The following is a 57671-nucleotide window of genomic DNA, read 5'->3' on the forward strand; positions in this document are numbered from 1 at the left end:
AAGCATTGGTAAAAGCATTGGTAAGTCCAATTGACTCATCCTTTTTGATCCTGTTTCTGTGATTATAAAGGTTTATTTCACTGCTGTCCTGAATACACAAAACAGATTTATCTTCAACGCAGCTTACACAATTAAAAGACATGTTCTTTATAATATCAGCTTCACTAACATTATCATTTTGTAAAAATCGGTAAATCACTTTGGCTTCAGCGTCACTTTCTGCTAATTGTCTTATCGAATAAATACTATTAGCAAACAAGCGATTGAGAATAGAATTACCTCTATTCAACAATCGCTTGTCTTTTAAATTTTTAAAATATCTAGTCTGCACTTTTTCTCAAATATAATTAAAAAAAAATATTTGTGTCCAGACGGTAGGCTAAAAAACCTTGTTTTTCTAAATCGGGAGATACCGCTGCTATCCCTAACGCAGACTTGGGTAAATTGAGGTTTTCGGTATCTATTTTTCTATCTTATGCTCTGCCAACCAAACAGAATCATTTGCTTTTGTTGTATAATTCCATAAAATCTCTCTGTTAATATTTCTAGATACAAGCAATTTGCCATTTTGGACTTTCCATTCTTCATTATAAAATTTTAAAACATGGATAACATTTTGAACATGAGTCTTAGAAAGTAAATCTGGCGCATCGATAAGTTCATCTTGTTGAAAAACAATTAGGAATGTATTTTACATATTTATAATTTGATATTCTTTTATTCCATGTTTCTTCTCGTCTTTCATGAATTCTATCTGAATTAAAATACCATTTTTGAAAAAGAAATTTTCCTACTATAATTAAAACAAAAGCTAAAAATATAATTACTAGTTTTTTCTTCATAACACTTCAAACTTTCCATTTCGCAATTCAAATATTTTATCAGAAACGATATGATTACCAGTTTCATTAATGTTTTTTACCGAATCATAAAGTCGATGCAAATTCTTAGAGTCTTTACTTCCTGTTATTAATAATACATCTCTTGAAGGAATTCCAATAACAATATTACCAGCTACCAAAAAATTCTCATGATTCCAAATATTTAATAAAATTAAACTTGATTCATAATTTCCACCAGCTGTCAACATAAAATATCCATTTTCGCCATGACGTTTCATTTCGAAGTTATTTGAAAGATTTTCAAGTGCCTTTTCTCTTAAATTTTCAATTGAAAAATTTATCTCTTCTAAATTATCTTTGGAGATATAATGAATTGAATTTTCACGGTCTTCAACGTAGAAAATAATTAATTCTTCATTGTAAAATTCGTAAATGTGATTTTTTTCAAAATCAGTATTTATCTCTTCTAAACTTTGTATAAATCTTCTGTCCTTAACAACAGGTAGAATTCTTTCTTCATCTAACAGTTCTTTTGGCAGAAACATTGCAGATAGACCATTTACATATTTTTCAATAATCTCTTTAATAAATTTTGAGTCATTTATGTATTCTGAATAGGCATTATTTAAAAAGTGCTGATGTTTGCCTTCATTAAATTCACTTTCAACATCAAGTTCATTTATTAAAGTAATTTTTAATCCTTTGACTTTTTTAGCCAATTGCTTAGCAAATTTTGTAGAAAACTCAGTTTCAGAAAGTAACTTCTTTTTAAAAAACATAAATTATTAATACTTTTAAATTGTATTTATCTATTGACCAGCGGTTGGTTTTAACCAACCGCTGGTCAAAAATTTTCTCTCTCCTTTAGTCAAATATAATAACATTTTTACTAAAGCTACTTCAATCTAAAATTAAAAAACCGTTGATTAAAACCAACGGCTATTCATATAAATTAATTCGTGAAAATTTGTGTAATTCGTGGCAAAAAAACATTTTAATGCTCTCCATACCCAACATCATCCATCTTCCCGTTAAAAACACGATATTGAATAATAAAATAAATAATTACCAAAAACAAAGCGATAAAAAACCAACTCAGACCAGCGTTCAAACCATATTCTCCAGCAGCAGTATTATAAATTGTTAAGGACGGATTTACATTATTCGTCGAAGGCAAAACATTCGGGAAAATGGAAACAGCAGTTGAAGCAAATCCTCCAACCAAAAACAAAGTGGAGAATATAAAGGCCTGGCCGTCTTTTTTGAAGGAACGCACTTTGAATAATCCTAAAATACCAACAAAAGTCATGATTGGGAAAAACCAAAGAATTGGGTTTTCAATAAAATTACGAAACGGTTGAGGTTCGATAAAGTGCCAAATTCCTAAAGAGATGAAAACTAAAATAAGTAAGACAATATTCAGTTTAAAAACGATATTTTTAAGTTGTTCATTTAAAGATGAATTGGTTTTAAAAATAATCCAGTTCGCACCGTGAATCGTTAAAGCCACAACACTAACAATCCCGAGGAAAAGCGTAAACCAATCTATAATTCCCAATTCATTTGCCTGCGGGCTGAAGGTTGGATTCCATAAAGGCAAAAAGAAAAAATGGGGTTCCTGCGTTGAAACTCCGTTTTGCACCATTCCAAGGTTGACACCGCGAACAATATTTCCCAAAGCAATTCCGAAAAACAAAGCCAAAAGCAAACTCGCAATTCCGAATGCTTTATCCCAAATCGCTTCCCACATCGGGTGATGCACCTGTCCGCGCATTTCTAATCCGATCGCACGGAAAATCAAAAGCCATAAAATCATTATCAACGGCAAATAAAATCCGCTGAAAGAGGAGGCATATAAAGTTGGAAAAGCAAAAAACAAAACACCCCCGGCGGCGATAATCCAAACTTCATTGGCATCCCAAAACGGACCAATCGCGTTTGTTATTGCTTTTTTATCTTTTTCTGTATTGGCAAAAAACAAATGAATAATTCCTGCTCCAAAATCATAACCGTCCAATACAATATAAACGGCCAAAATTCCCATTAAAACTACGTACCAAAAAAATTCCATACCTATATTTTTTCTGTTGAAAGGTCCACATTATGAGGTCCTTTATTGATAATTTTTCCAATCAAAAGCAAAAACAGCATTCCGAGTAAAAGGTACAATCCGATAAAACCTAATAAAGTAAACAAGGTATTTCCGGACGAAACGGTGGGTGATGCGCCTGCTGCAGTTCGCATTAAATTGTAAACCAGCCATGGTTGTCTTCCTAACTCGGCAGTATACCAGCCTGTAGTATTCGCGATATACGGAAACGGCATCATAAACATAAGCGACCATAAAATCCATTTGGTCTCAAACAATTTTCCTCTGATTAATTGAAAAAGAGAAAGGACCATCAAACCAATAAATACCGTTCCAAGTCCCACCATAATATGATAGGCATAATACAAACCTGAAATATTAGTTGGATGCAGATCTTCTTCAAACTGATCTAAACCCTTAATTTCCTGATCCCAATTTCCATACGTCAGGAAACTTAAAATATTCGGAACCGCGATTTTATTGTCCAGTTTTTTATCTTTTACATCGGGCTGACCGATTAAGACAATTTCAGAACCTTTTTTCTCGGTATGAAAAATCCCTTCCATCGCAGCAAAAGTTACAGGTTGGTATTTCACCACATTTTTCGCCAATAAATCTCCCGTTGGAACGGCCACAATTATACTCGAAATCAATCCGAAAACAACACCTGTTTTAAGAAATAATCTCCCGAAGGAAACATTCTTCTGACTCAAAATATAAAAAGCACCAATTCCGGCCACAACAAAAGAACTCGTAACCAAAGAAGCAGCCTGATTGTGCAAATAAGAAGGCCAAAGCCACGGATTCAGGAATAAAGCTTTAAAATTCGTCAGTACAAATTTTCCGTTTTCGAGAATTTCATATCCCACCGGATTCTGCATCCAGGAATGTGTGGCTATAATTAAATAACCGCTGGCCCAGGAACCAATCATGATTAGCACGCCGGTTACAAAATGCCATTTATGTCCGAGGAGTTTCTCTCCAAATAAAAATATACCCAAAAATGAAGATTCTAAGAAGAAAGAGAACATTCCTTCCATCGCTAAAGTCTGACCAATAATGCCACCGGTTAATTCAGAAAATTTAGCCCAATTGGTTCCGAATTGAAACTCCATTGGAATTCCGGTAACCACGCCCATTGCAAAATTCAGGGCAAAAATTTTCATCCAGAAATGTGTGGCGTGATTGTATTGTTCGTTTTGAGTTTTAAGATATTTCCATTTGAAATAAACAATGATCAAAGAAAGACCCATTGTAAGTTGCGGAAAAAGATAGTGAAAGGTAATAGTGAAGGCAAATTGCATTCGGTCATAAAAAAGCATTTCTTCCATTATAGTGGTATTTGTTTTATGAAGTTCCACAAATTTACCCATTAAAACCCGAAATCTCCTCCTTTAAAAAAAGTTTATATGCTTGTATTTGTTAAACTTTTCAACAATTTGAAAAGTAAAATTCACACTTGTAGTTTGAGACAACTTTGTCAAAGTTTATCATTTCGACCTACGGAGAAATCCTCGCAAATAACTCCGCAAAGAGAAGCCAATCTTTGTCGAGCTTCTAACGAGGATTTCTCCTTCCTCGAAATGACAAGATTGAGTATAGGAATATTTTTTTTAGACAAAAATCAAAAATATTTTCTCAAAATAAATATGCGTATGTCAAACATAGCCCGCGGTTTCAACCACGGGGACACAATGCATATATCCCGTTTCTCCCTGACGTACGGTTCCAACCTCGGGAACGCATGCGTAATTACCATACGTTTCCCACGGTTGAAACCGTGGGCTATGTTTAATCATCTTTCAAAATTCCTTTTTCAACACTTTCATTTATCAAACCTTCAGCGTAATTCCATAAAGTTGTGGAGCCTTCTTTTATGATGCTCTTTTTTTCGTAAACCTTTTTATAAGACACACCAAACTCTTTCCAGGTTCCTCCGTCGTTGGAGGTATTTTGCAATAAGGGTTCTAATCTGTCCATTGATTTTGCGAATTTGGCTTCGTTGGTTTCGCCTGCTTCAAATTCTTCCCAAATGGCGATCATATCCTCAGCCTGTTTCTTTGGAAGCAAACCAAAAATACGGTTCGCCGCTAATCGTTCTTCATCTGTATTCAAATGATTTTTTACTGTATCGTAAATAAACACATCGCCAGCATCGATTTCTACTATATCATGGATCAAAACCATTTTTACTACTTTCAAAACATCAATCGGTTGATCGGAATGTTCAGCCAGAACAATCGCCATTAAAGCCAAATGCCAGCTGTGTTCGGCATCATTTTTATTTCGGTCGCTATTAAAGAGTTTCGTTTTTCGCTGAATGTATTTTACTTTATCAATTTCTTTTATAAAAGCAATTTGATCTAATAAGTCTGCTGTGTTCATAATGTTTAGTGTAGAGTCGTAAAATTACGCAGATTTTTTTTTCACCATATAAGTTATATAAGTTCATTTAATTGCGGTGCGTTATAATTGCTTATATAACTTATATGGTAAAAAAAACATAACGATTTATGATCTCATATAATTTCAGCACGATTTAGACTCCAACTTATAATTACTTATATGACTTATATGGTAAAACCCGCCAAATGTTTTTCCGCAAAAAGTGAATTTCTGTAACATTAGTCACTTATTTTCCGAAAAAACAAAGTTACCTTTGTGGAACTTATTTTAGATTTCATATCATGAAAATTGAACAAATTTACACCGGATGCCTTGCGCAGGGTGCCTACTATATAACGTCAAACGGAGAAGCTGCGATAATTGATCCGCTTAGAGAAATTCAGCCTTATTTGGATCGTTTGGAACGCGATGCCGTTAAGCTGAAATACATCTTTGAAACGCATTTCCATGCTGATTTCGTTTCTGGTCATATTGATTTAAGCAAAGAGACCGAAGCTCCAATTGTTTACGGACCAAATGCGGCCTGTGAATTTGATTGTATTTCTGCTAAAGACGGACAAGAATTTAAAATCGGGAAAATTACAATCAAAGCGTTACATACTCCAGGTCACACCATGGAAAGCACGACTTATTTATTGATTGACGAAAACGGAAAAGATCATGCGATTTTTTCTGGAGACACTTTATTTATAGGCGATGTTGGCCGTCCGGATTTAGCACAAAAAGCAGCCGGAATGACACAGGATCAATTGGCGGGAATTTTATTTCATTCTTTAAGAGATAAAATAATGACTTTGGCTAATGACATAATCGTTTATCCGGCGCACGGTGCGGGAAGTGCCTGCGGAAAAAACATGAGCAAAGAAACGGTTTCGACCATCGGAAATCAGAAAGCAACGAATTATGCTTTGCGTGCCGATATGACCGAAGCCGAATTTATCGAAGAAGTTACCGATGGATTATTACCTCCTCCAGCTTATTTCAGCATGAACGTAGCCATGAATAAAGGCGGTTACGAAAGCTTCGAATCGGTTTTGCATAACGGAATGAAAGCAATTGATGTTAAAGATTTTGAGGCTGTCGCCGAAGAAACCGGAGCATTGATTTTAGATACCCGAAAAAGCGGTGACTTTTATAAAGGATTTATTCCGCAATCTATTAATATTGGAGTCAACGGCGATTTTGCACCCTGGGTTGGAACTTTAATTGCCAATGTAAAACAACCAATTATATTAGTAACCGAAAATGGTTTGGAAGAAGAAACTGTAACCCGTTTAAGTCGTGTGGGTTTTGATTCGATTATCGGACATTTGAATGGAGGTTTTGAAGCCTGGCAAAAAGCAGGTTTTGAAGTGGATACGGTTAACCGAATCTCAGCAGAACAATTTGCCAGTAAATTTAATATCAAAGAAGATAAAGTTGTGGATGTTCGTAAAGAAACGGAATATGAAGCAGAACATATCGAGGATGCTTACAGTAAACCTTTAGCCTATATTAATGATTGGGTAAAAGATATTAATCCGAACGAGCATTTTTACCTGCATTGCGCTGGTGGATACCGAAGTATGATTGCAGCGTCAATTTTACAAGCGCGCGGTTTCAGAAATTTTACCGAAATTGACGGAGGTTTTGGAGCCATTGCAAAAACAAATATCCCAAAATCAGATTTCGTTTATCAAAGCAAAGTATTAAAATAAAGGTTCTGAGTTGCTAAGATTCTAAGGTTCTAAGATTTTTTGACCTTAAAGCTTAATAATTCATAACCTAAAAAAAATAAAACGACAAAGGTTTTTACCTTAGTAACTTAGAATCTTAGCACCTTAGAACCTTAAAAATATGCTAGAAATTATAAAAGAACCTTGGCCTTGGTACGTTGCGGGGCCGTTAATTGGACTGACTGTTCCTATTTTGTTGATTATCGGAAATAAATCTTTCGGGATTAGTTCATCCTTGCGACATATTTGCGCAGCTTGTATTCCCGCAAATATTTCGTTTTTTAAATACGACTGGAAAAAAGAAAGCTGGAATTTATTCTTCGTTTTCGGAATTTTCCTTGGTGGAATTATCGCAGGTTATCTTTTATCCAATCCAAATGCGGTTGAAATTACACCACAGCTTTCTGAACAATTGGCTTCTTATGGAATAACAGATCATTCGGGATTGTTGCCGAAAGAACTTTTTTCATGGGAAAGTTTATTCACGCTTCGTGGTTTTATCATGATTGTGGTGGGTGGATTTTTAGTTGGTTTCGGAACGCGTTACGCGGGCGGATGCACGAGCGGACATGCGATTATGGGAATTTCAAATTTACAATGGCCTTCATTGGTAGCGACAATCTGTTTTATGATTGGCGGTTTTATTATGGCGAATTTGATTTTACCTTATATTCTATCACTTTAAAATTTCAAAAATGAATACTTTAGAAAATAAAAATATTGATACAGAAGGAATCAATGGAAGTCAAATTAAAGATTCGGGATTCTCAAACCTAAAATATCTTTTGGTGGGCATCTTTTTCGGAATTGTATTCGTAAAAGCCGAAATCATCAGCTGGTTCCGTATACAGGAAATGTTTCAATTACAGTCTTTCTTTATGTATGGCGTGATTGGAAGTGCCGTTGTGGTTGGAATAATTTCAGTACAGATCATTAAAAGATTTAATATTAAAACCATTCAGGGCGAAAAAATCGAAATTCAGCCAAAGGTTTTTAGTAAAGGTCAAATTTACGGTGGATTAATGTTCGGATTTGGATGGGCCATTACCGGAGCTTGTCCTGGACCTTTGTTTGCGCAAATAGGAACTGGAGTTACTGTTATTGTGATTACTTTATTAAGTGCGATTGCAGGAACCTGGTTTTATGGTTTGATTAAAGACAAATTGCCTCATTAATTCCTAATATCATAGTTAGACTTCAAAAATGACCTCAACAGAATTACAATTAAGAAAAGCAACTCTTTCAGAAGTACCTCAAATTTGGGAAATTCTGCAAGACGCTATTGAACAAAGACGATTAGAAGGAAGCAAACAATGGCAAGACGGTTATCCCAACGAACTTTCCATTGAAAATGATATCAATAATGGTTTTGGATATGTACTTATAGAAAACGAATCTATTTTATGTTATGCTGCTATTATTTTCGATAAAGAACCGGCTTACGAAGAAATCGAAGGCAAATGGCTTAGTGATGGCGATTATGTTGTGGTACATCGCGTAGCAGTTTCAAAATTGGCAAAAGGAAAAGGCGTTGCTACCAAACTTTTTCAAAAAATAGAAGATTTGGCTGTTCAACAGCATGTCGACAGTATTAAAGTAGATACCAATTTTGATAATGTCCCAATGTTGAAGATTTTAGACAGATTAAATTATACGTATTGTGGCGAAGTCTATTTTAGAGGCGGAGCACGAAGAGCGTATGAGAAAAAGTTAGCTTAAATTACGAATCAAACCCGATAGGTTTTAAAAACCTGTCGGGTTTACTTTTTAAATCTGATAAAACTTATTTTTACCATTATTTAAAAAAGAATTTTAATTAGTGGAGGCAATTATCACTTCGATACCTATTTCTTCTAGTTTCGTTTTGGTTTCGATATCGATACCATCATCTGTAATCAAAACATCAATCTTATCCAGATTACATATTTTACCAAAGCCCCTCACATTCATTTTTGTAGAATCTACCAAAACAATAACCTTTTCTGCCACCGAAATCATGGCTTGATTAAGATGAGCTTCTAATGCATTTGAAGTACTTAATCCAAAATCTAAATGAAGTCCGTCTGCACCTAAAAACAGTTTATTGCAAGAAAACTGACTTAAAATCGCTTCTGAAATAGGACCAACAGCCGAGTTTGAGCTCTTACGAATATCACCACCCAATTGTATCGTATCTACATTTGCTTCCTTACTTAATTCTAATGCCACTTTTAAAGATGGCGTAATCACAGTTAATTTCTGAAAACCCGAAATAATCTGAGCCAGATAATGAACATTTGATCCGGAACCTAATATGATATAATCAGAGTTGCTAATATACTTTAATGCTTCTTTTGCTATTTGCTTTTTTTGCTCTACCTGCATTCCTTCTTTATCACTTAAATCTCTTTCGAAAGCATAAATAGGCTGTTTGCTTGCACCGCCATGCGTACGGTGCAGTAAGTTTTCATTTTCTAAAAAGTTCAAATCCTTTCTTATTGTTACGGTTGAAACATTAAGACTTTCGCACAAATCAGCCACATTTACATGTCCATTTTTATCCAGTTCTTTCAGTATTTCTTCTTGTCTTTTATTTATAATAACCATAATAGCGTAATAATATTAAGATTTTTAAAGCTATAAATGTACGATAAAATAATAATTCAAAAAAAACCTTATTTTATTACTTTGATTTCGTTTAGTTTCGTTAATTTTGCTTTAACGAAACAAAAAAGAAGAAAAGAAACAAAAACAAACACTAAATGAAACGTTCAGAACAATTATCGAAACTAAAAAACACTGAAAAGTGGGATGTAATTGTAATAGGAGGCGGAGCAAGCGGTCTTGGAACTGCTCTTGATGCTGCAAGCAGAGGTTATAAAACAATTTTAGTCGAAGCAGTAGACTTTGCCAAAGGAACTTCAAGCCGAAGCACAAAATTAGTTCATGGTGGTGTACGTTACTTGGAACAAGGAGATGTGCATTTGGTAAAAGAAGCCCTTAAAGAAAGAGGCCTTATGGCACAAAATGCCGGTCATTTAGTCAAAAACCAATCCTTTGTAATCCCTAATTACAATTGGTGGGGCGGCTATTTTTATACCATTGGTTTAACCATTTATGATTTATTGGCCGGACGTTTAAGCTTAGGCCGTTCCAAATATATTTCGAAAAGAAAAACAATCGAAATGCTTCCTAATGTAGAGGAAAAAGGTTTAAAAAGTGGTGTTATTTATCATGACGGACAATTTGATGATTCTCGTCTTGCTATAAATATTGCTCAGACTGCAGCAGAAAAAGGCGCTTGTATTTTAAATTACTGCAAGGTGGTAAACTTATTAAAAGACGACAACAATCAGGTTATTGGTGTGCAGGTTCTGGATCAGGAAACAGGAGAAAAATATGATTTAAAAGGATCTGCTGTTATTAATGCAACGGGAGTTTTTACAAATGCCATAATGAAACTAAACGATACTGTTTATAAAAAATATATCGTTCCAAGTCAGGGAATTCACCTGGTGTTCGATAAATCATTTTTACCAGGCGATCATGCGCTAATGATTCCTAAAACAAGTGACGGAAGAGTTTTATTTGCTGTGCCTTGGCATAATCGAATTGTAGTAGGAACAACAGATACATTAATCAAAAAACAAAGCTTAGAGCCTATTGCCTTAGAAAGCGAAATTGAATTTGTACTGGAAACAGCACAACGCTTTTTAGCAAAAAAACCAACCAGAGCCGACGTTCTGTCTGTTTATGCAGGTTTACGTCCTTTGGCAGCACCTGCAGAAGAAGGGAAAAGTACTAAAGAGGTTTCAAGAAGTCATAAAATCATTGTTTCTGAAACCGGCTTAATAACTATTACAGGCGGAAAATGGACCACTTACAGAAAAATTGCCGAAGACATTATAGACAAAGCAATTAAAACACGAAAAATACCTGCAAAAGGCTGTAATACAGAACATCTTGCTATTCATGGCAATCAACCTACTACAACTTTGGACAGAGAAAATCACTTGTATATCTATGGAACGGATATTCCTAAAATAAAAGAATTGCAGCAAAATGAGCCTGAATTAAAAGAAAAGATACATCCAGATCACGAATTTACAATGGCAGAAGCAGTTTGGGCCATTCGATACGAAATGGCAAGAACTGTAGATGATATTTTAGCCAGACGCGTTCGTTTACTATTCTTAGATGCCCGAGCCGCAATTCAGTCCTCTGAAAAAGTAGCACGATTACTCGCTAAGGAACTAGGACATGATGAAGCCTGGATAATTCAGGAAATTTCAAATTTTAAAGAAATTTCAAAAGGATTTCTGTTGTCAGAATTTCAATAAAACTTTATTACTTAACTATATACTATCAGCCATGCAAAACAAACTAATCTTAGCTCTTGACCAGGGAACAACTTCCTCCAGAGCTATTCTATTTAATCACGAAGGAGAAATTGTGAGTATCTCTCAAAAACCGTTTGAGCAAATTTTTCCCACACCAGGATGGGTAGAACATGACCCTAACGAAATCTGGTCTTCGCAAATAAGTACAGCTGCAGAAGTAATTGCCAAAGTAGGAATCTCAGGACGCGAAGTCGCAGCAATTGGAATAACCAATCAACGTGAAACTACTATTGTATGGGACAGAGAAACCAGCGAACCTATTTATAATGCTATTGTTTGGCAAGATCGCAGAACAGCAAAATTCTGTGACGAATTAAAAGCACAAGGTCATGCTGATATGATTCAGAAAAAAACGGGTTTAATTCTCGATGCTTATTTCTCCGGAACAAAAGTAAAATGGATTTTGGATAACGTTCCCGGAGCACGCAAAAAAGCAGAAGAAGGGAAACTTTGTTTTGGAACTGTTGATACGTGGTTAATATGGAAATTAACCCGTGGCAAATTGTTCATGACAGATGTTTCTAATGCCAGCAGAACTTTATTATTCAATATTCATACTTTAGAATGGGATAATGATTTATTAGAATTATTTGATATTCCAAAAGCCATGCTGCCTGAGGTAAAAGAAAGCAGTACTATTTACGGAGAAACCAGCACTACCCTATTTGCTACAAAAATTCCTATTGCCGGAGTTGCCGGAGACCAGCAAGCTGCGCTTTTTGGCCAATTGTGTACCAATTCGGGAATGGTAAAAAACACTTATGGAACAGGTTGTTTTATGCTAATGAATACAGGCGAAAAACCAATTCAATCTACCAACAATTTATTAACTACGATCGCCTGGAAAATCAACGGAAAAACAACCTATGCTTTAGAAGGCAGTGTTTTTGTTGGAGGAGCCGCTGTACAATGGTTACGAGACGGAGCAAAAATGATCAACTCATCAGAAGAAATAGAAGCTCTTGCGTCTAGTGTTCCTGATAACGGCGGGGTTTATTTTGTTCCTGCATTAACCGGCTTAGGGGCTCCTTACTGGGATCAATATGCGAGAGGTGCAATGTTCGGAATCACCAGAGGAACTACCAATGCACATATTGCCCGTGCAACTTTAGAAGGAATTGCTTATCAGGTAAACGATTTGGTTAAAGCTATGGAAGCTGATTTTGGCGACAAAGGAAAAGAACTAAGAGTTGACGGAGGTGCTGCGACAAATAATTTACTGATGCAATTTCAATCAGACATTTTTGGGTCTACCGTTACACGACCAAAAACACTCGAAACCACAGCTCTTGGTGCTGCTTATCTGGCCGGACTTGCGGTAGGATATTGGGCAGATTTAGATGATTTAAAAGAACAATGGTCTATAGACAAGGTGTTTTCGCCAGAAATGGAAGAAAAACAAGTAAATACACTTGTAAAAAACTGGGATAAAGCTGTTAGCCGAGCATCAAACTGGATTGAAGAATAACTAAAAACGAATAATATGACTCCTTTTATAGCAGAAATTTTAGGTACTATGATAATGATTTTATTAGGAAATGGCGTTGTTGCAAACGTTAATCTTAAAGGTACAATTGGTAATAATTCAGGTTGGATTGTAGTTACCAGCGCTTGGGCATTTGCGGTTTTTGTAGGCGTAACTATTGCAGGACCTGTTAGCGGGGCACATTTAAATCCGATTGTTACTCTTGGTTTAGCCCTTATCGGAAAATTTAGTTGGGATTTAGTTCCTATCTATATATTAGGCGAAATGATTGGGGCAATGTTAGGTGCTTTTTTAGTATGGCTATCGCATAAAGATCATTTTGCTGCAACAGAAGACGAGGGCGCTAAGCTTGCTTGTTTTTCTACAGGACCAGCTATTAAAAATAACGTTTCGAATATTATCAGCGAAGCAATTGCCTCTTTCGTATTGATTTTTTCGATCTTTTATATCGCAGGACCAAGCCTCAAAATTGCGAGTGATACCAATGCAACAATTGGATTAGGAACCATTGGCGCACTTCCTGTTGCCATAGTCGTATGGGCAATTGGTTTATCATTAGGAGGAACAACAGGATATGCTATAAATCCCGCAAGAGATTTAGGCCCAAGGATTATGCATGCTATTTTACCCATAAAAGGAAGTAGTAACTGGGGATACGCCTGGATACCTATCGTAGGCCCTGTAATAGGAGCTTCACTGGCTGCTGCATTATACCTCACTCTTAATTAACAACATCTTCTTTTAATCTAAGAATTTTATGAAAAATATTTTTCTTTCTATGATATTAATCATAGGACTAGCTGGCTACGCTCAGAAAACAACGCCGGAAAGCACTACTAGTAAAGAACCAAGCCGATTAAATTTTAATGTTACTCTTGCAACAAGTCATCTCTGGAGAGGACTAATCATTAGCCCAAGTATGACTGCTATGGGAGATATGCATTATACTTTTGATAAAAAACGGAACTTTTCGGTTGGCCTTTGGGGCGGTAACGGGTTTGATGGAAAATATACTGAGATAGATTATTACATCCAATACAAGCATAAAGGACTCACAATTGGTTTATGGGATTTATTCAACACTACAAATGTTGAACACCCGGAAGTTTTCAATTATGATAAAAACACTACAACACATCTTATTGATTTGAGAACTTCTTATCGCTTTTCTGAGGAATTTCCTTTACGAATTGAAGCTGACATTATTCTTTATGGAAATGACAAAGAACTAAAACCTGATCTTGATTATAAAAACAGATACTCCACTTACATAGAGTTAGGATATCCTTTGATAAAAAATGAACAAATTACGTTAGACACTTATATAGGTGCAGGATTTTCACTTGACGGGAAATCGAATCTGTATTCTTCTAATACAGATCATAATGTCAATATCGTCAATGCAGGTTTTAAAGCTTCTAAGGATATTTCAATATTTCAATATAAGCTTCCTGTTTTTGCAGTCATTATGTGGAATCCGGCTGAAAAATATACCCGTATGCAATTAGGAGTTTCGTTATTTTAAGCTAACTTTTATTCTATTATTTTACAAATTAAAACCCGACAAGTTTTTAAAATCTGTCGGGTTTGTCGTTTTGTGTACTTGCGTGAGGGATAGAAGCTATCCGCCGCAGCGGAGCGGATAGCCCGACAGCATCCTGATGAGAGGGCGTATATGCACAAAGTAAATTTGCCCTCTCATCAGGATGGTGGCACGCCCCTATTGATTTTAGATTTTAGATTTTAGATTTTAGATTTTAGATTTTAGATTTTAGATTTTAGATTTTAGATTTTGTAAACCCGACCGGGTTTAAAAAACCGGTCGGGTTTAAACTTGGCGTACAATAACTTTATCAAAGTTTTAAACTTTGATAAAGATGAGCTGAGCTTTCATTTATAAATCAAAATTTTTCTATTATATTTACACTAATTACATAGACTAAGTATAGTTATTAAATAAGCGTTAACTGAATTAACGAAAATTTAACACAACATTTGTATATACAACTATTAAAAAGCTATACATTTGTATATACAAATTATACACTTACGACTATGACAATTGAAGAGGTTATAAAAAGTACAGTTAAGATGGATAATGCGAAAAAAGTTATTCTGAATATCATGTACACGCAAAACGTAATTCAGGATCATTTCAGCGAGTTGATGAAACCGTATGATTTATCCGGAGAACAATATAATGTGTTACGTATATTAAGAGGACAAAAAGGAAATCCTGCTAATATGTGTATCATACAGGAACGTATGTTGGCAAAAACCAGTAATACAACCCGATTAGTTGACAAACTTTTATTGAAGGATTATGTAACGAGAAATGTTTGCCCGGGCAATCGAAGAAAAATTGAAGTTTCGATAACTCAAAAAGGGTTAGATGTTTTAAAAGAATTAGATCCCAAGGTAGATGAACACGAGCGTTTTTTTGCCAAAAATATAAGTCAGGAAGAATTAGAATTATTAAATCAATTATTAGAAAAATACCGAACCCAACAAAATTAATATTATGAGTACACTATTAGAAAATCTAAATTGGAGATACGCAACCAAAAAATTTGATGCAACTAAAAAAATCTCTGCTTCAGATTTAAATACTTTAAAAGAAGCGGTTAGACTAAGTGCTTCTTCATACGGATTACAACCTTATAAGGTTATCATCGTAGAAAATCCTGAAATCAGAGAAAAATTAAAAGCTGCTGCTTACGGTCAAACTCAAATTACAGACGCTTCACAATTGTTTATTTTTGCGAACGATTTAAATCTTGGCGCGGTTTCTGTAGATAATTACATCGCTAATATCAGCGAGACAAGAGGTGTTCCTGTTGATGCTTTAGGCGGATTCAGCGATATGATGAAAGGCACAATTGCCAATTTATCTGATGATGCTAAAAACATCTGGACAGCAAAACAAACCTATATTGCTTTAGGAACTTTATTAAGTGCTGCCTCTGAACTAAAAATCGATGCAACTCCAATGGAAGGTTTCAACGCAGCTCAATTTAATGAAATCTTAGGTTTCGATAAATTAGGTTTAAATGCTTCAGTTATTGCAACTGTTGGTTACAGACATGATGAGGACGACGCTCAGCATTACAAAAAAGTTAGAAAATCTCACGAGGAATTATTTATCACTATATAATTATTATTAATCCAAAATCAATTTTACAACATGAAAAATTTAAAAACAATTGCAATAGCATTATTCGTAGCAGCGGCTAGTATTTCAGTAAATGCTCAAACTAAAAAAATCGACGTATCTTCAAGTACTATCAAATGGGTAGGTAAAAAAGTAACAGGAGAACATTCAGGAACTGTAAACTTCAAAGACGGATCTATTATTTTCAAAGGAAAAAAATTAACTGGCGGAAGTTTTGTAGTAGATATGACTTCATTGACTTCTACAGATTTAACTGGTGAATACCAAGGAAAATTAAACGGACACTTAAAAGCTGATGATTTTTTTGGAACTGACAAATACCCAACTTCTAAATTAGTATTCAAAAAAATTGGAACTACTAAAACAGCTAATGTTTATGCAGTTACTGCAGATTTAACTATCAAAGGAATTACTAAACCAGTAACTTTTGATTTAACTGTAAATCCAAACAGTGCTACAACTGCATTCAAAGTTGACAGAACTAAATATGGTATTAAATATAACTCTGGGAATTTCTTCGAAAACTTAGGAGACAAAACGATCAGCGACGATTTCGAATTAACAGTAGCTTTAAAATTCTAATATTTAAGACTTACTTATTCTTATATTCAGAAAACCCCAAAAGCTTAGGCTTTTGGGGTTTTCTTTTTTGTTATTTCTTTTCAAAAACATAACATTCTTAATCTTAAAATAACACTTTCATAATAACTATCCCCGTATTGATTAACATGCGGGCTCTAATTTTGAGAAAAAATAAAAATCAAAAACTAGAAATTTAAATTATAGTTATGAAAGCACAATTACACGTTACACTTATTACACTTTTAAGCACTTTTTTTCTACAAGCACAACAACAGCCAAAAGGAATTATTGGCAACACCAACTGGATGAACAACTGGACTAATTTTAAACCAGCCAGTGTCGAATATAACGAAGCTACCAACATTATCGCAGGAACTATTGATAAAGACACCCGATTAACAAAACGCAATACTTACCAATTGGTTGGTGTGGTTTATGTAACCAATAATGCTACTTTAACTATTGAACCCGGAACCGTAATTCGCGGTGACGATAAAACTTGCGGAACACTTGTTATAACAAATGGGTCTAAAATTATGGCTGAAGGCTTAGAAACTGATCCTATCGTTTTTACATCAAACAAAGAAACAGTAGAAAGAAAACCCGGAGATTGGGGAGGAATTATTATCCTTGGCAAAGCTCCTATAAATACACTTGGTGGTTTACATACACTACCTTTTGATCTGGAACCAATGTTAAATCATTACGGAGGTCAGGATCCTGAAGACAATTCAGGAATTCTAAAATATGTTAGAGTTGAATATGCAGGTCGAAAACTAAGTTCACTAAAAGAACTTAACGGAATTTCGTTAGCAGGAGTTGGAAGAAAAACTGTTTTAAGTAATATTCAGGTTAGTTATTCAAATGATGATTCTTTTGAAAGTTATGGTGGAGATTTAGTTATGAACAACTTAATCTCATACCGAACTACAGATGATGATTTCGATTTTACACAAGGCGTTCAATGCAATATAAGTAACAGTATCGCCATTCGTCACCCCTTCTCATCTGACGTTTCAGGATCAAGATGTTTTGAAGTTGATTCTTATGATAAAATTGGAAATACCGATATGAGCAAGAAATTGACTAAAATTGATGCGACCAATATTACTTTGGTAAATCTCGAAGAAAACAGTCAGGGACTGGTTAGAGAATCTGTTTATGTTAGGGAGAACACGTACTTTAATTTATCAAATAGTATCATTTCAGGCTTTACTCCCTTTGTTTTATTAGAAGGGAATATTGGAGATGGTGATGTTAATTTATCTAAAATAACATTCAAAAACCTTGTAATTAACAATTGTAATGGCGGAATTACAAGCGAATCCGGAAGCGGAAATCCATCAATTCAAAAATTTTATGGAAATCCAATATTCTTTTTAGATTATACCAGACTTAAAAACAGCGAACTGTTCTCAATGCCTAATATTAAAGGGAATCCAGACTTCAGAATGAATGTAAACAACACGCTTGCTATTGGAAATTAAGGATTTAAAAACGATCTTTTCAGTTGAAATTTAACAAATTTCTAAATTAAGAAAAGATTTTTTTGAAATTTTATGTCTCCCATTCCAAATTACATTTATATATTTGCCATATCAAAATAAGAAAATGAAAACATTAATGAACAATACTTGGTGGTGGAAGAATTTACGTCAAACGTCGTGAACAAAGCTTCCTATGGTATTGTAAAACTATAAATATAAAAGGCTTGTCATCACGACAAGCCTTTTTTTTTTGGTCAAAAGTAAATTGAAAATATTCTAAAAATTAAAAAACTATATACATTGAAACCTTTTATACTCAACACACACTACAAACAAATTCTGGCAGACACCATCACGCCGGTAAGTATTTATTTTAAAATCAGAGATAAATTCCCAAATAGTCTATTATTGGAAAGTAGTGATTATCACGGAAATGACAACAGTTTCTCGTACATCTGCTGCAATCCAATCGCGACGATTAAAATCGAAAACGAAATCATTTCAAAAACTTTCCCTGACGGAACTACGGAGCAAATTGCTATTGATGCTTCAACAAATATTCCGCAAGTAATTCAGGAATTTTCAAGTCAGTTTAAATCGGAGAAAAACGATTTTAAATTCATCAATAATGGTTTATTCGGATACATTTCTTATGATGCCGTTCGTTATTTTGAGAAAGTTTCGATTGCTAAAAAAGACACTGCAACTTTAATTCCAGATGTTTTTTATGCGGTTTATCAAAATATCATTGCTATCAATCACTTTAAAAATGAAGCATACATTTTTTGTCATAGTGTTGATGGAAAAAACAATATCTCAGAAATTGAGCAATTATTACAATCAAGAAATATTGCATCTTATAAATTTACCAAAGAAGGCCAAGGTTTCTCTAACTTAACCGATGAAGAATTCAAACACAATGTGGCTTTGGCTAAAAAACATTGTTTCCGCGGAGACGTTTTTCAATTGGTTTTATCCCGTCGTTTTACGCAAGGTTTCAAAGGCGACGAGTTTAATGTTTACAGAGCTTTACGTAGCATAAATCCTTCTCCTTATTTATTCTTTTTTGATTATGGAGATTTCAAAATTTTTGGGTCTTCGCCAGAAGCACAAATTATCGTAAAAGACAGAAAAGCCGAGATACACCCAATCGCAGGAACTTTCAAAAGAACCGGAAATGATGAACATGATGCGGTTTTAGCCAAACAGCTTTCAGAAGATAAAAAAGAAAACAGCGAGCACGTTATGTTGGTCGATTTGGCCAGAAACGATTTAAGCCGAAACGGTCACGATGTAAACGTGGAGAAATACCGAGAAGTTCAGTTTTTCTCTCACGTAATTCACCTGGTTTCTAAAGTTACAGGACATTTACACGACAAAGCCACAACAATGCAAGTGGTTGCCGATACCTTCCCTGCAGGAACTTTAAGCGGTGCGCCAAAACACAGGGCCATGCAATTGATTGAAGATTATGAAAAAACAAATCGTAATTTCTACGGAGGAGCGATCGGTTTTATGGATTTTGAAGGAAACTTTAACCACGCGATTATGATTCGAACTTTCTTAAGTAAAAATCACCAACTGCATTGTCAGGCCGGAGCCGGAATCGTTGCCAGCTCCGACGAAGAAAGCGAAATGCAGGAAGTTTATAATAAATTAAGAGCTTTGAATACAGCGCTGGAAATGGCGGAACAAATTTAGTTTCAGGTTTTCTTTGTTTCAGGTTTCAAGTTGTTGGAACATGAAACCTGAAACAATTAAACAAACTAAAAAAACCATAAATAACGATGAAAAAAGCAATTTCAATTTTATTTTTAATCATTGGCGTTACAGCTTGTAATTCAGAAAAAAAAGAAAAGTCAATTGAAGGAACCTGGCGTTTGATATCAGCTGAAACGACAGAAAAAGATTCGACTTTCTCTACTTTCAATCCAAAAACAAAAATGATTAAAATTATAAATGATACCCATTTTGCTTTTTTCAATCATGATTTGAATAACGGGAAAGACAGCACAGCAGCAGTATTTTTTGGCGGAGGCGGAAAATATACTTTGAAAGACAGCGTTTACACCGAAAACCTGGAGTATTTCAATAACCGTCAATGGGAAAATGGGAAATTTGAGTTCGTCGTAAAAATCAAAAATGATACACTAACTCAAAAAGGAATCGAAAAAGTAGAAAAATTAGGAATCAACCGAATTATTACAGAAAAATACGTTCGCGAAAAATAAAAAAAGTTTTCAGTCGCAGTTTTCGGTCACAGATAAAAACTTAGCAACTCAGAACCTTAGCAACTTAGCACCTCAAAAAAATGAAAAAAATATTAGTTATAGACAATTACGATAGTTTCACTTATAATTTAGTGCACTATTTAGAAGATTTAAACTGCGAAGTTACCGTTTACAGAAACGATGAATTTGATATTGACGAAATCGCAACTTTTGATAAAATATTACTTTCTCCAGGACCAGGAATTCCGGATGAAGCTGGATTATTAAAAGAAGTAATTCAGAAATACGGGCCAACGAAAAGCATTTTAGGTGTTTGTTTGGGCCAGCAAGCAATTGGAGAAGTTTTTGGCGGAACACTTTCAAACCTTGATAAAGTATATCACGGTGTGGCCACAAATGTAAAAACGGTAGTTTCTGATGAAATTTTATTCGAAGGCTTAGGAAATGAATTCGAAGTAGGAAGATACCATTCATGGGTTGTTGATGCCAATTTACCAGACGTTTTAGAAGCCACTTCAATAGATGAAAACGGTCAAATTATGTCATTAAGACACAAAACATTTGATGTTAGAGGCGTTCAGTTTCACCCAGAAAGTGTTTTGACACCAAAAGGGAAATTGATCTTAGAAAACTGGATAAAAAGTTAGTATAAAGTCTCAGTTTACAATCACAATCCAAAAACTTAGTCACTTAGAATCTTAGCAACTTAGAACCTTATGATTACTATTTCAGATACAAAAGAAATCAACATTGAAGACATCTTGATTTTATACAAAGCCAACGAATGGAGTTCGGCCAATAAACCAAATGAATTGTATAATGCTCTTTTAAATTCGGAGACCTTAATTACAGCATGGGAAGGAAAAAAATTAGTCGGACTTGGCAATGCGATTTCTGATGGATTTTTAACCGTTTATTATCCGCATTTATTGGTACTTCCGGACTATCAGGGAAAAGGAATTGGAAAATTGATCATGGATAAAATGCAGGAGAAATATGGTCACTTTCACATGCAAATGTTAACCGCCGATGGAAGATCAGTTGACTTTTATAAAAAAAACGGATTTGAAAGAGCCGGAAAAACAGAACCTATGTGGATCTATCAGGGAAATGAACATTAAAAACAAGTAGGCAGTTTCAGTTTTAAGTGCCAGTTTAAAAAACTTAGAACCTTAGTACCTCAGCAACTTAGAACCTTAAAAAAGAATGAAAAATATATTAAATAAATTAATCAATCACGAAGTGCTTTCTAAAGAAGAAGCAAAAGACGTATTGATTAATATTTCAAGCGGAAATTACAATCCAAGTCAGATTTCGGCATTTTTGACTGTGTTTATGATGCGCAGTATTACTATTGACGAACTTTCTGGTTTTCGTGAAGCTTTGTTGGAATTATGCATTCGCGTTGATTTATCAGCTTATAACACCATCGATTTATGCGGAACGGGTGGCGATGGAAAAGATACTTTCAATATTTCAACTTTAGCTTCATTCATTTCAGCCGGAGCGGGAATAAAAGTGGCGAAACACGGAAATTACGGTGTTTCGTCAATTTCAGGATCGAGCAACGTGATGGAAAAAATGGGAATTAAATTCAGTAATGATCCTTCCTTTTTAGAGAAATGTATCGACAAAGCAGGAATCTGCGTTTTGCACGCTCCCCTATTTCACCCGGCGATGAAAAATGTTGGACCAATCAGAAAAGAATTAGCGGTAAAAACATTCTTTAATATGCTGGGACCAATGGTAAATCCGTCGTTTCCACAAAATCAATTAGTTGGTGTATTCAATTTGGAATTAGCCCGAATGTATGCTTATTTATACCAAAACACGGATATCAATTTCACCATTTTGCATTCGCTTGACGGCTATGACGAAATTTCTTTAACTGGTCCAACCAAAACGATAACATCGCACATGGAAGGTATGTTGAAACCAGAAGATTTTGGTGTTCGTCTTTTATCTCAATCCGAAATTGAAGGTGGAAAAACAATCGAGGAATCAGCAGAAATGTTCATTAACATTATTTCAGGAAAAGGAACAGAAGCTCAAAACAATGTGGTTCTGGCCAACGCCGCAATGGCAATTGCAACGGTTACAAAATGTTCCCCGCTGGAAGGATTTGAATTGGCGAAAGAAAGTTTATTTTCTGGAAAAGGCCTAAAGGCATTACAAACATTACAGGAATTAAGTAGGTAAAAAATAGTTTTAAGTTTTCTTTGTTTCAGGTTTCACGTTGTTGGAACGAACCTGAAACTTGAAACCTGAAACCTGAAACAAATAAACAATGAACATACTAGATAAAATAATCTTCGATAAACAACGAGAAGTCGTTCTTAAAAAATCAATCATTCCGGTTTCGCAATTGGAAAGTTCTGTATTTTTTGGAAGAGAAACGATTTCTTTAAGTCAAAAATTGAGAACAAGTTCAACAGGAATTATTGCAGAACACAAACGTCGTTCTCCTTCAAAGTCAGTAATCAATCATACTTTTACGGTTGAAGAAGTTGTAAAAGGGTATGAAAATGCCGGAGCTTGTGGGATTTCAGTTTTAACTGATGGAAAATATTTTGGAGGTTCCTTAGATGATTTACTACTGGCAAGAGCGAGTGTGAATATTCCGCTTTTGCGAAAAGAATTTATAGTTGACGAATACCAGATTCTGGAAGCCAAAGCTTTTGGAGCCGATTTAATTTTATTGATCGCTGCAGTTTTAACGAGGGAAGAAATAAAATCATTATCAGAATTTGCAAAGAAATTAGGTTTAGAGGTTTTGCTTGAAGTTCACAATCAGGAAGAATTAGAAAAATCAATTATGCCGACTTTAGACATGATTGGCGTAAACAACAGAAACCTGAAAACATTTGAAGTTAGTCTGGATTTCAGCAAACAACTGGCAGGACAAATTCCGAATGATTTTGTAAAAGTCTCAGAAAGCGGAATCTCATCAATTGAAGCCATTTCAGAATTAAGGCCATACGGTTACACCGGATTCTTAATTGGAGAAAACTTCATGAAAACCGATAACGCGGGGCAAGCAGCTTTTGACTTTATTAGTCAGCTGTAACCCATAAGCTATAGGCTGTAAGCTTTTAGCAAAAGTTAAAAAAATCTGCGCAAAGCAAAAAGCCTAAAGCCTAAAGCCTATAGCTTAAAGCGTAAAGCATTAAAAAAAAATCAGCACAAAGCAAAAAAGCCTAAAGCTTATTGCTTAAAGCTTAAAGCATCAAAAAAATGAAACTCAAAATATGCGGTATGAAATATCCTGAAAATATACTCGAAGTAGGTGCGCTCCTACCCGATTATATGGGATTTATTTTCTGGGAGAAATCCGCTCGATACTTTAACGGAGAAATTCCCGAACTGATCGAAACCGTCAAAAAAGTGGGCGTTTTTGTCAATCAAAGTCCGGAAGAAATTCTGGATAAAGTAATTAAATATAAATTGCAAGCCGTTCAATTACACGGAAATGAAACTGTTGCATTTTGTTCGGAATTAAAAAAACAATTGCCAAAGAAAATCGAAATCATAAAAGCATTTTCTGCCGATAATGACTTTGATTTTGAAGTTTTAAAACCTTATGAAAGTGTCTGCGATTACTTTCTTTTTGATACAAAAGGAAAATTACCCGGTGGAAACGGAACCACATTTGACTGGACCATATTAAAAAAATACAAGTCTGAAAAGCCATTCTTTTTGAGTGGCGGCATCGGAATCAATGAATTAAAAGCGATCGAAGAAATTTCAAAAACCAATTTACCTATTTATGCTATCGATGTAAATAGTAAATTTGAAATCGAAGCGGGGCTGAAAAACAAAAATCTATTTAGCAATTTCAAACGAAAATTTGATGTTGCCAACTTTTAAACTTTAAACGAAATGAACTTTAACGTTAACGAAAAAGGATATTACGGAGAATTTGGAGGAGCTTATATTCCCGAAATGCTGTATCCGAATGTAGAAGAATTACGTCAGAATTATTTAAAAATAACAAGCGAACCCGATTTTAAGGCAGAATTCGATCAATTGCTGAAAGATTACGTTGGGCGCCCTAGTCCGCTTTATTTTGCAAAGCGTTTATCTGAGAAATACAATACAAAAGTATATCTAAAAAGAGAAGATTTAAATCATACCGGAGCACATAAAGTCAACAATACAATTGGGCAAATTTTGGTAGCAAAACGTTTAGGCAAAAAAAGAATTATTGCTGAAACCGGCGCTGGTCAGCATGGTGTTGCAACCGCAACAGTTTGCGCTTTAATGGGCTTGGAATGTATCGTTTATATGGGCGAAATCGACATTGCGCGTCAGGCACCAAATGTGGCTCGTATGAAAATGTTAGGTGCTGAAGTTCGTCCGGCACTTTCGGGTTCAAGAACATTGAAAGATGCAACAAACGAAGCAATCCGCGACTGGATTAATAATCCGGTTGACACTCATTATATTATTGGATCTGCAATTGGACCACATCCTTATCCGGATATGGTGACACGTTTTCAAAGTGTTATTTCAGAAGAAATAAAATGGCAGTTAAAAGAAAAAGAAGGTCGTGAAAATCCTGATTATGTAGTCGCTTGTATCGGTGGTGGAAGTAACGCAGCCGGAACGTATTACCACTTTTTGCACGAGCCAGAAGTTGGAATTATTGCCGTTGAAGCTGCCGGGAAAGGTGTCGACAGTGGTCACAGCGCGGCGACAAGTAAATTAGGAAAAGTGGGTGTAATTCACGGTTGCAAAACCCTTTTGATGCAAACGCCAGACGGACAAATTACAGAACCGTATTCGATTTCTGCAGGTTTAGATTATCCGGGCGTTGGTCCAATGCACGCGCATTTGGCACAAACCGGACGTGGCGAATTTTTCTCTGTTACGGATGACGATGCGATGAACGCAGGTTTACAATTAACAAAATTAGAAGGAATTATTCCAGCTATTGAAAGTGCGCACGCATTTGCGGTTTTAGATCAAAAGAAATTTAAACCAACTGATATTGTGGTTATAAGCCTTTCGGGACGTGGCGATAAAGATTTAGACAATTATATTGATTATTTTAAGTTGTAAAATAAAACGAGAAAATCATAATTATGGAAAAGTTATTCTCTTACGGAACATTACGGTCGAAAGAAATTCAAAGGCAGGTTTTTAATAGAATCTTAACCGGAACTCCAGACCAACTTTTAGGACATAAACTAAAAAGTCTTCAAATTGAAGAAGAATTTGGAATGGCAGATTATGTCGTGGTAATACCAAGTCCGGATCCATCAGACATTATACATGGTGTAGTTTTTAATGTTTCTGCTGCAGATTTAGGTAAAGTAGATTTATTTGAATCTAATGCCTATAAAAGAGTTGAGGTTACCCTGAATTCTGGAACAGTTGCCTGGATTTATATGGAAAATTAATAAAATTAAATAATGATTCTAGCAGCAGCGCAAACAAAACCAACACGAGGAGATATTGAAGCTAATTTAGCAGATCATTATCATCTTATCGGATTGGCTGTGCAAAACAGAGCACAATTAATCGCATTTCCTGAAATGTCTATTACAGGTTATGAAAGAGAAAATGCTCAAAAATTAGCTTTCAAAAAAGACGATTCACGGTTGGATTATTTGAAACAATTGGCTTCTGAAAATAATATTATCATTATTGCCGGTGCGCCAATTCAAATAGAATCTGAATTGTTTATTGGAGAATTTGTTATTTCTCCGGACAATTCTGTTTCCATTTATACGAAGCAATTTTTGCATGAAGGCGAAGATGAGTTTTTTCAATCTTCATTTGATTATAATCCGATGATTACAATTGAAAACAAAAATGTTTCGTTTGCAATTTGTGCCGATATTGACAATCCGCTGCACCCGGAAAATGCCTGCAAAAGAGCGACTGATATATATATCGCCAGTATTTTCTTTACACCAAACGGCATTCCGAATGCGTATAGCCATTTGCAAAGCTATGCTGAGAAACATAAAATGAATGTTTTAATGTCTAACTTCAGTGGTGAATCCTGGGGATATCCTTCAGCCGGACAAAGTGTTTTTTGGAATAACAAGGGAGAATTGGTTGGTCAAATGAACGATTCAGATTCAGGACTTTTATTGGTGGAGAATAAAAACGATAATTGGACGAGTCGGATTGTGAAATTTTAAAAAATAATGGCACAGATTTCAAAGATTAGAAAGATTTTTTTTCACGCAGATTTGGCAGATTAGAGCAGATTTAAAAAGATCTGCGCAAATCAGCTTAAATCTATTTTAAATCTGCATGAAATAAATTTCCAGCAATAATCAGTGAAAATCTTTTATCCAGATAGCTCTATCGGGAGTGGCAAAAAAATAACTTAATAAATACCTACAAGGTTTTGGAAACCTTGCAGGATAAAAACATAAAAGAAATGAACAGAATAACTCAAAAATTACAAGAAGATAAAAAGATACTTTCTATTTATTTTTCAGCAGGATATCCTAACTTAAATGATACGGTTCAGATTATTCAGGATTTAGAAAAAAATGGCGTTGATTTAATCGAAATTGGTTTGCCTTTCAGTGATCCTTTGGCAGATGGACCAACAATTCAGGCGAGTTCAACAACGGCGCTTCATAACGGAATGACGACGCAAATTCTTTTTGACCAGCTGAAGAACATCCGCGAAAGCGTAAAAATTCCGTTGATTATTATGGGGTATTTTAATCCAATGTTGCAATACGGAGTTGAGGCGTTCTGTAAAAAATGTGCTGAGATTGGTATCGACGGTTTAATTATTCCGGATTTACCAGTTGATGTGTATGCAGACGAATACAAAGCTATTTTCGAAAAATACGGATTAATAAATGTGTTTTTGATTACACCACAAACTTCAGACGAACGTATCCATTTTATCGACAGCGTTTCAAACGGATTCATTTATATGGTAAGTTCGGCGAGTGTTACAGGTTCTCAATCTGGTTTCGGGAATATTCAGGAAAGTTATTTCGAAAGAATTGGAAACATGAATTTGAAGAATCCACAAATCGTTGGTTTCGGAATTTCAAATAAGGAAACTTTTAATCAGGCTACGAAATTTGCAAAAGGCGCGATTATTGGAAGTGCTTTTATTAAACATTTGAGTGAAAGTGGTTCTGGAAAAATTTCAGATTTTGTTGGAGCGATTAGATAATTAAATGTAATTTACTCAGGTTTTAAAATCAATATAAAATCTGTGTGATGCCAAAAAAATCAATATTTATTAAAAAAACATATTTTTTTCTGATTCTAAATTTGATATTTAACTCGGCGCAGGCTCAGAAAAATGTAACGCTGAATATCCCAACCAAACAAGACACCTTGAATGGTTCGATCACTCCAGAACGAATTTGGTGGGATATTCAGCATTATGCCTTAAGTATTATACCTGATTATACTAATAAAACAATAACAGGTAAAAATATAATTGAATACAACGTTACTAACAAAAAGCATTCAGACTTAATGCAGATTGATTTAGTAAGTCCTCTTAAAATTGACAGTGTATTTCAAAAAGATAAAAAAGTTGACTTTACACAAAATCAGAATATCTGGTATCTAAAATTACCTCAAAATCAAACTTCAAAAAAAAATAAAATCACGATTTATTATTCCGGTAAACCAACTGAATCTATAAAACCTCCCTGGGATGGTGGTTTAGTATGGGCAAAAGATTCATTAAACAGACCTTGGATTTCAGTAGCCTGCCAGTACAAAGGGGCCAGTTTATGGTATCCTTGTAAAAACACCATGTATGATGAACCTGATAATGGAGCTTCGATCGCGATTACAGTTCCGGACTCCTTAATGGCAATCTCAAACGGGCGATTAAAAAATAATGTAAAAAATCCTGATAATACCCAAACTTATAATTGGGAAGTTAAAAATCCGATAAATCATTATGGAATTTCATTTTATATTGGAAATTACATTAACATAAGTCAAGTTTATAAGGGTAAAAAAGGAAAACTGTCCATGGATTACTGGGTTCTTGATTATAATAGGTCAAAGGCTGAAAAACACATGATTCCGGAAGCCAATAATACCATGAAATCATTAGAACATTGGTTTGGTCCTTACCCTTTTTACAAAGATGGTTTTAAAATGGCAGATGCACCTTATATTGGCATGGAACATCAAAGTGGCCTTGCTTATGGTGGCGGTTATAAAAAAGGAACAAATAAAAAAGGCGGTGATATCTCAAACACTGGTTGGGGTAAAAAAACAGATAAAATTGTCGTGCATGAAATGGCTCACGAATGGTTTGGAAACAATATTACAGCCGCCGATATTGCAGACAGATGGATTCAGGAAGGATTTGCTGGTTTAGCGGAAGAGCTTGTAATTGCGGACATATCAGGAAAACAAGCAGGGAACGAATTCATGGCTGGCAGGTTCAGGACGATAGAAAATGATAAACCTATCATTGCACGATATGGAATAAATGAAGATGGAAGCCAGGATAATTATATAAAAGGATGGGCTATCCTGCATATGATTAAAAGCATTATCAATGACGATTCAAAATTCACAGAAATCTTACAGGGTTTAAATCGCAATTTCTATCATAAAGTTGTGACTACAAATCAAATTGAGAATTATATCAGTTTAAATTCAAAAATTGATTTCAAATATTTGTTTGATCAATATTTAAGAACAAATCTTATTCCCGTTTTAGAATATAAAATAAATAGTCGCAATGAACTGCTTTACCGTTATACCAATTGTAATGATAATTTTTCGATGCCAATTAAAACCAATTTTACCAAAGATATTTGGATTTACCCCACAATTAACTGGAAATCAACAAACATAGCTAAATCAATAGGAGAAGAAAAATTTAAAATTGATATTAACTTCTATTTGAATACAAAAAAAGCGGAATGATTTATTATCAAAAATTAACAAAAAACAACTACACCGTTTTATGTTAATTTTTTGTTAAACAAAAATTAAACGATCGTTTAATTTAAACACTTGTTTAATTTTGTACCCGATTAGAAACACTACTATGTCGAACATCGAATTAAACGATAAAAAAATTCAGATTCTGGAGGTTGCTGAAAAGCTATTTTCTGAGAAAGGATTTGAGGGTACATCGATAAGGGATATCTCAAAACATGCAAAAATTAATATTGCAATGGTCTCGTATTATTTTGGCTCAAAAGAAAGGCTACTGGAAGCTTTAATTCTTTACAAAACTTCTGATTTAAAATTACAACTCGAAAATTTATTACAGGAAAATCTGGAACCGATTGAAAAAGTCAATAAATTAATCGAAATTTACATTAACAGAATAAGTTGTAATAAAGGTATTTTCAGGGTTTTACATTTTGAACTCAATTCAGAAAAGAGAGAAAAAAGCATGATTGCCTTTACCGAATTAAAAAAAGGAAATTTAAAATCTGTAGAAAGCATTATAGCGCAAGGCCAATCAAAAGGCGTATTCAGAAAAGATGTTATAATTCCGCTTCTTACACCGACCATAATCGGAACCTTTTTTCACTTTCACATGAATAAATCTTTTTTTGTGGAATTACTGAATTTAAAAACCGAAGAAATGTATAATAATTACATTAAAACCAGTCTTACAAAGCACATTCAACAAACTATAAAAGCACTACTTGTTTATGAAAATTAATCCATTATTGCTCTTTGGTATTTTCTTCATTGGAATCTCATCAATAGAAGCACAAGAAAAAACAAGTTTAACCTTAGACGAAGCCGTAAAACTGGCTTGGGAAAAAAGTAACGAAGTTACGCTTGCCAACACTAAGGTAAACACGAAAAAATACGAATTACAAGACGTTAAAAACAATCAGTATCCTGATTTAAAAATTTCCGGTCAATACCAAAGATTGACAAAAGCCTCGATTGATATGCACAATAACGGCGACGAAGCAAGTGCTGAACCAATGCCATCTCCGGATCGTGCAATGTTTGGTCAGGCAAGTCTTAGCCTGCCTATATTTGCAGGATTTAAAATCCAAAACAGCATAAAAGCATCAGATAATTTATATGAAGCCGAAAATGCGTATGCCGCTAAAACAAAAGAGGATGTTGCTTTACGTGTAATCACCTATTACACTGCTTTATACAAAGCACAAAAAACGTTGGATCTTCTAAATGAGAATCAAAAGCAAGCTAAACAGCGTGTTACTGATTTTACGGAGTTAGAGAAAAACGGAATCATTCCAAGAAATGATTTATTAAAAGCGCAATTGTTAGTTTCAAAAACGCAATTATCTATTGATGAAGCAAATAACAACATCAACAATATTAATTATTATCTGACGACTTTGCTAAAATTAGATCCAAGCGTTAAACTGAGTGTTAATGAAGCTGACTTTTTTAATTTAAAAACAACCAATGCTCCAACATCTGATGTGTTGGCACTTGAAAACAGAAAAGATTTAGAGGCGATTCGTTTCCAGCAAAAAGCGAGTGAAGCCAACATTAAAATTGCAAAAGCAGGTTATTATCCGTCTCTTGCTTTATTAGGAGGTTACACTGCTTTAGATCTTAAAGACATAATAACTGTAAAATATGCGATGAACTTTGGGTTAGGTTTAACTTATGATTTATCCGGAATTTACAAAAATAATGCTCACGTAAGAGAAGCTGAAAGCAGAGCTTTAGAGGTAAAAAATACAGAAGCTATCATGACAGATCGTATTAAAATTGAAGTTCAGAAATCTATTGAAGATTATGACTTAGCGATCAATCAAAGTGTAGTTTACGATGAAGCACTTCAGCAAGCCTCTGAAAATTACAGACTTGTAAAAGATAAATTCGACAACGGCTTATCAGATACTAATGATTTGGTTGAAGCTGATGTTGAGCACTTAAGCGCTAAAATCAACACTGCATTATCAAAAGCGACTATAATTCAAAAATATTACGAATTATTATCAGTATCAGGACAATTATCACAATCATTCAATCTTTCTAAAATATAATCGATCGCTCTCATGGAAAAGAAAAAAACAAATACTAAATTCATCATTATACTAACCGTTTTGGTTTTATTGGGGGGAACTTACGGAATATCTAAATACTTACACGGACAGGCTCACGAAGAAACGGATGATGCTCAGATTGAGAAAAAAATGAATCCAATTATTCCGAGAGTATCTGGATATATTAGTAAGGTGTATGTAAAAGATAACGACTTTGTAAAAAAAGGAGATACTTTATTTACTATCGATAAAAGAGATTATCAATTGAAGATTGACGAAGCAAATGCTGCATTATTAGGAGCTGAAGGACAATACGAAGCTGCCAAAGCGGATATTGGAAGTGCCTATGCAAGTATCTCCGTTTCTGATGCCAATATGAGATCTGCAAGTGGTTCTATCGAAAGTGCAAAAATCAGATTGAGACAACTTACAAACGATTTTAACCGTTACAATAATTTGTATAAAACACATACCATTACAAAACAACAATTTGAGCAGGCTCAGACTGCAAAAGAAGAAGCTGAAAATCAAGTACGCGTTTTAGAGCAACAACAAAGAGCAAGTTCTTACCAAAAAACGGTAATTGAATCTAAATCAAAAGCTTCTGACAAACAAACAGAAGTTGCTGCAGCAAACATCAAGAAGGCAAAAACAATGTTGGATGTTGCTCACTTAAATCTTAGTTATACAGTAGTAACAGCTGCAATTGATGGTCAGGTTTCTAAAGTTGATATTCAGCCAGGGCAATTGGTTCAGCCAGGACAATCTTTATTTTATATCATTAATAATAACGAAGCCTGGGTTGTTGCTAACTTTAAAGAAACACAATTAAACAAAATGATTGTGGGACAAAAAGTAAGCTTAAAAGTAGATGCTTATCCTAACTATGAGTTTAAAGGAATTGTAACTTCTTTCTCTCCTGCTACAGGATCTCGTTTTTCATTATTACCACCGGATAACGCAACAGGTAACTTCGTAAAAACAATTCAGAGATTACCGGTAAAAATTAGTTTAGACCCATCGAATGACCCTGAGAAAGTAAAATTATTGAGACCAGGAATGAATGTTGATGTAGACGTACATTTAAAATAAATAAATGGCAACAGCAGTACAAGCAGACGACGATTTAGTAGAATACGGTTACAGACGTGTCATAATCACGATTACAGCAGTACTTTGTGCCTTGTTGGAAATCGTTGATACGACCATTGTAAACGTAGCGCTAACAGACATGCGAGGTAGCCTTGGCGCTACCCTGACAGATGTGGCCTGGGTAATTACAGCATACGCAATTGCGAATGTAATTGTAATTCCGATGACGAGCTGGCTATCGCAGCAATTTGGAAGACGTAATTATTTTGTGGCTTCTATCATAATATTTACGGTCTGCTCCTTTTTATGTGGTAATGCAAGCAATATTTGGGAATTGGTGGCTTTTAGGTTTGTTCAGGGTATGGGTGGAGGCGCCCTACTTGTAACAGCCCAAACCATTATTACCGAAAGTTATCCGGTAGCAAAGCGCGGTATGGCGCAGGCTATTTACGGAATGGGTGTAATTGTAGGACCAACTCTAGGACCGCCCTTGGGAGGTTATTTAGTTGATAATTACTCTTGGCCTTATATATTTTATATCAATATTCCTTTAGGAATTATCGCTACTATTTTGGCATTGACTTTTGTTAGAAGTCCAAAGTACGGAGAAAAATTAAAAGCCAATCAGGTTGACTGGTGGGGAATTATATTGTTATCCGCTTTTATTGGATCATTACAATTCGTTTTAGAGCATGGTCAACAAGATGACTGGTTTAACGATTCGACAATTGTAACCTTAAGTGTTGTAACTGTTCTTGGATTGGTACTTTTCATCTGGAGAGAGCTAACCTATAAACATCCAATCGTAAACTTAAGTGTTTTAAAAGATGGAAATTTAAGAATCGGAACCGTAATGTGTTTTATTCTTGGTTTCGGATTGTACGGATCAACTTTAATTATCCCAATTTACACGCAATCTATTTTAGGATGGACAGCAACTGATGCCGGATTATTATTGATTCCAGGTTCTATAACAACGGCTATTATGATGCCGTTTGTGGGTAACATGATCCAGAAAGGAGTTCCACAAGGATATATGGTCGGAATCGGATTTTTAGTTTTCTTCTTCTTTACTTTTATGATGCAAACTCGTATGACGCCTGACACCGGTGTAGAACATATGTACTGGCCATTGATTTTAAGAGGAATTGGTTTGGGATTGCTTTTTGTACCTATTACAACCCTTTCTCTTTCAACATTAAAAGGAAAACACATTGGTGAAGGGGCAGCTTTTACCGGAATGATGAGACAATTAGGAGGATCATTTGGTATTGCGATTATTACCACTTTTATTACCCGTTTAAGCCAGGAACACAGAGTTAATTTATTAACGAACTTAGATCCTGCAAAATATGATGTTCAACAACGTATTCAAGGAATGCAAAGAGCTTTTATGGCGAAAGGATATAGTGCCGATGTTGCCCTTAAAAAATCGTATCAAGCGATAGATTATGCTGTGCTAAAACAAAGTACCGTAATGTCATACATTGATATTTTCATGTATTTAGGCATCATGTTCTTATGTTGTATTCCAATTATCTTCTTTATAAAAAGAAGCAAAAACAAGATTAATCCTGCTGATGCAATGCATTAATAATAATTGATTTATAATTTATAATACGAAAAAGCCGGGTAATTCATTTAACCCGGCTTTTTCATTTTTATAATTAATCTTTTTCGCATAGATTACAGGATTGATAACGAAGCCTTTGGGCCTTGCTACAATATGAATGGAGTCTTCGATTCTCTAGCAAAAATCTTAGTGCCTTAGCAACTTAGAATCTTAGTACCTTTAAAAAAACCTATCTTGTAAAAACCAAATGATTTCCCTTAGACAGATTCGCATCAAACTGATAGCCTTCGTAATTGAAACCTTTTAAGTCGTCAATAGTTTCGGCATTGGTATCGATGATATAACGAACCATCATTCCTCTCGCCTTTTTTGCGAAGAAACTGATTATTTTTAATTTTCCGTCTTTATAATCTTTAAAGCCCGGAGTGACTACCGGAACTTTTAATGCTTTTACATCAACAGCCGAAAAATATTCGTTACTGGCTAAATTCACAAACAACTCCCCTTTTTTCAATTCTTTATTTAACGCTTTTGTAACAGTTGGTTTCCAAAACTCATGTAGATTTTTATATTCTCCAACAGGCATTTTTGTTCCCATTTCTAAGCGATAGGCCTGCATTAAATCCAATGGTTTTAACACACCATAAAGTCCCGACAAAATTCTAAGTTTATCTTGCAAAACTTCTAACTTTTCCAGCGGAATTGTATAAGCATCTAAACCAGTGTAAACATCACCATCAAAAGTATAAACTGCCGGACGGGCATTTTCCGGAGAAAAGGGTGTTTTCCATTTTTGATTACGCTCCCAGTTTAAATCAGATAATTTTTCTGAAATCGACATTAATTCAGATAAATCTTTTGGCTTTTTAGTTTTTAAAATTTTGTGAACCTGACGCGCTTCTTTCAAAAAAGAAGGTTCAGTATATTTTGTAGTTGGCAATTCTTTTTCGAAATTCAGTGACTTCGCTGGCGATATAACAATTTTCATTTGTACATTTTTCTATGACTCAAAAATACAAATTGAAATTTTAAAAATGAGGTATCAGAATTGATTTGTTTGATAACCGCATAAAAGCAAAATATAATAAAGTCCCAGCGGGACAAAATGTTTATAAAACAGATAAACGTCCCGCTTTCCAAAACCCTAGCGGGGTGAAATAATAATTTTATATCACTCCGATGGAGCTTTAATCAGAATCAAAATAAATTTAACTATAAATATTCTGCTCCGCTGGAGCTTTAAATCTTATTAAATGCTATTTTGACAAAAATTGATACTCGAAAGTATTAATTTCTACAAAAAAGTGAGTCATAGATTATAAAAGGCATTTTCTATGTTGTAAATTTGCACACGTTTCATTCGTCTTCAAGAAAGAAACTCATTATTTAAAAATTCGTGAATTCGTGGCTATACAAACAAATTATAAAACAGCTTTACAACATAAAATCTTCGGAATTATTTCGCAGGCATCTCAGGAACTAAACGTGGACAGTTACGTAATTGGAGGTTTTGTGCGTGACTTGCTTTTAAAGCGGGGTTCTAAAAAGGATATCGATGTTGTTGCCGTTGGAAGCGGAATCGAATTGGCTTTGAAAGTTTCTGAATTGCTTCCAAAAAAACCTAAAGTACAGGTTTTTAAAACATACGGAACTGCAATGCTTCGTTTTGAAGATACTGATATCGAATTTGTCGGTGCCAGAAAAGAATCTTATAATTTCGACAGCCGAAACCCGATTGTAGAAAACGGAACACTTGAAGATGATCAAAATCGTCGTGATTTCACCATTAATGCTTTGGCGTTATCATTAAACGAAAAAACATTTGGAAATCTTTCTGATCCTTTTGATGGATTGGCCGATTTGGAGAATAAAATCATAAAAACGCCTTTAGATCCAAGCATTACTTATTCTGATGATCCTTTGCGAATGCTTCGTGCCATTCGTTTTGCGAATCAGTTAGGTTTTGAAATTGAGAAAAATTCTCTAGACGCAATCACTAAAAATGCAGAGAGAATTAAAATTATTTCGGGAGAAAGAATTGTAGATGAATTGAATAAAATTCTTTCAACAGATAAACCTTCAATTGGATTTTTGCTTTTATATCAAACCGGACTTTTAGACATTATTCTTCCTGAATTAACTGCTCTAAATCAGGTAGAAGAAATTGAAGGTCATACGCATAAAAACAACTTTTATCACACGCTGGAAGTTGTCGATAATATTTGCCCTAATACAGATGATGTTTGGTTACGCTGGTCTGCTTTATTACACGATATCGGGAAAGCGCCAACAAAACGTTTCAATAAAAAACAGGGCTGGACTTTTCACGGTCATGAATTTTTAGGTGGGAAAATGGCTAAAAAAATATTTGAACGCCTTCATATGCCATTGAATCATAAAATGAAATTTGTACAAAAAATGGTGATTATGAGTTCGCGTCCAATTGTTTTGGCACAGGATATTGTAACCGATAGCGCTGTTCGTCGTTTGGTTTTTGATGCTGGTGAAGATGTAGAAAATCTAATGACTTTATGCGAAGCAGATATTACCACTAAAAACCCTTCGAAATTCAAGAAATACCATAAAAACTTTGAAATCGTCCGCAAGAAAATTGTTGAAGTTGAAGAACGCGATCATGTGCGTAATTTTCAACCGCCAATTTCTGGTGAAGAAATAATGGAATACTACAATTTAAAGCCTTCACGAGAAATTGGAGTTTTGAAAGAAGCCATTAAGGAAGCGATTTTAGAAGGTGAAATTCCAAATGAATATGATGCTGCTTTTGAGTTTATGCAGAAGAGAGCGGAAAAAATGGGTTTAAAAAAAGGTGCATAGTAACAAAGGCACAGAGCAGCAAAGGTTTAAAACTTTACTTTAAAATTGTAAGAAAATTTACTTAATTTTGTTGAAAATGTAAATCATGACAACATCCGAATTAAGTCCTCTTTAATAACAGAATATTAAAAACTATTGATATTGATCTTGCGACTGATAAGGTACAATTTTTAACAAATGAAAAAATACGTGTCTTTTCGCCAGAAGAACAAAAAAAGATAAATCAGGCATTAAGAGAATACGAAAATGGAGAATGTATTTCTGATGAAGAAGCTCAAATTGAAGTAGAAAAGTGGTTCAAAGAGCAAGAAGATAGTTAAAATTGGTTTTAAAAAAAAAGGTGCATATTAACAAAGGCACAAAGCAACAAAGGTTTATTAAAATTTAAAATATTAATGTTTCAAATCAAGTGTTCCAATCCTTTGAACCTCTGCAACTTTGAAACTTTGCAACTTTAAAAAAAAGAATGAAAAAACATTTCCCTATAATCGCAAAAACAGCATTAGTTTTAGTTTATTTAGTAATTGTCGCAGGAGCTTTGGTTCGTATGACAGGATCTGGAATGGGTTGTCCGGATTGGCCAAAATGTTTTGGATATTATATTCCGCCAACAGACTTAAAGGAATTGACCTGGGAATCAAACCGTATTTTTGAAAAAGGACAGGTAATTATTAAAGATGAAAGCCTTCTGGTAGCAAAAGATAATTTTACAACTGAAACTTCTTTTGATGCTTCACATTGGGAAAAATATACCAAACATGATTATGCGATTTTTAATCCCCTCCACACCTGGATCGAATACATCAACAGACTTTGTGGCGCTTTAGCGGGAATGGCGTGTTTTTTCATGGCAATTACCTCTTTCAGATTTTGGAAACAAAATAAAAAAATCACTTTACTTTCGTGGTTAGTTGTTTTTATGATGGGTTTTCAGGCCTGGCTTGGTGCAAAAGTAGTTTACTCTGTATTAAATCCAATAAAAATAACCGTTCACATGGTTATGGCTTTGGTAATCGTTGCCGTAATTTTATATATTATTCAATTGGCCAGACCAAAATTAGCCACGGTAAAATACAATTCAACTTTTAGAAACGTACTTTTATTTTCTCTTTTACTGACTTTAATTCAGGTAGCCATTGGAACACAAGTGCGTCAGTTTGTAGATGAACAAGTTAAAAATGGTTTGACTGCAAGCGTCCTTTGGTTACAAAACCCGTCGATTACTTTTTATGTTCACCGTTCCTTTTCTATTTTGGTCTTACTGGTAAATGTTTACTTATACATTAAAAACACCAAATTTGGCTTAGGGTATTCAAAAATAAACTGGGTACTTACTATAATTGGAATTGAAATTCTAACCGGAATGGCGATGGCATATCTTGATTTCCCAATAGGAAGTCAGGCAATACATTTGGTATTGGCTTCTATCTTATTCGGAATTCAGTTTTATATGATTTTGGAGGCTAAAAAGTCTAGTCCAGCCAACTCTTAAAATCCTGTACTTTTTCACGACTTACAACTACCTCATCTTCTTTGTACGAAGGTAAAATTACTTTTAAACGGGAATTGGTATAAACCTGAATTTCTTTTATCGCCTGAAGAGGCACTATGAATTTCCTGCTTACGCGGAAGAAATCTTTCATGTCCAATTCCTGCTCCAGAATTTCTAAAGTCGAATCGATTAAATAATTTCTGTTATCGAAAGTATGGATATAAGTTCCTTTGTTTTCACTGAAAAAACATTCAATTTCATCAGTAGTAATGACTTTTAAATGTTGACCAATTTTAACGGTAAATCGCTTTTTATAATTCTTTTCAAAAGGATTTGAAAGCATTCGGCGAATTTGTTCGAAATCAAGCTGCAGATTTTGATTTTCTGAATTTGATTTCGGCAAACGTGACTTAAATTTTGTTACAGCAATTTCTAAATCATCTTCGTCAATTGGTTTTAAAAGATAATCTATGCTGTTTAATTTGAAAGCTTTTAAAGCATATTCATCATAAGCTGTTGTAAAAATAATAGCGCTTTTAATATCTATTTTTTCAAAAATCTCAAACGATAAACCGTCAGACAATTGAATATCCAAAAATATCAAATCGGGATGTTCATTGTTAGTAAACCAATCTACAGATTCTTCTACAGAGTGCAACATGGTTTCTACGGCAATCTCTAACTTTTCAAGCTTTCGCTGCAATAATCTTGCTGCCGGTTTCTCGTCTTCTATAATTAATGTGGTCATGTATTAAACTGAAAAAATTGAAAAAAAAATAATTTAAAATTACTCCCATTTATTGGTATTTGAAGCTTCCTTATCCATATATTTTTGAATTTTTCTTTGCTCCCAATCTCCGTTGAAAAAAATGTCCGGTCCAAACACTGTAAAGGCGTGAATCACTACAGCTATTCCCCAATAAAATGCTGTTGAATATATTTCCCAATTTTGAAATCCCCTTATTTCCAAGTGATCTCCAATATAAATTCTGTTCAAACTTGAAACAATGATAATGATATTCACCATAATATAAACCTTCAAATGCGAGTAAAAACCTTTTATTCTTTTTACTTTTTTGTATGCCATTTCAAAGTGTTCGTCATTATTAAATTCCTGCCCGTAATCTTCGTACATGCGTCTTCTATAACGTCCCATTTTATTTCGATTTAAAAGTTATTGCCATTTACTTTGGTTCTCTTTTTCTTTATCCATGATCTCTTTGATCTTTCTTTCTTCCCAGCCTTTTCCTAAAACCGGAAATATTTCAAAAACCTTCAAACCATGAAAAACAACTCCAACTCCCCACCATATTAATGGCCAATAAAACCATAAATGATGTGGTGTTGTATATAAATTGATAAAAATCAAAACTATATTAACACCAATATAAGATGTTAAATTACCATAAAACCCTTTTATATTCTCGACTTTCTTTTTAGCCAGATAATATTTATCTTCTTCATTAAAATTAATTTCCATAATTACTCCCATTTTTGTGTTTTTGTTTTTTTCTCTAATATGCTTTTCAGCTTACGTTCTTCCCACTCCTGCCCAAAAAGTTTAAAAGAAGCGAATAAATCTACTGCAGAAACTAAAAATGCAGTTGTCCAGATGCACATTACAAATCCGTTAAGATATCGAAAGGGGAAAAAATTTAACGGAACTCCAAAGTACTCTTTCAAAATATAGATGATCACACCCACAATATAAATGAACATATGAGTATAAAATGCTTTGAGTTTTACTACTTTTTTGGTTGCCATTTCCTGCAATTGTAACTCTAACTCTTTCTGGCCATTATCAAAATCTCTTTCCATAATTATTTCCAAATTTGCTTTTTACTTTTTTCTTCTCTGTCAATGATCTCTTTTATTTTTTGCTCTTCCCATTCCTTATTAAAAAATGGAAAACAATCAAAAGCCTTCAATCCATGCAAAACAATCGGAATTCCCCAACCCAACAAGCACCACCAAAAATATAAATAACCTGGTGAAGTCATCAAATTCACTGCAATTACAATTGGATTACAGAGAACATATACCGTTAAATGCTGATAAAACTTTTTAATTTCCTCTACCTTTTTTTGAGCCTGATAGTAACGCTCTGTATTTGAATAATTTGGTTCCATAATTATTTCCAGGTTTGCTTGTTGTTGTCTTTTTCGAGAATTTCTCTGATTTTTCGTTCTTCCCAATCTGAGCTATAACCAAAAACTTTAAAAGCATGCATTACAACCCCAAATCCCCAACCTAAAGCCGAAAACCAAAACCACTGAAATCCAGGAGAATACCTCAAATTTATAAAAATTAAAAACGGAATTACACAACAATACGAAATTACATTTCCGTAAAATCCTTTTAATTCTTCTACTCTTTTTTTAGCTCTGAAATAAGCTTTATTTTCATCGCTATAGTCTGCATTTGTTTCCATAACTGTTATTTGTTTTGTTAAAATCGGAATCTTAACCGTGAATGTTTGTTCATTTTGTTCAATCAATACTTTTCTGTTGGTTACAATTCCGTAACGGTTTACGATATTTTGTAGTCCAACTCCTTGTCTGTCTTGTAAAACTTCTTTCTTCTGAAAATCATTTTGAATCGCTAAATAATCTCCATCAATAAAAATTCGAATATGCAACGGTTTTTGTTCGCTTACCACATTGTGCTTTACAGTGTTTTCAAGTAAAAGCTGTAATGACAGCGGAACCACTTTTGCGTCCGGATTAATTGGTGTCGTTGGCAATTCGTAAAACAAACTATTTTCGAAACGCATTTTAAGCAGATTCATATAGGTTTTTGCAAACAACAATTCATCATCAACAGAAACCAATTCTTTATCCTTTTGTTCTAAAACATAACGATAGATTTTAGATAAAGAAGTAGTAAATCGCTGGGCATTATCCGGATTTTCTTCAATCAAAGAACTTAATACGTTTAGGCTGTTAAAAAGAAAATGCGGATCAATCTGATTTTTTAAACTTTCGAATTTGGCGTTTGCCGTTCCCGCAATAATCTTTTGTTGTGTTATTTCAAATTTTGATGCCTGTTTCCATTTTACCATAAAACTTCTGGCCTGCATGAAAGTTGAAACAGCTAAAGATAAAATGATGTAAAACAGATGTATCCAAATCATTCTTTCACTAAAAAAATTCTCTATCGGGAAATTTTGAAGGATAACATAAACGTAATAATTTATTCCTAGAACAATTGGTACCGTATACAAAATCGTCACCATGATTCCATAATAAACCCTTAAGTTTGTCTGCTCTAACCAATCCCATTTTTTGTCTAAAAGAACGTTGATATATCCATTTCCAAAACCTACTCCAAAGGAATAAAGACAACTTATAAAAAAGGTTATCAGAACGTTTCGGAACGTTAAATCATCTCCTAAAAAAGCTGAAAATATTACAGTAAAAATCATAGAAATCTTAAACGAAACTATTGTTCCGCTTTTTAAATCTGCATATGTATTTCTATTATCTTTCATTATAATCAGCTTAAATTAGTTTTATTTTTTGCAATTTTTTTGTGCTTCTAAAGCTCTTTCTAATCCCCATTTTGGAGAAAAAGGTGTTTCTGGTTTAAAAGTAGCAAAAAGTTCGACAGCTTTATCAACTTGTACGCAAAGTGGTTTTGTATCAACTCCTGTCCATTTTGCTCCTCCCAATTGATAATCGGCTTCTCCAAAAACAATTCTTGGATTGTTTGGGTCTATCGCTTTTCCTTTTGCGTAAGCTTCCATCACTTTAGATGAATATTTCATACTGTTTGTCATCGGATCTGCAACTACCCAGGCTGTATAAATCAAAGCCTGCATTGCATAAAGTTCCGCATTGTTTTGGTCCTTAATTAGTTCGATGTCTAAAGCGTCTTGTGCTTTTGTCAATAACAAATCGATTTTGGTTTTGTCTTTTTCAGAAAAAGCCGATGTAGTGTTGATTAAAGCTACATAATAATTTGGCAAATAACTTGTTTTCTCTGCCGCTGCGATTCTTTCGAACATTGCCGAAGCGTCAGTATTTTTTCCTTCTTTCCAAAGCCCAAAAGCTTTTCCCATTCCTTGTTCAAATTGTGTTTGTGCAGATAATAAACTGCAGATAAATAACGTGGTAATTGTAATAATTTTGGTCATGATTTCTTTTTTTTAAGGTTCTAAGATTCTGAGTTACTATCCCGAAGCTTCGGGACTAAGTTTTTTTTTATTGATGATTAAAACTCTGTGATTAATTATACTTCAAAAGTATAGCTGTTTTTACTGTTTTAAAATTAAATGATACTGAGTTGTCGAATTTGATGACTGAATTGTTTTTTTTGAGGTTCTGAGATACTAAGATGCTGAGGTTCTAAGGTTTTCCCCCTTTTGTGTCTTTTTAAAACTTCTAAAATTTGAGCTGCTAAAAAAACCTTAGCATCTTAGTATCTCAGAACCTTAGCACCTTTTTTAAAGATTCTTCAACTGATTCTCATTTTTATTCTTACTGATTGTCCAGAAGAAACCTATGAAGAAAAATCGATCTGCGGTTGGTACAACAGCTTGTCTTTGATACACTCCGCTGGCGTCTGGAAGTTTGGCGTAATCGTATCCGAATACGTTTTGACTTCCTAATACATTGGAAACGGAGAAATACAAGATTTTTTGAGTTGTTAATAAATACGCCCAGTTAAAACTCAAACTGTTATACGATTTTGTTTTTCCGTTCATAAACTGTGTTTGGTTTGGATCATTGTACGGACGACCTGAACTGTAACTGTTGGTGAAACCAATTTGCGATTTCCAGTCGGTAATGAAATATTTTGTTACAATTGATAAACTATGATTGGCAATAAAACTTGGCGTCGCCATTGTTGGAAAATTCTTGTATTGTCTTTCAGAATCGATATAAGAATAAGAAATCCAGTATTCTAAGTTTTTATATAAGTTGCTGTCTCTCCAAAATATATCCAAACCTTTTGCATATCCCGAACCATTATTGTTGAAAACCGAATTATAAGCAATATCTCTTGTGTCGTATTGAACCAAATTGCTGTAATCTTTATAGTAAGCTTCGGCTCTAAGCGTCTGTCCTGGTTTTGTAAATTGATAGTTTAAAATATAGTGTCTTGCTTTTTCACTTTCAAATTGATGGTATTTTGAATATTTAATATAATCTACAACAGGCGTTTGAGAGAAATCTCCGTAAGCGAAAGAAAACTGACTGCTTTTTGAAACTTTATACGCAATTGAAGCTCTTGGTGCGATATTAGTTTCATTCAACAAACTATTATTCGAAAGTCTAAAACCTACTTTTGCTGCTAAATTTTTTGAGAATAAAATATCTCCTTCGGTATAAAAAGCGGCAATGTTTGAATCGTAACCGTTTGAAACCTGAATAGAAGCATTATCATCGAAATTTTCATTGAATTTGGTAATGAAATAATCAGCACCAAAAGACAATTTAAAATGATCAGAAACATTTTTTCTCAGTTTTAACTTCAATTGTGCGGCGTTTTCGTTGCTGTCAACATCATTAATATCATATTTTATTTTATTGTTGTTGTAGCCATAACTGATTCCGGATGTTAATTGCCATCCTGTTCCAAAAGTTCCTTTGTAAGAAGCGTTCAAATAGAAATTATTATTGTTTAAATCGGTTCTGATTTTATCTTCGAAGTTTATATTTTTCTGATTCAAATCAAATTTCTCCGAATCAAATGCAGCGTATAATTTGAAAATTCCGTTTGTAAAATGATAACGATAAACCGTTTCACCAGACAACGATTGGTATGGGTTATTCCAATCTACATTTTGCGGAATCACAGCCTGATAAGGAGCCAAATTAATATAAGCTGTATTTACGCTTAAAGAGCTTTTTTCCCATTTTTGTGTATTTCCCAACCCAAAACCAACAGTCATTAAAGCGATATCAGTTTTGTTCATATCTGGTTCATCTTGTGTGTTCAATAATAAAACACTCGATAAAGCTTCTCCATATTCAGCTGAATATCCTCCTGTTGAAAATGCAATTCCGCTGAATAAAAATGGAGAAAATCTCCCTCTGGTTGGTAAATTATTGGTTGTAGCTCCGTACGGTTGTGCGACACGAATTCCGTCAACAAAAGTCTGCGTTTCGCTGGCTTCTCCCCCACGAACGAACAAACGTCCGTCTTCGCCAACAGTTTGTGTTCCCGGCAAAGTTTGTAAAGCTGCAATAATATTTCCGGCTGATCCTGCGGTGGTTACAATATCTAAAGGTTTAAGAACCGAAACTCTTGCTTTATCTCCAGATTCTAAGGTTCCTGCAGTGATTACAACGGCATCCAGTGCATTTACATTTTCTCTTAATTTTACCGTTTGATCTTTAAAATTAGTAACATCAATTTCTTTTTTGAAAGTATCATAAATTAAAAAACTTACTATTAAAAATTGATTTCCTGTTGCTGTAGTTTCAAAAGAGAATTCTCCAGTTTCAGAACTTGTAGCGCCATCGTAAGTTCCATCTATATAAATATTGGCGCCCGGAACTGGTTTTCCTTTTTCGTCAACCACTTTTCCAGAAATGGTGTTTTGAGCAAAAATAAAAGCTGTTAAAAATAAAAAGGCAATTGTAAAAAATAATTTGGTCTTCATGGTTTTTGATTTTGATGAAGCAAATATATTTTAACAATTCTTGTTAAAAAATATTAAATAACCCAATTGTAGAATTTCGGGGATGAGTTGTAAAATACTTATTTGTATCTTAGCTTTTGTTTCTTTCTAATAAAAAAAACCAATGAACATTGCCATTGCACAAATAAAACCAGTTAAAGGAGATATTCCGGCTAACATAGAAAAACACATTAAATTTATTGACCTTGCTTCTATATTAAAAGCTGATTTCATTTTTTTTCCGGAACTTTCATTAACAGGTTATGAACCCGAACTTTCAGAAAAACTTGCCGTAAATATAAATGACAACAAATTCGATGTATTGCAAGAGACCAGCGACCAGAAAATGATTGCCTTTGGAGTTGGAGTGCCAACTATACATCAAAACGAAATTCGTATCAGCATGATTATTTTTCAGCCCAAACAGCCAAGACTTGTTTATTCAAAGCAACAGCTTCATGAGGACGAATTGCCTTATTTTAAAAATGGAAATGAACAAATTTTAATCACTCTTAAAAATCAAAAAATCGTACCTGCAATTTGCTACGAGAGCTTACAAATCGATCATGTGGATGAAGCTGTTAAACTTGGAGCCCAAATTTATATCGCAAGCGTTGCAAAGTCACAAAACGGAATAGACAAAGGGTATGTTCATTATCCAAACATCGCTAAAAAATATAAAATACCTGTTTTAATGTCAAATTGTATTGGAGAATGTGATAATTTCATTAGTACTGGTTTTAGTTCTGTTTGGAATAAAGAAGGAGAATTAGTCCTTCAATTTGATAGTCAGGAAGAAGGTCTAATAATTTTCAATACTGAAACAGAGAAAGCTAAGAAACAAATTATTTAACTAGATTCATTTTTTATATCTTTAAAAGTCAAACAATTAAACAATATCACAATGTCAGAAAGCAGAAGAGTTTCAAATTTATACCAATCCATTTACAATGGAAATCCATGGCTGGAGGTTACTTTAGCAAATACTTTAAAAGATGTGACTGCAGAACAGGCTTATAGAAAAATAAACCCTAATTTAAATACGATTTGGGAAATTGTTAATCATCTTATACAATGGAGAAGGAACATTCTAAGACGTGTCCAGGGAGAAACAATAGTAACCCCTGACCATAATTATTTTGTACCTGTTTTAGATGCATCTGAAGCCGCCTGGGAGCAATCCCTTCAAAGTCTGGCAAAATCACAAGAATTATGGACTGTCTTTTTTAATGATTTTAATGATGCTGATTTTGATAAAATAGATCCAAACAACAATCATAATTTCTATGAAGATATTCATGGCATTATTCAGCATGACGTTTATCATTTGGGACAGATTGTGATTTTAAAGAAATTACTTTAAAAACATTTCAAATGAAAAAATCAATATCATTATTCGCGTTTTTACTCCTAAGTGCAGTTGGATTTGCTCAGGAAACCGAAGTCAAATATGACGAAAATCTGGCTAAATCTTTGAATGCAGAACCAAACGGAATGAAAAAATATGTATTCTGCCTTTTAAAAACCGGTACCAACACTACTGCCTCAAAAGAAGAAACTCAAAAATTATTTGAAGGTCATATGGCCAATATCAACAAATTAGCCAAAGAAGGAAAATTGGTTGTAGCCGGACCGTTTATGAAAAACGATCGAAATTACAGAGGTATTTATGTTTTTAATGTTGAAACTGTTCAGGAAGCAGAAGCACTTGTCGCGACTGATCCTGCTATAAAGGCAAAATTGCTCGAAGCCGAATTAACGCCATGGTATGCGACAGCGGCTTTGCAGGAAACTGTGAAAATTCATGAAAAAATCGCTAAGACAAAGATGTAATTTAAATTTTCTCTAATTTTTAATATCAACTCCTCTTCAAACATGATGAATAAATTTGTTCTACGATTTGCTGCAATTGCATCTCTCACAACTGTCATTTTTATGTGGAGTTGTTCTGGAAAAAACACAACTGAAATATCAAATGAAACCAATTTAATCGTTAAAAAAATAGAAAAAGAAAATGTTGTTATGGGATCTGCAGTAGGTTCTGCCGGAATTACACCAGAACAATATGAAAATTTTGAAGAATTAAAAAAGAATGCATCAAAAGAGGAACTTTTACTGCTAACGAATCATCCTAATGGAGTGGTAAAATGTTATTCTTTCTGGGCTTTGGCATTGGATAAAAATGCAGATTTGTTTTCAATCGTAAAAAAACATATTAATGACGATACTCCGGTAGAAACTCAATTTGGATGTATTAAATCTACAGAAAAAGTAGGTGATTTTTTTATTGATCTGGTTAATCCAAAATATGAGAATTCTGAGATTAAAAAATTAAGTCAGGCTGAATTTAATCAGTTAGACAGTCTATTAATTTACAAAAAAAACAATCTTTATGCAGGATATGATGCAATCGAAAATGCAGTTCCAACTGAATATTTATATCCTAAGGTCAGAAATCTGGTAATAAAAAATCACAATCAAAGTGCTTTAGTTACTTTATCTAAATATAAAAATCCAAATGATATTGAACTAATTCTGAAAAACAAAGCTAAAGATGAAAACCCGGAAAGCGGTTATTACTCTACTTATCAAGCTATTCAAAATTTTCCAGATTTGCGATTTATTCCTTTTTTAGAGAAAAATCTTTACCAAACTTTAGATAATGATCATTTTTCTGGTGAATGGTTAGAATTGTACACGGCAATTGCATCGTATAAAAATCAAAAAGCAGTTGAATTGCTAAAAGTTCCGTTTACAAAAGTTCAACATCAAAATATTAAAGAATACCATATCAAATTTGTGTATGAAGCTATTTTAGCAAACAGATGTACGCTCTATAATGATTTATTATGGAATATTTGGAAAAATGAGCATATAATTACTCTCGAAGGTTTTGAATATCTTTTAAATGTAAATGCAGGTAAAGTACTTGAATTGAGCAAAAAAGAACTTCTACCAGCTTATCAAATAAAAACTGAAAAGATCGTGCCTAAAATAACTAAAAGCATATTCTCAGAAAATTTAGAAGAAACAATGCTAAATTTTATTTTATTAAATGACAAAGAGGTAGCATACAATATAATTAAATATAAAATCACAAGTGCTCCTGTTAATGATTTTGAAATGTACTGTGAAAAAACCGCATCATTAAAGAATCCATATTTTAATGATGCATTATTTAAAAGATTAAAATCAGCAGATAATCCCTATATATATCTTCCAATTGTTGAAACACTAATTTCTTTTAAAGACAAGTCTATAAATAATAAAATTTTAGAAATGAGAAAGAAAAACAAAAACATGAATGAAGAATGGGGAAGTGATTCTTTAGATGAAATACTTAAAAAAAACAACATTAAATAAAGAAATTACTTTTACTGAAATATTATGAAAACAGAAAAAGAAAAAATGATTTCGGGAGAATATTACAATGCAGGTGATCCTGTTTTAGTAAAAGAACGTCGAAAAGCCAAGAATTTATTACATCGCTTAAACGTAATCGAATATCGTTTGACTAAGAAAGCCAAAGAAATTATAGCCGAATTAATTCCGAATACTGGTAAAGGTTTTTATATAGAACCACCATTTCATTGCGATTATGGATACAATATTACTTGTGGCGACAACGTTTATTTCAATGTCAATTGTGTCGTCTTAGATTGCGCGCCGGTCATTATTGGCTCCAATGTGTTTTTTGCACCGAATGTTCAAATCTACACAGCGACTCATCCTCTTGATGCCGAATTGCGAAAATCATTAGAAAATGCTTTGCCCGTTTCTATTGGAGACGATTGCTGGATTGGTGGAAACTCTGTAATTTGTCCAGGAGTAACTATCGGAAAAGGCTGTGTTATTGGGGCAGGATCTGTCGTTACAAAAGACATTCCTGACAACTCATTGGCTGTTGGAAATCCGGCGAAAATAATTAGAAAATTAAATCAAGAACCTGAATTAAACACATAATGCTTACCTTAAATAAAGTTCATCACATTGCCATTTTATGCTCGGATTATCAAAAATCTAAAACTTTTTATACTGAAGTTTTGGGATTAACTATTATTAGAGAAATTTATCGTGAAGAACGTCAATCTTACAAACTTGATTTAGCCTTAAACGGCACTTATATTGTCGAATTGTTTTCGTTTCCAAATCCACCGAAACGCCCGTCGAGACCAGAAGCAGTTGGTTTGCGACACCTGGCTTTTGAAGTAATTAATTTAGATGAAACAATTGCTTTTCTGAATTCCAAAAAAATAGAATCAGAACCTATCAGAATTGATGAAACCACTGAAAAACGATTTACTTTCATCGCTGATCCGGATGAATTGCCGATTGAGTTTTATGAGAGATAAAAAATAATCTCGCAAAGTCGCAAAGTCGCGAAGTCGCAAAGTTTTTTAGCCACAGATTAAAAGAATTAAAGGATTTTTTTTCACGCAGATTCAGCAGATTTAAGCGGATCCTACAGATTTTTTACTGATTTATTTTTTACTGATTTATCTGCGTGTATCTGCCAAAATCTCTTTAAAATCTGCGTGAAACCAAACTTTGCGGCTTCGCTTCTCTTTACGCGATTAAAACTAAATAAAAACTTAGCGCCTTTGTGTCTTTGTGGCAAATACCTTTTCGCTATATCAATAAAAACACACTGAAAGATTTTTCCTATATTCTCAATTTTAACATAATATAATGACTATTTTTTAGCAAAAACCGATTTTGATCTCTAATTTTGTAATCCGCATAAAAATATTGCGGTTTACAAATTTAACTTTCTGATGAACAAAACGGCGCAAATCAAAAAAAATCATCAATTTATTAAATTCCGAAAATTAGTTATTGTTTCTATTTTAATTGGCTTTCTCTCTGCCTTTCTTGGAATCTCACTAAAAAAAATTACGGAATATTACGAAGAAATCTTCTTTCATGAAGTTTCGGTAAATCCGATTTTTTACATCATTTTTCCTGTTTTTGGATTATCTGTAATTTATTTCCTGCGACAATATCTTTTCAAAAAGAAGGAAAACAAAGGCATCAAAGAAGTTTTTGAAAGTACAGAATCAAAAACAAAACATTTGCCTTCATACAAAATTCCATCACACTTTATAAACGGATTATTAACTGTAATTTTTGGAGGATCAACAGGAATAGAGGTTTCCACCGTTGTTGCCACAGCCACAATTGGTTCTGTAGCACAACAAAAAGAAAATATTTTTCGCCAATACAAAACCGAATTAATCTGTGCGGGTGTTGCCGCGGGAGTTACCGCTTTATTCAGCAGCCCAATCGCCGGAATTTTATTTGCTTTGGAAGTTATTTCACGAAAAGTGACACGCGCTTTTATTATATCTAATGTTATCGCCGTTTCAGTAGCTTTTGGTTTGCTTACTATTTTAAAAGAAGAACCCTTGTTTGCTGTTACGATTACAACCTGGCATTTAAAAGCAATTCCGTATTTTATTCTTTTGGGGATTTTGGCCGGAATGAATTCCGTTTATCTTACTCGTTGTGTTTTATTCTTTAAATCTCAATTTGGAAAAATTGGAGTTCATTATTACAAAATTATTTTGGGATCAGCAGTTTTGAGCATTTCACTATTTATTTTCCCTCAATTATACGGAGAAGGTTATCATGCTATAAAAGCAATTTTTGCCAATTCTTCAGAAATTCCATTAACAATAACGCTGGCTCTTACCTTTGTTGGAATTCTACTTTTAAAACCAATCGTAACTTCAATTACATTAGCTTCTGGCGGTGACGGCGGGGTTTTTGCCCCTAGTTTATTTATCGGAGCATTTTTAGGATTACTATTGGCTTCAATCTTAAATACCTTCTTTCATGTAAATGTAATTCCTGTAAACTTTATGATTATCGGAATGGCAGCTGTTCTAAGCGCAAGTATTCACGCACCCTTTACAGCAATATTCTTAGTTTGTGGATTAACAAACGATTACACTTTATTTTTCCCAATTTTGGTAGTTTGCCTAATTTCTAAATACACAGCGAAAATGATCTACCCACACACGGTTTATACCTACGCTCCGAGTTTATTAAAGTAGAAAAGATATTTTTCACTAATTAGACAGATTATTAATTTTTTTTTGAGTAATTAAATCTGTAGCAAAAATTAGGGCCGAAGTTTATTAAAAATAGAAATACCACATGCCTGTTCAAAAAATAAAAAGAGGATATCGCAAAACACGTTATATTCTTTACAAAGAAACTTTAGTAGATTATAAAGAACATTTTTGGTCATTTTTGGGATCATTCGTCGGTATCGGAATTCTGGCTTACATTCAGTCAATACATTTTTCAGGAAATGACGCGGTTTATTTAATTGGTTCTTTTGGAGCTTCTAGTGTTTTAGTTTACGGAATTATTCAGAGCCCTTTTTCACAACCCCGAAATTTAATTGGCGGACATTTAGTTTCAGCACTTATAGGGGTTACAGTTCATAAACTAGCTCCGGATATTATCTGGATTGCTGCACCTCTTGCTGTTTCACTCGCTATTATTTTAATGCAAATTACCAAAACCCTGCACCCGCCCGGAGGAGCAACGGCTCTTATTGCTATTATTGGTTCTGATAAAATAAAAGCTTTGGGGTATATGTATGTGCTTTCTCCAGTCTTAGTTGGCTGTTTAATTTTGTTTCTAACGGCTTTAATCTTTAATAATATGACTTCGAGCAGAACTTATCCGAGTCATAGTACTTACCATAAACATTATCATAAGATTAGAAAACGATTGGGTAAAAAAAAATAATTTTTCTATAAACACAAAAGAAAAATCTTTTCAACAAATCACAATTCCTAATTCGTAAATCATTAATTATATTTTACCTTTGACCTTTCAATAAAAACAGAGATTATGGTTTATAAATTTAGAGTAATTCTAGACGCCGAAGAAGATATTTTTAGAGACATTGCAATTCTTGAAGATGATACGCTTGAAGATTTACACAATGCAATCTTCAACGCTTTTGGTTTTGACGGAATGGAAGTAGCTTCGTTTTATACCTGCGATGAAACTTGGAATCAGGAAGATGAAATTGCACTTTTTGATACCGGCGACATTCCGGGAGAACAGAGAACCATGAGCGATTACAAATTATCTGATCTCTTAGATGAACAAAACACTAAAATAATCTACGTGTACGACTTCATCAATATGTGGACTTTCTTAGTTGAATTAGCCGCTATTGAAGACCAAATTGCCGGAGTTCCGTATCCTGAAACTTTATTCTCTCACGGAGAAATGCCTGACGAAGCCATCGAAAAAAACTTTGAAGCCGATATGCACGACGATATCTACGGCGAATTTGAAGATGATCTGGACGAAGACGACTTAGACATGTTCGAAGGCGACGACAGCTTTGAGGATTATGGGTTTGAGGAGAATTGGAATTAGTTTTTGAGGTTCTAAGGTTCTAAGGGTTTTGTTTTGAAAGTTTTTTCTTATTATTTTATTAATTTTACAGATTAATAAAATATAAAAAAATGAGTATTTTAGAAGCCTGCTTATCTGGCAAAAATCAATGGCCTTGACGACCAAAATTTACTTTTCAACAAATAATTTTCCAAAAGAAGAAATTTTTGGATTAACTTCACAAATTAGACGTAGTTCGATTTCTATTCCCAGTAATATTGCAGAAGGATTTGGAAGAGAAAGTGATAAAGAGTTTTTACGCTTTTTAAACATTTCCGTTGGATCTTTATTCGAAATGCAAACCCAATTAGAAATTGCAAAAAACATATCTTATTTAAAAGAATACGATTTTAATAACTTATATGAGGACAGCCGCGAAGTAGAAAGAATGTTAGTTTCTTTTATTAAAAAAATAAAAGACAGAAACTAAACCTCAGTACCTTAGCATCTCAGAACCTCAGTACCTAAAAAAATATGATCAACCTTTTCAACACCCACATCGAGACGCTTGCGATACACCGCGTAGGAAACAAAAGCAGAAACGAAGCGATTTTTTTATCGGAACAGCCTTTTAATTTGAATGATGAAATTGTGCCTCTGATAAAAGAGTACTTTTTTAAACCTTTTAGAGAGAAAGAAGAAAACTATTATCAGTTTGCGCACGAAGTCGATTTGGATTATAACGACATGTTTAAATATGCCACTGAGATTTTTAACAATCCGGGGAATTTACAAGAAATCTCAAAAAAAATTACGACACATTTATTTGAGCAGTCCAACCATCCGCACATTAAAAATGGAGAGGTTTATGTGACTTATCTAACAAATTTAGGTATTGATAACAATGTTGTTGATGCTATCGGAATTTTTAAAAGTGAGTTACAAGCGGACTTTTTACAATTTGAAGAAAAAGACAGCAACCTTGAAATGATTTTACAACAAGGAATCAACCTAAGCAAATTAGACAAAGGATGTTTGATTTTTAACTATAAAAAAGAGGAAGGCTATAAAATCTTAACCGTAGACAGCAACCGTTACGATGCGCGTTATTGGTTAGAGCACTTTTTATCTGTTGATGCTTTTGAAGACGAAAACTTCATCACAAAAAAATATTTAAAATTCTGTCAGGGCTTTGCAAAAGATGTTGTTTTGCCAGCAGAAGACAAGAAAGAGGAAGTAATGTTTATGAACCGATCTGTGAATTATTTCGCTAAAAATGATCAGTTTGAGGAACAAAATTTCCTGAATGAAGTATTAGATAATCCAGACTTAATTCCTGAATTCAAAAACTATAAAGTTGATAAAGGAGAAAAATACAGCATCGAAGATGTAACCTCATTCCCTATTGCCAACGCAGCTGTTTCTGACGCCAGAAAATCGATTAAAAACGTTATTAATCTGGATACTCATATTCAGATTAAAATGGATTTCATCAATCCTGAAAGTGCAGAAAAATTTGTTGAAAAAGGCTGGGATGAAGAAAAACAAATGTATTACTACTTAGTGTATTTCAATAAAGAAGAAAAAAGCTAAGAAGTTATTCATTTTCTATTACTTACTTTACTAAAACAGAAAACGGCAATTACCTATGTAATTGCCGTTTTTTATTGATAATTACTTCTTTACAAAAAAATACTTGTTAATAATACATTTATTTTAATATATTCGTCAAATAAATTTTAACATTTTTTCTAAACATTAAACAGAAATAAAGCCTATACAAAACCAATACTCCCCCCAAATATGAGAATAGTTTTCGGTCAAAGAAATTTTAAAATTAAGGAACTTAGTTCGCATGAATTTGGTTTTACTACTCAACAGGACAATCATTTCGACATAGAAATTCGTCAAAGTTATTTTCATATTTACTGGATTCCTTTTTTTGGAACAGGAAAAATATGGGCCATAAAAAAAGATGGACAATTATATGAATTACCTGCTCATTATATCTACGAAATAAAAAAAAGACAAAAAATTAGAAGCCCCTGGTATACTTATACACTGCCGATCTTACTTTGCATAGGAGCTTTAATTTATTTTCTTGTAGAGCAAGTAAAAGAAAGTAATTATCAAAAACAAGATCTTAAATATTTTACCGAAAAAGTTCAGCTTCTTGATAACTATATTGACAATCCAGCTGTAAACGAAATCTTTACACTTCAAGATACCAAAGAAGATTCCTCTGAATCTAAAATGTATTTAAAAGTAGAAAAAGTATATGCTGATCGAATTTTATTTACGCTGATTCCGGGCTTTTTTCTTAATTCGACACAAGTAGAATTAGAAGAATGTTACAATGATAATAAAGAAAACTTAGATACCATTTCAATATCAAAAGCGGCACTAAAAAATGCCGTTAACAAAGATTATGATGCTTCTAAAACGTATAATTACAAGGGCGAAAATCTTCTTAAATCAAATAGATTATATGTATTGGTTTCAGTAGAAAAAAAATTCCAGCCTCAAATAAACATTGCGCAAACCTATAGCGATTATAAAGTAATTCAGATTGAGTTAACCAACTCTAGTACCGCTTTTAAAATTACATCTATTAAAAACGTTACAAACTCAATACCGTGGAATACAAAATTACCCATGGAGGTAGCTGCAGGAACAAAATCGAAACCTACAAAATTTATTCTGGAGAATACGGAAAGTGATAATTTTAGTTTCTATAATAACAAAGATTATAGTTTTCAGGTTACCATTCTGGATTCTAATAACATCGAACATTCATTTCTAATTAAAGGCAGTGGATCATCAAATTTTATCTTCTCATCTTAAATCCCCAAAATTATGAATATTAAAAACCTAAAATGGTATTTTGTTGCCCTGATAATTCTTATTTTACCTTTCTTTTTGTTCCCTGAAACTGATTACAATTCTTTAGGATGGTCTATTGGAGTCGTAACTTCATTGTTAGTGGCATTTTTTGTTTTTCTTGGAATCACAAAAATGGATTCCATAAGCGAATTGTTTTATTTCGATTCAGATGATTCAAACTTAAACAGTGCAACTAATTTTTTAATCCCTATTGCTATTTTTATTTTCGGGTCCATTTTTATCAACATAAATTTTAGCAAACGTCTTGAAGAAAAAATTAAAAAAGAAGGTGTTATTGCACAAGCAACTATTGATAGCGGCTTCTCTGAAACAACTCAATCCTCCAGAAGTAGTTATACAGACCATACACTTGCATTAACTTTAACTACTGATGATAATGTGGAACATAAACTTATAGCTGAAGATATCTCAGCAGAAGCATATTCAAAAGTAGGAGTTGGTCTTGATGTCGAAATTATTTATTTACCTAAAAATCCACAAATTTTCAGAGTTATAATTGACGATGAATCGGTAAAAAAATACAAACATATTTCTAATCGCGATATCGAATTTAAAGACTTAGAAAAATTAATAGCTTTAAAAGAACCTGGAAAATTAGAAAAAGAATTAAATAAATTAAGCAGCGGATGGCAACCACATCAATCTGAGAATCCCGGAATTAGTTTTGTAAATCTATTAAAAAAAGAAGCCATTTTTTTAAACACAACCGATGGAATATTAATGTATATGCATGACCAAAATAATATTACAAGTCGTTTTGAAATACCAAAAGAACGAATCTTAAAAGAACTTTCAGATTCATCTGCTGTTTCTTACGAACTTGATAAATATTTTATCCGAAAACAAACGGAATCAAAAGTTGGAGAAAGCAATCAATTTTCTGTGATCGAAAAGGTAATCATGAGAACAAAATAGATTCAGATTTATGGAATAAAAAACGGCAGATACCCATGTGATGTCTGCCGTTTTTTATTTGAATGCTTCTCTAATATTATAATAAACAAAACATTGCTTTTACTATATCGTCATAAACTTGTTTGTCTCTTTCGCCTGTTCTGGCCAAAACACGAATTCCCGAATAAGTATTAAAGATAAATCGCGCTAGAGTTCTGGCACCTATCTTCGTAGAAATATGTCCTGCATTTTGACCTTTCTGAACTGCATTTGTAAAAGCCTCTTCCATAACCCGACTGTTATTTTTCACAATCTTTCCAATTTCTTCATCATGCATGGCAAGTTCTACAGACGAGTTTATCATAAAACAGCCTTTGGTAATTCGGTCTTCGAGACTTTCTATAACAGCTTGTTTAAAGATACCCTGCAATGTTTCTTTTATATTCTCAGATTCATCAAAAAGTTTTACAATTTGATCCTGTGCATTTTTTTGATAACGTTGCAAAGATCGGGCAAAGAGTTTTTGCTTATCCCCAAAAGTATCATACAAACTAGAACGGCTTAAACCTAAATAAGTCACTAAATCCTGAGCCGAAGTTCCGTTATATCCTTTGTGCCAAAATATTTCAATTGCCTTGTCTAAAGCCTGATCTTCATTAAATTCTTTTGTCCTGGCCATGATTTCAAAATTAAATTACCTTACAAAGGTATAAAAAATACGGAACAATCATTCCTGAATTTCTGTAAAAAAAAATTATACTACAGCATTTACAGTAAGTCCACCATCAACAATAATTTCAGCGCCGGTTATAAATGATGCATCATCTGAAGCTAAAAATGCTACTGTTTTTGCAATTTCTGAAGCTTGTCCAAAACGTTTTAATAAAATTTTCTCTCCTAAAATAGCTCCAAAACCTTCTACTTCTGCTTTTTCTAAACCTAATTTACCATAAAGGGGAGTTTCAACAGGACCAGGAGAAACTGCGTTTACTCTTATCTTTCTTGGTGCTAATTCTGTAGCAAAAACTTTATTTAAGGACAAAACTGCTGCTTTACTTGATGCGTACACACTTGAATTTGGCATACCAACATGAGCATTAACAGAAGTATTAAAAATAATAGAACCTCCATCATTCAATATTGGCAATACTTTTTGAACTGTAAAATAAACTCCCTTCACATTTACATTCATAATGCTGTCGTAATGTTCTTCTGACGCAGACTCAACTGGCGCAAAAGAAGCAATTCCTGCATTTAAAAATAAGATATCTATTTTACCAAATTGAGCGGCAACTTGTTCTACCAAAGAATCGATTGATTTCAAATCAGATTGATCTGATACAATTCCTTTCACATTCAATTCTTGTTCAGCCTTTGCCAAAGCTTCTTTGTTTCTTCCTGTAATAATTACTTTTGCCCCTTTCGCTGCTAATTCAGCTGCTGCTGCATACCCAATCCCGCTGTTTCCTCCGGTTACTATCGCAACTTTGTTTTCTAAACTTTTCATTTTATTTGTTTTTAAGTTATTGATTATT

Annotated in this window: 59 protein-coding genes and 1 pseudogene; 43 read left to right on the top strand and 17 right to left on the bottom strand. The window is 33.8% G+C overall.

Annotated features, from left to right (window positions below; all coding sequences use genetic code 11):
- The 5 genes and pseudogenes from ASC72_RS21720 to ASC72_RS21745 form a co-directional block, all read right to left on the bottom strand.
- Nucleotides 1-292 (bottom strand): annotated as a pseudogene (locus ASC72_RS21720) (hypothetical protein); the annotation flags it as partial.
- Between the two features lie 546 nt (nt 293-838).
- Complete coding sequence (locus ASC72_RS21730) at nt 839-1621, bottom strand: DUF1444 family protein (protein WP_056195925.1); 783 nt, start codon at nt 1619-1621, stop codon at nt 839-841.
- A gap of 215 nt (nt 1622-1836) precedes the next feature.
- Nucleotides 1837-2913, bottom strand: a complete 1077-nt coding sequence (cydB, locus tag ASC72_RS21735; protein ID WP_056195928.1) for a cytochrome d ubiquinol oxidase subunit II — start codon at nt 2911-2913, stop codon at nt 1837-1839.
- Between the two features lie 2 nt (nt 2914-2915).
- Nucleotides 2916-4262 (bottom strand): cytochrome ubiquinol oxidase subunit I, encoded by a 1347-nt coding sequence (locus ASC72_RS21740; protein ID WP_056196429.1) that lies wholly within the window; start codon nt 4260-4262, stop codon nt 2916-2918.
- Nucleotides 4263-4722: 460 nt separating this feature from the next.
- Nucleotides 4723-5316, bottom strand: a complete 594-nt coding sequence (locus tag ASC72_RS21745; protein ID WP_056195929.1) for an HD family hydrolase — start codon at nt 5314-5316, stop codon at nt 4723-4725.
- 302 nt (nt 5317-5618) lie between these two features.
- On the opposite strand from ASC72_RS21745, the gene ASC72_RS21750 reads away from it, so the two are divergent.
- The 4 genes from ASC72_RS21750 to ASC72_RS21765 all read left to right on the top strand — a co-directional run bounded on the left by ASC72_RS21750 (nt 5619) and on the right by ASC72_RS21765 (nt 8771).
- Complete coding sequence (locus tag ASC72_RS21750; RefSeq protein ID WP_056195932.1) at nt 5619-7034, top strand: rhodanese-like domain-containing protein; 1416 nt, start codon at nt 5619-5621, stop codon at nt 7032-7034.
- 139 nt (nt 7035-7173) lie between these two features.
- Complete coding sequence (locus ASC72_RS21755) at nt 7174-7737, top strand: YeeE/YedE family protein (RefSeq protein ID WP_056195935.1); 564 nt, start codon at nt 7174-7176, stop codon at nt 7735-7737.
- A 10-nt stretch (nt 7738-7747) separates the two neighbouring features.
- On the top strand, nt 7748-8227 hold the full coding sequence (locus ASC72_RS21760) for a DUF6691 family protein (RefSeq protein WP_056195938.1): 480 nt from the start codon (nt 7748-7750) through the stop codon (nt 8225-8227).
- 28 nt (nt 8228-8255) lie between these two features.
- Nucleotides 8256-8771 (top strand): GNAT family N-acetyltransferase, encoded by a 516-nt coding sequence (locus tag ASC72_RS21765; protein ID WP_056195940.1) that lies wholly within the window; start codon nt 8256-8258, stop codon nt 8769-8771.
- A 93-nt stretch (nt 8772-8864) separates the two neighbouring features.
- On the opposite strand, the gene ASC72_RS21770 is transcribed toward ASC72_RS21765, so the two are convergent.
- Nucleotides 8865-9638, bottom strand: a complete 774-nt coding sequence (locus ASC72_RS21770) for a DeoR/GlpR family DNA-binding transcription regulator (protein ID WP_056195943.1) — start codon at nt 9636-9638, stop codon at nt 8865-8867.
- 155 nt (nt 9639-9793) lie between these two features.
- On the opposite strand from ASC72_RS21770, the gene ASC72_RS21775 reads away from it, so the two are divergent.
- From ASC72_RS21775 to ASC72_RS21890, 24 genes are all read left to right on the top strand, one after another.
- Entirely contained in the window at nt 9794-11371 is a 1578-nt protein-coding gene (locus tag ASC72_RS21775) for a glycerol-3-phosphate dehydrogenase/oxidase (protein ID WP_056195946.1), read from the top strand.
- Between the two features lie 31 nt (nt 11372-11402).
- Nucleotides 11403-12899: a glycerol kinase GlpK gene (gene glpK, locus ASC72_RS21780; protein ID WP_056195949.1), complete on the top strand. Its 1497-nt coding sequence runs from the start codon at nt 11403-11405 to the stop codon at nt 12897-12899.
- Between the two features lie 15 nt (nt 12900-12914).
- On the top strand, nt 12915-13646 hold the full coding sequence (locus tag ASC72_RS21785) for an MIP/aquaporin family protein (protein WP_056195951.1): 732 nt from the start codon (nt 12915-12917) through the stop codon (nt 13644-13646).
- Between the two features lie 28 nt (nt 13647-13674).
- Nucleotides 13675-14442: a hypothetical protein gene (locus tag ASC72_RS21790; protein WP_056195953.1), complete on the top strand. Its 768-nt coding sequence runs from the start codon at nt 13675-13677 to the stop codon at nt 14440-14442.
- A gap of 530 nt (nt 14443-14972) precedes the next feature.
- On the top strand, nt 14973-15434 hold the full coding sequence (locus ASC72_RS21795; RefSeq protein WP_056195956.1) for a MarR family winged helix-turn-helix transcriptional regulator: 462 nt from the start codon (nt 14973-14975) through the stop codon (nt 15432-15434).
- Nucleotides 15435-15438: 4 nt separating this feature from the next.
- Nucleotides 15439-16071 (top strand): NAD(P)H-dependent oxidoreductase, encoded by a 633-nt coding sequence (locus ASC72_RS21800; protein ID WP_056195959.1) that lies wholly within the window; start codon nt 15439-15441, stop codon nt 16069-16071.
- A gap of 30 nt (nt 16072-16101) precedes the next feature.
- The gene (locus ASC72_RS21805; RefSeq protein ID WP_056195962.1) at nt 16102-16671 is read left to right on the top strand and encodes a YceI family protein; all 570 of its coding nucleotides are present in this window, start codon (nt 16102-16104) and stop codon (nt 16669-16671) included.
- 206 nt (nt 16672-16877) lie between these two features.
- Entirely contained in the window at nt 16878-18158 is a 1281-nt protein-coding gene (locus ASC72_RS21810) for a hypothetical protein (protein ID WP_056195967.1), read from the top strand.
- A gap of 300 nt (nt 18159-18458) precedes the next feature.
- Nucleotides 18459-19859 (top strand): anthranilate synthase component I family protein, encoded by a 1401-nt coding sequence (locus ASC72_RS21815; protein WP_056195970.1) that lies wholly within the window; start codon nt 18459-18461, stop codon nt 19857-19859.
- An 86-nt stretch (nt 19860-19945) separates the two neighbouring features.
- Nucleotides 19946-20389, top strand: a complete 444-nt coding sequence (locus ASC72_RS21820; protein ID WP_056195972.1) for a hypothetical protein — start codon at nt 19946-19948, stop codon at nt 20387-20389.
- Nucleotides 20390-20469: 80 nt separating this feature from the next.
- On the top strand, nt 20470-21036 hold the full coding sequence (locus ASC72_RS21825) for an aminodeoxychorismate/anthranilate synthase component II (RefSeq protein WP_056195974.1): 567 nt from the start codon (nt 20470-20472) through the stop codon (nt 21034-21036).
- Between the two features lie 69 nt (nt 21037-21105).
- The gene (locus ASC72_RS21830; RefSeq protein WP_056195976.1) at nt 21106-21510 is read left to right on the top strand and encodes a GNAT family N-acetyltransferase; all 405 of its coding nucleotides are present in this window, start codon (nt 21106-21108) and stop codon (nt 21508-21510) included.
- A gap of 85 nt (nt 21511-21595) precedes the next feature.
- On the top strand, nt 21596-22588 hold the full coding sequence (gene trpD / locus ASC72_RS21835; RefSeq protein ID WP_056195979.1) for an anthranilate phosphoribosyltransferase: 993 nt from the start codon (nt 21596-21598) through the stop codon (nt 22586-22588).
- An 88-nt stretch (nt 22589-22676) separates the two neighbouring features.
- Nucleotides 22677-23456, top strand: a complete 780-nt coding sequence (gene trpC / locus ASC72_RS21840; protein ID WP_056195981.1) for an indole-3-glycerol phosphate synthase TrpC — start codon at nt 22677-22679, stop codon at nt 23454-23456.
- A gap of 167 nt (nt 23457-23623) precedes the next feature.
- The gene (locus ASC72_RS21845; RefSeq protein WP_056195985.1) at nt 23624-24256 is read left to right on the top strand and encodes a phosphoribosylanthranilate isomerase; all 633 of its coding nucleotides are present in this window, start codon (nt 23624-23626) and stop codon (nt 24254-24256) included.
- A gap of 12 nt (nt 24257-24268) precedes the next feature.
- On the top strand, nt 24269-25450 hold the full coding sequence (gene trpB, locus ASC72_RS21850; protein WP_056195987.1) for a tryptophan synthase subunit beta: 1182 nt from the start codon (nt 24269-24271) through the stop codon (nt 25448-25450).
- A 23-nt stretch (nt 25451-25473) separates the two neighbouring features.
- Complete coding sequence (locus ASC72_RS21855; protein ID WP_056195990.1) at nt 25474-25791, top strand: gamma-glutamylcyclotransferase family protein; 318 nt, start codon at nt 25474-25476, stop codon at nt 25789-25791.
- 12 nt (nt 25792-25803) lie between these two features.
- Complete coding sequence (locus tag ASC72_RS21860) at nt 25804-26541, top strand: carbon-nitrogen hydrolase family protein (RefSeq protein WP_056195993.1); 738 nt, start codon at nt 25804-25806, stop codon at nt 26539-26541.
- 245 nt (nt 26542-26786) lie between these two features.
- A complete protein-coding gene (gene trpA / locus ASC72_RS21865) occupies nt 26787-27548 on the top strand; it encodes a tryptophan synthase subunit alpha (RefSeq protein ID WP_056196432.1) in 762 nt (253 codons plus the stop codon).
- Between the two features lie 101 nt (nt 27549-27649).
- Nucleotides 27650-29281, top strand: coding sequence for a M1 family metallopeptidase (locus ASC72_RS21870; protein WP_241775774.1), 1632 nt, complete (start codon nt 27650-27652; stop codon nt 29279-29281).
- Between the two features lie 124 nt (nt 29282-29405).
- Nucleotides 29406-30035: a TetR/AcrR family transcriptional regulator gene (locus ASC72_RS21875; RefSeq protein ID WP_056195999.1), complete on the top strand. Its 630-nt coding sequence runs from the start codon at nt 29406-29408 to the stop codon at nt 30033-30035.
- The gene (locus ASC72_RS21880; RefSeq protein WP_056196002.1) at nt 30025-31353 is read left to right on the top strand and encodes a TolC family protein; all 1329 of its coding nucleotides are present in this window, start codon (nt 30025-30027) and stop codon (nt 31351-31353) included. Before ASC72_RS21875 ends, ASC72_RS21880 begins: the two co-directional genes overlap by 11 nt.
- 12 nt (nt 31354-31365) lie before the next feature.
- Nucleotides 31366-32445 carry an HlyD family secretion protein gene (locus ASC72_RS21885; RefSeq protein WP_056196005.1) on the top strand — a complete coding sequence of 360 codons (1080 nt, stop codon included), beginning with the start codon at nt 31366-31368 and terminating at the stop codon, nt 32443-32445.
- Nucleotides 32446-32449: 4 nt separating this feature from the next.
- Nucleotides 32450-34039: an MDR family MFS transporter gene (locus tag ASC72_RS21890; RefSeq protein WP_056196008.1), complete on the top strand. Its 1590-nt coding sequence runs from the start codon at nt 32450-32452 to the stop codon at nt 34037-34039.
- Nucleotides 34040-34247: 208 nt separating this feature from the next.
- On the opposite strand, the gene yaaA is transcribed toward ASC72_RS21890, so the two are convergent.
- Nucleotides 34248-35006: a peroxide stress protein YaaA gene (gene yaaA / locus ASC72_RS21895; protein ID WP_056196011.1), complete on the bottom strand. Its 759-nt coding sequence runs from the start codon at nt 35004-35006 to the stop codon at nt 34248-34250.
- Between the two features lie 416 nt (nt 35007-35422).
- Between yaaA and ASC72_RS21900 the strand changes: the two genes are divergently transcribed.
- On the top strand, nt 35423-36853 hold the full coding sequence (locus tag ASC72_RS21900) for a CCA tRNA nucleotidyltransferase (RefSeq protein WP_056196014.1): 1431 nt from the start codon (nt 35423-35425) through the stop codon (nt 36851-36853).
- A 466-nt stretch (nt 36854-37319) separates the two neighbouring features.
- The gene (locus ASC72_RS21905; RefSeq protein WP_056196017.1) at nt 37320-38345 is read left to right on the top strand and encodes a heme A synthase; all 1026 of its coding nucleotides are present in this window, start codon (nt 37320-37322) and stop codon (nt 38343-38345) included.
- Here ASC72_RS21905 and ASC72_RS21910 read toward each other — a convergent pair.
- From ASC72_RS21910 to ASC72_RS21945, 8 genes are all read right to left on the bottom strand, one after another.
- Nucleotides 38326-39093 carry a LytTR family DNA-binding domain-containing protein gene (locus ASC72_RS21910; RefSeq protein WP_056196020.1) on the bottom strand — a complete coding sequence of 256 codons (768 nt, stop codon included), beginning with the start codon at nt 39091-39093 and terminating at the stop codon, nt 38326-38328. The two genes, ASC72_RS21905 and ASC72_RS21910, sit on opposite strands and share 20 nt — an antisense overlap.
- 39 nt (nt 39094-39132) lie before the next feature.
- Nucleotides 39133-39501: a 2TM domain-containing protein gene (locus ASC72_RS21915; RefSeq protein WP_056196025.1), complete on the bottom strand. Its 369-nt coding sequence runs from the start codon at nt 39499-39501 to the stop codon at nt 39133-39135.
- A gap of 18 nt (nt 39502-39519) precedes the next feature.
- The gene (locus tag ASC72_RS21920) at nt 39520-39837 is read right to left on the bottom strand and encodes a 2TM domain-containing protein (RefSeq protein WP_056196028.1); all 318 of its coding nucleotides are present in this window, start codon (nt 39835-39837) and stop codon (nt 39520-39522) included.
- The gene (locus ASC72_RS21925) at nt 39828-40163 is read right to left on the bottom strand and encodes a 2TM domain-containing protein (RefSeq protein WP_056196031.1); all 336 of its coding nucleotides are present in this window, start codon (nt 40161-40163) and stop codon (nt 39828-39830) included. Before ASC72_RS21925 ends, ASC72_RS21920 begins: the two co-directional genes overlap by 10 nt.
- Before the next feature lie 2 nt (nt 40164-40165).
- On the bottom strand, nt 40166-40474 hold the full coding sequence (locus ASC72_RS21930) for a 2TM domain-containing protein (RefSeq protein ID WP_056196032.1): 309 nt from the start codon (nt 40472-40474) through the stop codon (nt 40166-40168).
- A 2-nt stretch (nt 40475-40476) separates the two neighbouring features.
- On the bottom strand, nt 40477-41835 hold the full coding sequence (locus ASC72_RS21935) for a 2TM domain-containing protein (RefSeq protein WP_056196035.1): 1359 nt from the start codon (nt 41833-41835) through the stop codon (nt 40477-40479).
- Between the two features lie 21 nt (nt 41836-41856).
- Nucleotides 41857-42480: a hypothetical protein gene (locus tag ASC72_RS21940; protein WP_056196037.1), complete on the bottom strand. Its 624-nt coding sequence runs from the start codon at nt 42478-42480 to the stop codon at nt 41857-41859.
- Nucleotides 42481-42789: 309 nt separating this feature from the next.
- The gene (locus ASC72_RS21945) at nt 42790-44955 is read right to left on the bottom strand and encodes a TonB-dependent receptor (RefSeq protein ID WP_056196039.1); all 2166 of its coding nucleotides are present in this window, start codon (nt 44953-44955) and stop codon (nt 42790-42792) included.
- A gap of 142 nt (nt 44956-45097) precedes the next feature.
- Here ASC72_RS21945 and ASC72_RS21950 point away from each other — a divergent pair, with 142 nt between their 5' ends.
- The 13 genes from ASC72_RS21950 (at nt 45098) to ASC72_RS22010 (ending at nt 56157) form a co-directional block, all read left to right on the top strand.
- Nucleotides 45098-45826: a carbon-nitrogen hydrolase family protein gene (locus tag ASC72_RS21950; protein ID WP_056196043.1), complete on the top strand. Its 729-nt coding sequence runs from the start codon at nt 45098-45100 to the stop codon at nt 45824-45826.
- Between the two features lie 51 nt (nt 45827-45877).
- Nucleotides 45878-46336, top strand: a complete 459-nt coding sequence (locus ASC72_RS21955) for a DinB family protein (RefSeq protein ID WP_056196045.1) — start codon at nt 45878-45880, stop codon at nt 46334-46336.
- Nucleotides 46337-46347: 11 nt separating this feature from the next.
- Nucleotides 46348-46806: a YciI family protein gene (locus ASC72_RS21960; protein ID WP_056196048.1), complete on the top strand. Its 459-nt coding sequence runs from the start codon at nt 46348-46350 to the stop codon at nt 46804-46806.
- A 42-nt stretch (nt 46807-46848) separates the two neighbouring features.
- Nucleotides 46849-48336 (top strand): hypothetical protein, encoded by a 1488-nt coding sequence (locus tag ASC72_RS21965; protein WP_131725846.1) that lies wholly within the window; start codon nt 46849-46851, stop codon nt 48334-48336.
- A gap of 24 nt (nt 48337-48360) precedes the next feature.
- Nucleotides 48361-48936 (top strand): sugar O-acetyltransferase, encoded by a 576-nt coding sequence (locus ASC72_RS21970; protein ID WP_056196055.1) that lies wholly within the window; start codon nt 48361-48363, stop codon nt 48934-48936.
- The gene (locus ASC72_RS21975; protein WP_056196058.1) at nt 48936-49325 is read left to right on the top strand and encodes a VOC family protein; all 390 of its coding nucleotides are present in this window, start codon (nt 48936-48938) and stop codon (nt 49323-49325) included. The genes ASC72_RS21970 and ASC72_RS21975 overlap by 1 nt, the downstream gene beginning before the upstream one ends.
- A 423-nt stretch (nt 49326-49748) precedes the next feature.
- Nucleotides 49749-51029 (top strand): chloride channel protein, encoded by a 1281-nt coding sequence (locus ASC72_RS21980; RefSeq protein WP_056196061.1) that lies wholly within the window; start codon nt 49749-49751, stop codon nt 51027-51029.
- A gap of 103 nt (nt 51030-51132) precedes the next feature.
- A complete protein-coding gene (locus ASC72_RS21985; protein ID WP_056196063.1) occupies nt 51133-51735 on the top strand; it encodes an HPP family protein in 603 nt (200 codons plus the stop codon).
- Between the two features lie 105 nt (nt 51736-51840).
- Nucleotides 51841-52380: a hypothetical protein gene (locus ASC72_RS21990; RefSeq protein ID WP_056196066.1), complete on the top strand. Its 540-nt coding sequence runs from the start codon at nt 51841-51843 to the stop codon at nt 52378-52380.
- A gap of 127 nt (nt 52381-52507) precedes the next feature.
- Nucleotides 52508-52828, top strand: a complete 321-nt coding sequence (locus tag ASC72_RS21995) for a four helix bundle protein (RefSeq protein ID WP_056196069.1) — start codon at nt 52508-52510, stop codon at nt 52826-52828.
- Between the two features lie 44 nt (nt 52829-52872).
- A complete protein-coding gene (locus ASC72_RS22000; protein ID WP_056196072.1) occupies nt 52873-53931 on the top strand; it encodes a nucleoid-associated protein in 1059 nt (352 codons plus the stop codon).
- A 210-nt stretch (nt 53932-54141) separates the two neighbouring features.
- Nucleotides 54142-55182: a hypothetical protein gene (locus tag ASC72_RS22005; RefSeq protein WP_056196075.1), complete on the top strand. Its 1041-nt coding sequence runs from the start codon at nt 54142-54144 to the stop codon at nt 55180-55182.
- 12 nt (nt 55183-55194) lie between these two features.
- Entirely contained in the window at nt 55195-56157 is a 963-nt protein-coding gene (locus ASC72_RS22010; RefSeq protein ID WP_056196079.1) for a hypothetical protein, read from the top strand.
- 76 nt (nt 56158-56233) lie between these two features.
- Here the strand turns inward: ASC72_RS22010 and ASC72_RS22015 are convergent, their stop codons facing one another.
- Together ASC72_RS22015 and ASC72_RS22020 are read right to left on the bottom strand one after the other, a co-directional pair.
- Nucleotides 56234-56815 (bottom strand): TetR/AcrR family transcriptional regulator, encoded by a 582-nt coding sequence (locus tag ASC72_RS22015; RefSeq protein ID WP_056196081.1) that lies wholly within the window; start codon nt 56813-56815, stop codon nt 56234-56236.
- Between the two features lie 75 nt (nt 56816-56890).
- Complete coding sequence (locus ASC72_RS22020; protein WP_056196084.1) at nt 56891-57643, bottom strand: SDR family oxidoreductase; 753 nt, start codon at nt 57641-57643, stop codon at nt 56891-56893.
- Nucleotides 57644-57671 lie beyond the last annotated feature (28 nt).

It is taken from the genome of Flavobacterium sp. Root420 (assembly GCF_001427905.1).
Taxonomy (GTDB): Bacteria; Bacteroidota; Bacteroidia; order Flavobacteriales; family Flavobacteriaceae; genus Flavobacterium.

Bases quoted from the DNA above. Each gene is read 5' to 3' on its own strand.
- ASC72_RS21960 (WP_056196048.1), top strand. From the start codon at position 46,348: ATGAAAAAATCAATATCATTATTCGCGTTTTTACTCCTAAGTGCAGTT.
- ASC72_RS21740 (WP_056196429.1), bottom strand. From the start codon at position 4,262: ATGGAAGAAATGCTTTTTTATGACCGAATGCAATTTGCCTTCACTATT.
- ASC72_RS21765 (WP_056195940.1), top strand. From the start codon at position 8,256: ATGACCTCAACAGAATTACAATTAAGAAAAGCAACTCTTTCAGAAGTA.
- ASC72_RS21770 (WP_056195943.1), bottom strand. From the start codon at position 9,638: ATGGTTATTATAAATAAAAGACAAGAAGAAATACTGAAAGAACTGGAT.
- ASC72_RS21830 (WP_056195976.1), top strand. From the start codon at position 21,106: ATGATTACTATTTCAGATACAAAAGAAATCAACATTGAAGACATCTTG.
- ASC72_RS21825 (WP_056195974.1), top strand. From the start codon at position 20,470: ATGAAAAAAATATTAGTTATAGACAATTACGATAGTTTCACTTATAAT.
- ASC72_RS21950 (WP_056196043.1), top strand. From the start codon at position 45,098: ATGAACATTGCCATTGCACAAATAAAACCAGTTAAAGGAGATATTCCG.
- ASC72_RS21985 (WP_056196063.1), top strand. From the start codon at position 51,133: ATGCCTGTTCAAAAAATAAAAAGAGGATATCGCAAAACACGTTATATT.
- trpC (WP_056195981.1), top strand. From the start codon at position 22,677: ATGAACATACTAGATAAAATAATCTTCGATAAACAACGAGAAGTCGTT.
- ASC72_RS21875 (WP_056195999.1), top strand. From the start codon at position 29,406: ATGTCGAACATCGAATTAAACGATAAAAAAATTCAGATTCTGGAGGTT.
- ASC72_RS22000 (WP_056196072.1), top strand. From the start codon at position 52,873: ATGATCAACCTTTTCAACACCCACATCGAGACGCTTGCGATACACCGC.
- ASC72_RS22015 (WP_056196081.1), bottom strand. From the start codon at position 56,815: ATGGCCAGGACAAAAGAATTTAATGAAGATCAGGCTTTAGACAAGGCA.
- ASC72_RS21930 (WP_056196032.1), bottom strand. From the start codon at position 40,474: ATGGAACCAAATTATTCAAATACAGAGCGTTACTATCAGGCTCAAAAA.
- ASC72_RS21775 (WP_056195946.1), top strand. From the start codon at position 9,794: ATGAAACGTTCAGAACAATTATCGAAACTAAAAAACACTGAAAAGTGG.
- ASC72_RS22010 (WP_056196079.1), top strand. From the start codon at position 55,195: ATGAATATTAAAAACCTAAAATGGTATTTTGTTGCCCTGATAATTCTT.
- ASC72_RS21990 (WP_056196066.1), top strand. From the start codon at position 51,841: ATGGTTTATAAATTTAGAGTAATTCTAGACGCCGAAGAAGATATTTTT.
- glpK (WP_056195949.1), top strand. From the start codon at position 11,403: ATGCAAAACAAACTAATCTTAGCTCTTGACCAGGGAACAACTTCCTCC.
- ASC72_RS21935 (WP_056196035.1), bottom strand. From the start codon at position 41,835: ATGAAAGATAATAGAAATACATATGCAGATTTAAAAAGCGGAACAATA.
- ASC72_RS21845 (WP_056195985.1), top strand. From the start codon at position 23,624: ATGAAACTCAAAATATGCGGTATGAAATATCCTGAAAATATACTCGAA.
- ASC72_RS21785 (WP_056195951.1), top strand. From the start codon at position 12,915: ATGACTCCTTTTATAGCAGAAATTTTAGGTACTATGATAATGATTTTA.
- ASC72_RS21880 (WP_056196002.1), top strand. From the start codon at position 30,025: ATGAAAATTAATCCATTATTGCTCTTTGGTATTTTCTTCATTGGAATC.
- trpA (WP_056196432.1), top strand. From the start codon at position 26,787: ATGAACAGAATAACTCAAAAATTACAAGAAGATAAAAAGATACTTTCT.
- ASC72_RS21965 (WP_131725846.1), top strand. From the start codon at position 46,849: ATGATGAATAAATTTGTTCTACGATTTGCTGCAATTGCATCTCTCACA.
- ASC72_RS21760 (WP_056195938.1), top strand. From the start codon at position 7,748: ATGAATACTTTAGAAAATAAAAATATTGATACAGAAGGAATCAATGGA.
- trpB (WP_056195987.1), top strand. From the start codon at position 24,269: ATGAACTTTAACGTTAACGAAAAAGGATATTACGGAGAATTTGGAGGA.
- ASC72_RS21820 (WP_056195972.1), top strand. From the start codon at position 19,946: ATGAAAAAAGCAATTTCAATTTTATTTTTAATCATTGGCGTTACAGCT.
- ASC72_RS21890 (WP_056196008.1), top strand. From the start codon at position 32,450: ATGGCAACAGCAGTACAAGCAGACGACGATTTAGTAGAATACGGTTAC.
- ASC72_RS21980 (WP_056196061.1), top strand. From the start codon at position 49,749: ATGAACAAAACGGCGCAAATCAAAAAAAATCATCAATTTATTAAATTC.
- ASC72_RS21945 (WP_056196039.1), bottom strand. From the start codon at position 44,955: ATGAAGACCAAATTATTTTTTACAATTGCCTTTTTATTTTTAACAGCT.
- ASC72_RS22020 (WP_056196084.1), bottom strand. From the start codon at position 57,643: ATGAAAAGTTTAGAAAACAAAGTTGCGATAGTAACCGGAGGAAACAGC.
- trpD (WP_056195979.1), top strand. From the start codon at position 21,596: ATGAAAAATATATTAAATAAATTAATCAATCACGAAGTGCTTTCTAAA.
- ASC72_RS21920 (WP_056196028.1), bottom strand. From the start codon at position 39,837: ATGGGAGTAATTATGGAAATTAATTTTAATGAAGAAGATAAATATTAT.
- ASC72_RS21970 (WP_056196055.1), top strand. From the start codon at position 48,361: ATGAAAACAGAAAAAGAAAAAATGATTTCGGGAGAATATTACAATGCA.
- ASC72_RS21755 (WP_056195935.1), top strand. From the start codon at position 7,174: ATGCTAGAAATTATAAAAGAACCTTGGCCTTGGTACGTTGCGGGGCCG.
- ASC72_RS21995 (WP_056196069.1), top strand. From the start codon at position 52,508: ATGGCCTTGACGACCAAAATTTACTTTTCAACAAATAATTTTCCAAAA.
- ASC72_RS21795 (WP_056195956.1), top strand. From the start codon at position 14,973: ATGACAATTGAAGAGGTTATAAAAAGTACAGTTAAGATGGATAATGCG.
- ASC72_RS21745 (WP_056195929.1), bottom strand. From the start codon at position 5,316: ATGAACACAGCAGACTTATTAGATCAAATTGCTTTTATAAAAGAAATT.
- ASC72_RS22005 (WP_056196075.1), top strand. From the start codon at position 54,142: ATGAGAATAGTTTTCGGTCAAAGAAATTTTAAAATTAAGGAACTTAGT.
- ASC72_RS21810 (WP_056195967.1), top strand. From the start codon at position 16,878: ATGAAAGCACAATTACACGTTACACTTATTACACTTTTAAGCACTTTT.
- cydB (WP_056195928.1), bottom strand. From the start codon at position 2,913: ATGGAATTTTTTTGGTACGTAGTTTTAATGGGAATTTTGGCCGTTTAT.
- ASC72_RS21925 (WP_056196031.1), bottom strand. From the start codon at position 40,163: ATGGAAAGAGATTTTGATAATGGCCAGAAAGAGTTAGAGTTACAATTG.
- ASC72_RS21955 (WP_056196045.1), top strand. From the start codon at position 45,878: ATGTCAGAAAGCAGAAGAGTTTCAAATTTATACCAATCCATTTACAAT.
- ASC72_RS21910 (WP_056196020.1), bottom strand. From the start codon at position 39,093: ATGACCACATTAATTATAGAAGACGAGAAACCGGCAGCAAGATTATTG.
- ASC72_RS21975 (WP_056196058.1), top strand. From the start codon at position 48,936: ATGCTTACCTTAAATAAAGTTCATCACATTGCCATTTTATGCTCGGAT.
- ASC72_RS21750 (WP_056195932.1), top strand. From the start codon at position 5,619: ATGAAAATTGAACAAATTTACACCGGATGCCTTGCGCAGGGTGCCTAC.
- yaaA (WP_056196011.1), bottom strand. From the start codon at position 35,006: ATGAAAATTGTTATATCGCCAGCGAAGTCACTGAATTTCGAAAAAGAA.
- ASC72_RS21940 (WP_056196037.1), bottom strand. From the start codon at position 42,480: ATGACCAAAATTATTACAATTACCACGTTATTTATCTGCAGTTTATTA.
- ASC72_RS21800 (WP_056195959.1), top strand. From the start codon at position 15,439: ATGAGTACACTATTAGAAAATCTAAATTGGAGATACGCAACCAAAAAA.
- ASC72_RS21915 (WP_056196025.1), bottom strand. From the start codon at position 39,501: ATGGGACGTTATAGAAGACGCATGTACGAAGATTACGGGCAGGAATTT.
- ASC72_RS21905 (WP_056196017.1), top strand. From the start codon at position 37,320: ATGAAAAAACATTTCCCTATAATCGCAAAAACAGCATTAGTTTTAGTT.
- ASC72_RS21790 (WP_056195953.1), top strand. From the start codon at position 13,675: ATGAAAAATATTTTTCTTTCTATGATATTAATCATAGGACTAGCTGGC.
- ASC72_RS21855 (WP_056195990.1), top strand. From the start codon at position 25,474: ATGGAAAAGTTATTCTCTTACGGAACATTACGGTCGAAAGAAATTCAA.
- ASC72_RS21730 (WP_056195925.1), bottom strand. From the start codon at position 1,621: ATGTTTTTTAAAAAGAAGTTACTTTCTGAAACTGAGTTTTCTACAAAA.
- ASC72_RS21805 (WP_056195962.1), top strand. From the start codon at position 16,102: ATGAAAAATTTAAAAACAATTGCAATAGCATTATTCGTAGCAGCGGCT.
- ASC72_RS21885 (WP_056196005.1), top strand. From the start codon at position 31,366: ATGGAAAAGAAAAAAACAAATACTAAATTCATCATTATACTAACCGTT.
- ASC72_RS21860 (WP_056195993.1), top strand. From the start codon at position 25,804: ATGATTCTAGCAGCAGCGCAAACAAAACCAACACGAGGAGATATTGAA.